Annotated in this window: 42 protein-coding genes, 1 pseudogene and 1 riboswitch (1 of these 44 running past the window's edge); of the genes and pseudogenes, 30 read left to right on the forward strand and 13 right to left on the reverse strand. The window is 42.4% G+C overall.

Annotated elements, in window-relative coordinates:
• Both SD449_RS18355 and metE read left to right on the forward strand, forming a co-directional pair.
• Positions 1-483, forward strand: a pseudogene (locus SD449_RS18355) (gfo/Idh/MocA family oxidoreductase); the annotation flags it as partial.
• 883 nt (positions 484-1,366) lie between these two features.
• A riboswitch (cobalamin riboswitch) is annotated at positions 1,367-1,568 on the forward strand.
• A gap of 163 nt (positions 1,569-1,731) precedes the next feature.
• Complete coding sequence (metE, locus tag SD449_RS18360; protein WP_318312685.1) at positions 1,732-4,053, forward strand: 5-methyltetrahydropteroyltriglutamate--homocysteine S-methyltransferase; 2,322 nt, start codon at positions 1,732-1,734, stop codon at positions 4,051-4,053.
• Between the two features lie 381 nt (positions 4,054-4,434).
• Here the strand turns inward: metE and SD449_RS18365 are convergent, their stop codons facing one another.
• Positions 4,435-4,839 carry an aldo/keto reductase gene (locus tag SD449_RS18365; protein WP_318312687.1) on the reverse strand — a complete coding sequence of 135 codons (405 nt, stop codon included), beginning with the start codon at positions 4,837-4,839 and terminating at the stop codon, positions 4,435-4,437.
• Positions 4,840-4,945: 106 nt separating this feature from the next.
• On the opposite strand from SD449_RS18365, the gene SD449_RS18370 reads away from it, so the two are divergent.
• From SD449_RS18370 to SD449_RS18425, 12 genes are all read left to right on the forward strand, one after another.
• Positions 4,946-5,527: an RNA polymerase sigma-70 factor gene (locus SD449_RS18370; protein WP_318312688.1), complete on the forward strand. Its 582-nt coding sequence runs from the start codon at positions 4,946-4,948 to the stop codon at positions 5,525-5,527.
• A gap of 70 nt (positions 5,528-5,597) precedes the next feature.
• Positions 5,598-6,542 carry a FecR family protein gene (locus SD449_RS18375; RefSeq protein ID WP_318312690.1) on the forward strand — a complete coding sequence of 315 codons (945 nt, stop codon included), beginning with the start codon at positions 5,598-5,600 and terminating at the stop codon, positions 6,540-6,542.
• 143 nt (positions 6,543-6,685) lie between these two features.
• Positions 6,686-10,063 (forward strand): TonB-dependent receptor, encoded by a 3,378-nt coding sequence (locus SD449_RS18380; RefSeq protein WP_318312691.1) that lies wholly within the window; start codon positions 6,686-6,688, stop codon positions 10,061-10,063.
• Between the two features lie 17 nt (positions 10,064-10,080).
• Positions 10,081-11,655, forward strand: a complete 1,575-nt coding sequence (locus tag SD449_RS18385) for a RagB/SusD family nutrient uptake outer membrane protein (protein WP_318312693.1) — start codon at positions 10,081-10,083, stop codon at positions 11,653-11,655.
• Positions 11,656-11,833: 178 nt separating this feature from the next.
• On the forward strand, positions 11,834-13,558 hold the full coding sequence (locus SD449_RS18390; RefSeq protein ID WP_318312695.1) for a GMC family oxidoreductase: 1,725 nt from the start codon (positions 11,834-11,836) through the stop codon (positions 13,556-13,558).
• Positions 13,559-13,562: 4 nt separating this feature from the next.
• Positions 13,563-14,273 (forward strand): gluconate 2-dehydrogenase subunit 3 family protein, encoded by a 711-nt coding sequence (locus SD449_RS18395; RefSeq protein WP_318312698.1) that lies wholly within the window; start codon positions 13,563-13,565, stop codon positions 14,271-14,273.
• Positions 14,274-14,677: 404 nt separating this feature from the next.
• Positions 14,678-15,148: a hypothetical protein gene (locus tag SD449_RS18400; protein ID WP_318312699.1), complete on the forward strand. Its 471-nt coding sequence runs from the start codon at positions 14,678-14,680 to the stop codon at positions 15,146-15,148.
• 92 nt (positions 15,149-15,240) lie between these two features.
• Positions 15,241-16,455, forward strand: a complete 1,215-nt coding sequence (locus SD449_RS18405; RefSeq protein WP_318312701.1) for an efflux RND transporter periplasmic adaptor subunit — start codon at positions 15,241-15,243, stop codon at positions 16,453-16,455.
• Positions 16,456-16,582: 127 nt separating this feature from the next.
• On the forward strand, positions 16,583-19,753 hold the full coding sequence (locus tag SD449_RS18410; RefSeq protein WP_318312703.1) for an efflux RND transporter permease subunit: 3,171 nt from the start codon (positions 16,583-16,585) through the stop codon (positions 19,751-19,753).
• A gap of 12 nt (positions 19,754-19,765) precedes the next feature.
• The gene (locus SD449_RS18415; protein WP_318312705.1) at positions 19,766-21,235 is read left to right on the forward strand and encodes a TolC family protein; all 1,470 of its coding nucleotides are present in this window, start codon (positions 19,766-19,768) and stop codon (positions 21,233-21,235) included.
• A 65-nt stretch (positions 21,236-21,300) separates the two neighbouring features.
• The gene (locus SD449_RS18420; protein WP_166248512.1) at positions 21,301-22,188 is read left to right on the forward strand and encodes a helix-turn-helix domain-containing protein; all 888 of its coding nucleotides are present in this window, start codon (positions 21,301-21,303) and stop codon (positions 22,186-22,188) included.
• 99 nt (positions 22,189-22,287) lie between these two features.
• The gene (locus SD449_RS18425; RefSeq protein ID WP_318312706.1) at positions 22,288-22,968 is read left to right on the forward strand and encodes an SDR family NAD(P)-dependent oxidoreductase; all 681 of its coding nucleotides are present in this window, start codon (positions 22,288-22,290) and stop codon (positions 22,966-22,968) included.
• A gap of 584 nt (positions 22,969-23,552) precedes the next feature.
• Here the strand turns inward: SD449_RS18425 and SD449_RS19215 are convergent.
• Complete coding sequence (locus SD449_RS19215; RefSeq protein ID WP_404828081.1) at positions 23,553-23,891, reverse strand: DUF4249 family protein; 339 nt, start codon at positions 23,889-23,891, stop codon at positions 23,553-23,555.
• A gap of 352 nt (positions 23,892-24,243) precedes the next feature.
• On the opposite strand from SD449_RS19215, the gene SD449_RS18435 reads away from it, so the two are divergent.
• The 7 genes from SD449_RS18435 (at position 24,244) to SD449_RS18465 (ending at position 30,468) form a co-directional block, all read left to right on the forward strand.
• Positions 24,244-24,852 (forward strand): hypothetical protein, encoded by a 609-nt coding sequence (locus SD449_RS18435; RefSeq protein ID WP_318312709.1) that lies wholly within the window; start codon positions 24,244-24,246, stop codon positions 24,850-24,852.
• A 6-nt stretch (positions 24,853-24,858) separates the two neighbouring features.
• Complete coding sequence (locus tag SD449_RS18440) at positions 24,859-26,247, forward strand: hypothetical protein (protein ID WP_318312710.1); 1,389 nt, start codon at positions 24,859-24,861, stop codon at positions 26,245-26,247.
• Positions 26,247-26,651 (forward strand): hypothetical protein, encoded by a 405-nt coding sequence (locus SD449_RS18445; RefSeq protein ID WP_318312711.1) that lies wholly within the window; start codon positions 26,247-26,249, stop codon positions 26,649-26,651. Before SD449_RS18440 ends, SD449_RS18445 begins: the two co-directional genes overlap by 1 nt.
• A gap of 311 nt (positions 26,652-26,962) precedes the next feature.
• On the forward strand, positions 26,963-27,262 hold the full coding sequence (gene hpf / locus SD449_RS18450; RefSeq protein WP_318312713.1) for a ribosome hibernation-promoting factor, HPF/YfiA family: 300 nt from the start codon (positions 26,963-26,965) through the stop codon (positions 27,260-27,262).
• Between the two features lie 23 nt (positions 27,263-27,285).
• The gene (locus SD449_RS18455; RefSeq protein ID WP_318312714.1) at positions 27,286-27,849 is read left to right on the forward strand and encodes a type 1 glutamine amidotransferase domain-containing protein; all 564 of its coding nucleotides are present in this window, start codon (positions 27,286-27,288) and stop codon (positions 27,847-27,849) included.
• Between the two features lie 307 nt (positions 27,850-28,156).
• Entirely contained in the window at positions 28,157-29,611 is a 1,455-nt protein-coding gene (locus SD449_RS18460) for an alpha-L-fucosidase (protein ID WP_318312715.1), read from the forward strand.
• 227 nt (positions 29,612-29,838) lie between these two features.
• Complete coding sequence (locus tag SD449_RS18465) at positions 29,839-30,468, forward strand: flavin reductase family protein (protein WP_318312717.1); 630 nt, start codon at positions 29,839-29,841, stop codon at positions 30,466-30,468.
• Between the two features lie 29 nt (positions 30,469-30,497).
• Here SD449_RS18465 and SD449_RS18470 read toward each other — a convergent pair whose 3' ends face one another.
• Entirely contained in the window at positions 30,498-31,679 is a 1,182-nt protein-coding gene (locus SD449_RS18470) for a GAF domain-containing sensor histidine kinase (RefSeq protein WP_318312719.1), read from the reverse strand.
• A 624-nt stretch (positions 31,680-32,303) separates the two neighbouring features.
• On the opposite strand from SD449_RS18470, the gene SD449_RS18475 reads away from it, so the two are divergent.
• The 7 genes from SD449_RS18475 to SD449_RS18505 all read left to right on the forward strand — a co-directional run bounded on the left by SD449_RS18475 (position 32,304) and on the right by SD449_RS18505 (position 41,548).
• Positions 32,304-36,275 carry a response regulator gene (locus SD449_RS18475; RefSeq protein WP_318312721.1) on the forward strand — a complete coding sequence of 1,324 codons (3,972 nt, stop codon included), beginning with the start codon at positions 32,304-32,306 and terminating at the stop codon, positions 36,273-36,275.
• Positions 36,276-36,340: 65 nt separating this feature from the next.
• Entirely contained in the window at positions 36,341-37,054 is a 714-nt protein-coding gene (locus SD449_RS18480) for an Hpt domain-containing protein (protein WP_318312723.1), read from the forward strand.
• On the forward strand, positions 37,051-37,419 hold the full coding sequence (locus SD449_RS18485; protein WP_318312725.1) for a response regulator transcription factor: 369 nt from the start codon (positions 37,051-37,053) through the stop codon (positions 37,417-37,419). Before SD449_RS18480 ends, SD449_RS18485 begins: the two co-directional genes overlap by 4 nt.
• Positions 37,420-38,430, forward strand: a complete 1,011-nt coding sequence (locus SD449_RS18490) for a HEAT repeat domain-containing protein (RefSeq protein ID WP_318312727.1) — start codon at positions 37,420-37,422, stop codon at positions 38,428-38,430.
• Positions 38,431-38,448: 18 nt separating this feature from the next.
• Positions 38,449-39,882, forward strand: a complete 1,434-nt coding sequence (locus SD449_RS18495; RefSeq protein WP_318312834.1) for a glycosyltransferase family 2 protein — start codon at positions 38,449-38,451, stop codon at positions 39,880-39,882.
• Positions 39,883-39,930: 48 nt separating this feature from the next.
• Positions 39,931-41,166, forward strand: a complete 1,236-nt coding sequence (locus tag SD449_RS18500; RefSeq protein ID WP_318312728.1) for a YaiO family outer membrane beta-barrel protein — start codon at positions 39,931-39,933, stop codon at positions 41,164-41,166.
• 229 nt (positions 41,167-41,395) lie between these two features.
• Positions 41,396-41,548 (forward strand): hypothetical protein, encoded by a 153-nt coding sequence (locus SD449_RS18505; protein WP_318312730.1) that lies wholly within the window; start codon positions 41,396-41,398, stop codon positions 41,546-41,548.
• A gap of 112 nt (positions 41,549-41,660) precedes the next feature.
• Here the strand turns inward: SD449_RS18505 and SD449_RS18510 are convergent, their stop codons facing one another.
• The 3 genes from SD449_RS18510 to SD449_RS18520 form a co-directional block, all read right to left on the reverse strand.
• Positions 41,661-44,171, reverse strand: a complete 2,511-nt coding sequence (locus tag SD449_RS18510; protein WP_318312731.1) for a TonB-dependent receptor — start codon at positions 44,169-44,171, stop codon at positions 41,661-41,663.
• Positions 44,172-44,287: 116 nt separating this feature from the next.
• Positions 44,288-45,196, reverse strand: a complete 909-nt coding sequence (locus SD449_RS18515; RefSeq protein ID WP_318312732.1) for a FecR family protein — start codon at positions 45,194-45,196, stop codon at positions 44,288-44,290.
• Between the two features lie 48 nt (positions 45,197-45,244).
• Positions 45,245-45,769, reverse strand: coding sequence for an RNA polymerase sigma factor (locus SD449_RS18520; RefSeq protein ID WP_318312734.1), 525 nt, complete (start codon positions 45,767-45,769; stop codon positions 45,245-45,247).
• 114 nt (positions 45,770-45,883) lie between these two features.
• Here SD449_RS18520 and SD449_RS18525 point away from each other — a divergent pair, with 114 nt between their 5' ends.
• The gene (locus SD449_RS18525) at positions 45,884-46,966 is read left to right on the forward strand and encodes a hypothetical protein (RefSeq protein ID WP_318312735.1); all 1,083 of its coding nucleotides are present in this window, start codon (positions 45,884-45,886) and stop codon (positions 46,964-46,966) included.
• Between the two features lie 329 nt (positions 46,967-47,295).
• Here the strand turns inward: SD449_RS18525 and SD449_RS18530 are convergent, their stop codons facing one another.
• Together SD449_RS18530 and SD449_RS18535 are read right to left on the reverse strand one after the other, a co-directional pair.
• Positions 47,296-48,396, reverse strand: a complete 1,101-nt coding sequence (locus SD449_RS18530) for a formylglycine-generating enzyme family protein (RefSeq protein ID WP_318312736.1) — start codon at positions 48,394-48,396, stop codon at positions 47,296-47,298.
• Between the two features lie 57 nt (positions 48,397-48,453).
• Positions 48,454-50,145, reverse strand: a complete 1,692-nt coding sequence (locus SD449_RS18535) for a sulfatase family protein (RefSeq protein WP_318312738.1) — start codon at positions 50,143-50,145, stop codon at positions 48,454-48,456.
• Between the two features lie 298 nt (positions 50,146-50,443).
• On the opposite strand from SD449_RS18535, the gene SD449_RS18540 reads away from it, so the two are divergent.
• Positions 50,444-52,060, forward strand: coding sequence for a carboxylesterase/lipase family protein (locus tag SD449_RS18540; protein ID WP_318312740.1), 1,617 nt, complete (start codon positions 50,444-50,446; stop codon positions 52,058-52,060).
• A 154-nt stretch (positions 52,061-52,214) separates the two neighbouring features.
• Here the strand turns inward: SD449_RS18540 and SD449_RS18545 are convergent, their stop codons facing one another.
• The 5 genes from SD449_RS18545 to SD449_RS18565 form a co-directional block, all read right to left on the reverse strand.
• The gene (locus tag SD449_RS18545; RefSeq protein ID WP_318312742.1) at positions 52,215-53,318 is read right to left on the reverse strand and encodes a PAS domain-containing sensor histidine kinase; all 1,104 of its coding nucleotides are present in this window, start codon (positions 53,316-53,318) and stop codon (positions 52,215-52,217) included.
• A 256-nt stretch (positions 53,319-53,574) separates the two neighbouring features.
• The gene (locus tag SD449_RS18550; protein WP_318312743.1) at positions 53,575-53,988 is read right to left on the reverse strand and encodes a response regulator; all 414 of its coding nucleotides are present in this window, start codon (positions 53,986-53,988) and stop codon (positions 53,575-53,577) included.
• Positions 53,988-55,796, reverse strand: coding sequence for a sensor histidine kinase (locus tag SD449_RS18555; RefSeq protein WP_318312744.1), 1,809 nt, complete (start codon positions 55,794-55,796; stop codon positions 53,988-53,990). Before SD449_RS18555 ends, SD449_RS18550 begins: the two co-directional genes overlap by 1 nt.
• Positions 55,797-55,973: 177 nt before the next feature.
• Positions 55,974-56,579, reverse strand: coding sequence for a hypothetical protein (locus SD449_RS18560; RefSeq protein ID WP_318312745.1), 606 nt, complete (start codon positions 56,577-56,579; stop codon positions 55,974-55,976).
• Between the two features lie 3 nt (positions 56,580-56,582).
• A protein-coding gene (locus tag SD449_RS18565) for a serine hydrolase domain-containing protein (RefSeq protein ID WP_318312746.1) crosses the window boundary here: on the reverse strand, positions 56,583-57,671 show its 3' portion. The gene runs 99 nt beyond the window's last position; 1,089 of the gene's 1,188 nt are visible here — the last part of the coding sequence; the start codon falls outside the window, past its right edge; it ends in the stop codon at positions 56,583-56,585.

Genomic DNA, 57,671 nt, shown 5'->3' on the forward strand with positions numbered 1-57,671 from the left:
CCGGGCATGGAAACGAAAAAGGACAAAGAGGCCAACAAGAAAAGTGGCGAAACCAACATTTCCCTGGACGCCGGGGTAGCTGGTGAGAACGAACTGCCAGAACAGGGCGCCATGTTCGTAGGGACGAAAGGACGCTTGTTGCTGCCCCACTTTATGCAGTTGCCCAAAAAGATCGTCCGTGGCAAATATGTCGACATTTCCAAGGAGATCGCCAAGGTGTCCGAAGAGCACGGTCTGGGCGAGCCAATAAGAAATTATGGCACCGAAGGGCCCAAGCACTACCACCAATTTGTGGATGCCTGTCTGGGCAAGGGAGAAACAACGGCACCATTTGATTATGCCGCCAGATTGACCGAAACAATACTCTTGGGAACCATTGCGGGGCGTTTCCCCGGGGAAACCTTGCACTGGGACGCCGAAACGGCACAGTTCCAGGAGGAAAAGGCCAACAGGTATTTGTCCGGGAATTATCGGGATTTTTAATTAGGTAATCCAGGCACGCAATACTATTGGGTTCAGATGATCAACCATGTTTATATTGGAATGCTGTCCAGTAACATAGAAAGTGGCCATCTTAAAAACAATATTTAACTAAGGGTATTGATATTGAGGTCCGTTCTTATAATAGATTTCTAACAGAGTAGTTGAATCTCTGAATGAGATTTTAAGGTCTTCATTTTAATTATGTAGTGAAGTTTGAATTAGTGAGACAGAGGCTCACTCGAATCGAGTGGGCCTTTTTGTTTTATGGAAAATTGGTAAAATTGAGCCAACTCGATTAAAGCATGCACTTCTCGTGAGATTGACCGACCTATCGGGTCAAAACACTTAAAGTTCATTTAGGGAGAAGTAAAGAAAAGAGCCTCTCAAAGTTATATATTGATGTCTAGTAATCTCAGACAGCATGATTTCTTACCGAAAAGTCATTTTTTACAAGAGTTCCTTTAAGTTAATCTATCCCTGAAAGAAGTTTTTAATTACTTAGAAACAACGCTTCGCTCGTTTTAAAGAAAAACGCAATGGGTCGTTTTTATCCCATTTGCTAAACATCTAGGATGGCCTTCAAATAACTTTCTCTTTGTGAAGGTTTTTTTATTGTTCAAAAGCGGTCGTTGACCCTATGGTGGGCGTCATGAAGTTCATAATCTGTCCGTCCTGATTGTGCAGGAAATGCAACAGTTTGTTCTGTATATTGGAAGATTACAGATCAATCAGTCCGAATTGGGCATCCAAATTCCTCTCTTTTTTTGAAGTTCTACAATCTTACGGGGCTGCCACATGCTCTTTCAATAATAAAACATTCAAATTAATTATATACTGGGATTATTACATACATTTATGCCCAAATAAGTTCTTTACTTAATTTCTTTATCAAAACGATAAGGGTTTCCGACAGATGTCGGGATTAAAAGGGAATCGTGTGTAAATCACGAGCTGACGCGCAACTGTAAGTCCGATTCCATTTTGGAATAGTATGTTTTTGCCCATAAAGCCATTGTCCAGATTCAGGATGAGAAGGCGGTAAAAATCGGACAAGCCAGGATACCTGCCCATATTGTACCCACTTTTTGGGATTTTGACGGTGCCTTCGCGTAAAGGGCAGGTCGAACGTTTGAACTTTACCGGGGATTTCCTCGGCAAATCCCGTATGCGTTCCTCTTGTTTTAAGGCATTGCGAAGTTGAGCTAAGGAGCTTTTATCTAATTGTTCAATTTTATAAAAGCTTTAGCAATGAAAACAAGCAATTTGGGCTATCCAAGAATCGGTGCCCACCGCGAGCTGAAAAGGGCTTGCGAAAAGTATTGGTCTGGCAAGAGTGCCATGCAAGATCTACTGGATGCGGGTAAAAGCATCCGAAAGGAAAACTGGAAGCTCCAGCAAGAAAAGGAAATCGACCTTATCCCATCCAACGATTTCTCATTTTATGATCAGGTATTGGATACCACACTTATGGTGGGTGCCATCCCGGAGCGGTATTCTGATCTAAAGGGACCTGATGTAAATCTTTTTGACCTTTATTTTGCCATGGCTCGGGGAGTACAAAGAGATGGAGTGGATGTCATCGCCATGGAAATGACCAAATGGTTCGATACCAACTACCACTACATTGTTCCAGAGTTTACCAAAAATCAAGGATTTGAATTGCTTTCGTCAAAAGCAGTTGATGAGTTCAATGAGGCCAAATCATTGGGTATTCACACCAAACCTGTGCTTTTGGGCCCAGTGACCTATCTATTGTTGGGCAAAGAAAAGGAGAAAGGGTTCCATAGGCTCGACCTATTGCCAGAACTTCTTTCCGTATACCATGACATCCTTAAAAAACTGACAGATGCGGGAGCCACATGGGTGCAATTTGATGAACCCATCCTTTCCACAGACTTGGCGGATAGGGAACAAAATGCCATTACAGGAGTATACGAAGGAATCGCGGAAAAATTTCCAAATCTCAAAATCCTATTGGCCAGTTACTTTGGGGAATATGGGAACAATCTTGATACCGTGCTCCAATTGCCCGTGTGCGCCTTGCACCTGGATTTAAGACGAGGTCCAAGGGAATTGGACAAAATTTTGTCCTCCGGTAAATTAAATAGGAATGTATCCTTATCTCTGGGCGTAATCGATGGCCGGAATATTTGGAAAAACGATTTCCGGTCTTCTATGGAAATTATTCTAAAGACCAAGACTCAATTGGGTATGGAGCGTGTTTTTATTTCTCCATCGTGTTCCTTGATACATGTTCCCTGTGATTTGGAATTGGAAAGGAATGAAGGAACACTTTCCAAGGAAATCAAGGAGTGGATGGCCTTTGCCAATCAAAAATTGGAAGAACTCCATAACTTAAAGACACTCGTCAGTGTTCCTGATTACGAATCCCACTCGATCTTCATGGACAATTTGGCTTCCATGGAGAAAAGGAAAAATTCCATTGTAATCCATAAGCCCTTGGTAAAACAACGCGTGGAGAAACTTCGGGAAAGGGATTACCACAGGATAACTCCCTTTGAAAAAAGAAAAATTCTTCAGGAAGCCCATTTAAAACTTCCTCTTTTTCCTACCACTACGATTGGATCCTTTCCACAGACCCAAGAGCTGAGAAATATGAGGTCACTGTATAAAAAAGGAAAACTAAGTGAAGATGAGTATGTTGAATACCTGATGAAGGAAACGATAAAAGCCGTCCTTTTTCAAGAGGAAATAGGTCTAGATGTCCATGTACACGGCGAATTCGAACGCAACGACATGGTAGAGTACTTTGGCGAACAGTTGGAAGGGTTTGTCTTTACTCAAAATGGATGGGTACAGAGTTATGGGTCGAGATGTGTGAAACCTCCCATTATATATGGAGATGTCTCCCGGCCGCATGCGATGACAGTGTTCTGGACTTCGTTTGCACAAGCCTTGACCGAAAAGCCCGTAAAAGGAATGTTGACGGGGCCGGTCACCATGCTACAATGGTCCTTTGTGCGGGATGATCAGCCCCGTTCCACGACCTGCAATCAAATAGCATTGGCTCTACTTGACGAGGTAATCGATTTGGAAAAAGCGGGCATAGGGATCATACAGGTGGATGAACCTGCCATTCGGGAAGGCTTGCCTTTGCATAAAAAAGAATGGGACCACTATCTAGACTGGGCCATAGGTTCCTTTAAGTTGTCCACTAGCGGGGTGAAGGACTCCACTCAGATACATACCCATATGTGCTATTCGGAGTTCAACGATATCATCAACAATATTGCGGATATGGATGCGGATGTAATTACTATTGAGTGTTCGCGATCCCAAATGGAATTGTTGAATGCCTTTAAAGCGTTTGATTATCCCAATGACATAGGACCCGGGGTATATGACATCCATTCTCCAAGGGTTCCAAACATCGAAGAAATTTTGGAGCTCCTACGTAAGGCGGAAAGCGTATTGCCCGCATCCAAACTCTGGGTAAACCCTGATTGCGGATTGAAGACAAGGGGGTGGGAGGAAACCAAAAAAGCCTTGAAGGTGATGGTTTCCGCAGCCCGGCAAATGAGAGAGGCCGTTGGCCAACCTTCAAATTAGGACCAAAGGGGGCCGATATCAAAATCGGCCCCTTAACAAAGAGGCCAACCGATGGGATACATGTTTCTTGCGCTTTACTACAAAGCTCTAATGTATATCGATGCAATCATTGTTCGCAGATTTTTTCGAATGGTTTCAATTTTAGTAAGACCGATTGGCCAATCTATTCCAAAATCGAGAGATAAACAGAACTACTTGAAAGGTCCCTTTAAACTATGGTTTAATAAAGAATTACCACAAATTTAACTGCGCTAAAATTATTACTTTACAAGAGGTATAGTAGTTTTTTACCTCTACAGTTTCAATACCGCTAGAGATGAGTCCTACGTGAAATGTTTTAACCGTATTGCGTCGAGAAACGGGCCTTATGGCCCTTTGTTCCTATCTATCCCCAACCCAATGGGGATAAATCGGTGCTTGCCCTGATATCCCATTGAGAAGCTTTAGGTGTTCTTCGGACAAGTTCCAACCAACGGAATCAATGTTGGAGAGCAATTGCTTTTCGTTCCTTGCGCCAATGACGATGTTGGAAACACTTTTTTTCTGAAGCAACCAGTTGATAGCGATCTGTGGTATGGATTTTCCAATTTCGCTGCTTATTTTTTCCAGAACATCGATGACATTGAACAGGAACTCGTCCTCAACCGGTGGTGCCCCAACATTCCCGCCCGATTTGATCCTGCCTGCCTTCATTTCCATTCCCCTTTTTATTTTACCTGTCAATCGACCCCAACCCAAAGAGCTCCAAACCATCATTCCAATATTCTGGTCTTTCGATTGTAGCATCCCCACCATATTAATTGTGGGGCACTTGGTAAATCGTGAGATTAAAAATTTGTTGTTAATCCGAAATTTGTAAATTGCGGGAACAAATTGTTTGCATTTACCAAAAATGAAGCCCGAATATTTGCATAACCTCAAAATCGAGCCTCTTTCGGAAAACGTCATGGAGGATGATTTTAGCGTAATATATGAGTTCTACAGGCCAAAACTTGTGGTGATTGTAAATAGTTATGTGCCTTCCCGAGAAGATGCCGAAGAGATTGTTCATGATGTTTTCATCAAATTATGGGACAAATGGGCCGATTTGCAAATCACCTCCAATCTCACAGGTTATATTTATAGCATGACCCGAAATGCCTGCTTGGATTACCTTCGTGCCAAAAAGAATAAGCTCACCAAAGAGATGTCCCTTGAGCAACAGGAGTTTTGGTTGAACCATGGAGCCTTGGCCGACGATATGGCCTCATCCATTTTGGCGAGGGAACTTCAATCCTTGGTCGACCAAGCCATAGAGCAACTTCCCGAAAAGTGCCAAAAGGTTTTCAAAAAGAGCAGGGTAGAGGGGTTGTGCAACAAGGAAATTTCGAAGGAATTGGAAATTTCCCCAAAAACCGTGGAAAACCACATGACCAGAGCTTTAAGGCAGCTTAGAGTAGCACTGGCAGAATATTTACCCTCCCTATTTTTATAAATTTTACTTTCCGACTAGGGGGTGTCTTTCTTTTTTACGTCCTGCTATTGAATACTGTTCCTAATTTAAGATGAACAACAAGGATATAAATGCACTGGTAGAAGGCCGTCTATCGGAAGGGAAAAAGGCTGAGGTTGTGAAGTGGTTGCTCAAAAACCCCAAGCAACAACAGCGTTACCATGTACTGAAAGCAAGGCATGTCGCCAAACTGCTAAAAGAGGGCGAGCGCAAAAATAAACTAGAGACCAAAAGAGAATTTGCCGATTGGTATAAATATGTAGGATATGCAGCTTGCGTTTTGCTAATGGTTGCATTGGCCTATACGTTGGTTTCTCCATATGAACAATTGGAAGAAAAACCTTCACAGATAATTTTGGCTTCTACCTCAATAGGAGAGAACAAGACCATAACCTTGTCAGATGGTACCAAAGTTACCCTCAATGCAAACACCATATTTTCATATCCGGAGAAATTTTCCGGGGCATCAAGAGAGGTGAGCCTAAACGGGGAAGCCTTTTTTGACGTGGCGCATAATGCGGAAAAACCTTTTATGGTGGATACAGGAAATGGAATGAACATTCAAGTTTTGGGAACTGTTTTTAACGTAAAGTCCTATCCCGAGGACCAACATGTGGAAACCACGTTGATTTCTGGGAAAGTGAAGGTGGTGGAGGAGCGAAATCAGAAAACCGTTGTTTTGGCACCATCCCAAAGAGCCACTTATGTAAAGGATGCCGACAAGCTCATCGTGGACAACGTGCAGACCAATAAATTTACGGCATGGCGCCAGGGAAAACTGATTTATGACGAAACTCCCATAAGACAAGTAATAAGTGATTTAAAAAGGAAATACAAGGTTGAAATATCCGTAGAATCCCCTGGAATAATGGATTATAAATATACCGGGGAGTTTGACAATCTTGGTATTGAACAGATCTTGGACCTCTTTGAGGTATCATCGCCCATACTCTATAGAATGCATAATAACCAAATAACACTATTTATGAAGCAATAAAACCAAAAAGAGAGAGGAAGGTGCGGCAACACCTTCCTCTCAGAGACTATTTAACCACATAAAATGTAATTAAACATCGTAAACTTTTCAAAATTATGGAAAAAAAGGAACTTTTTTTACCAAAGGTCCCAATTATCAGGATAATGAAAATCTATTTGATCTTAGTGGCACTTACCTTGGCCAAGTTATTTGCTTCTGAAGCAAATGCCCAAAGCATCTCATTGGAGGCAAATAATGTAAGATTAAAGCGGATTCTGAACGAAATCGAGCGTAAGAGCGATTATAGTTTTTTCTACAATAACAGCATTGTGGACGTTTATTCCAGAAAATCGCTAAAAGTTGAAAACAAGACACTGGATGCCGTACTGAGCGAACTGTTCTCGGATTCCGATATTGCTTTTAGCTTTGTGAGAAACCAGATCATTCTGTTTCCAAAGAACAACCCGGAGATTAAGGATAAAATTGAAAACCTCCTAAGCAAGCACGATATTGATAAAGTGCCTACCGCTTTGAGCCCGGACAAGATTAACGAGTTGATCAGAACCAATGTACAGTTTACTGTTAACGGAAAAGTTACCGATAATACCGGCACTCCCATTCCAGGTGTGTCGATTTTGGTAAAAGGTACCTCCAAGGGTACTACCACCGACTTTGACGGTAACTATAGCATTATGGCGGACTCCGGTGATGTCCTGGTCTTCAGTTATATCGGTTTTGTGACCCAAGAGATCGAAGTCACCGGGGAACAGACCATAGATGTATCGCTAAAAGAGAATGTGGCCGCACTCGAAGAGGTTGTCGTAGTGGGTTACGGTACACAGAAAAAATCTGACCTTACCGGAGCCGTTGGCGCAGTGGATAGCGAAACCCTATTAAAGGCACCCGTTAGCAATGCACTGCAAGGCATGAGGGGTAAAGTTGCCGGTGTAAATGTATTTTTAAATTCAGGTTCACCTACAGGTTCGCCAAGAATCGTAATTCGTGGTGTTGGAACCATCAATTCCTCAACAGACCCCCTATATGTAGTAGATGGTGTGGTAATGGATGACATTCAATTCATCAACCCCAACGATATCGAACGGATGGAGGTGCTGAAAGATGCATCTTCCGCAGCGATCTATGGTGCTAGGGGTGCCAACGGAGTTGTTTTGATTACGACCAAAAGAGGTTCAAAAGATGAAAAGATAAGTATAGGTTATGATGGTTTCTTAAGTGTGGGAAGCATCCGTAAGAAAATGGATTTGTTGAACGCGGAAGAGTGGTTGGAAGTAGTTCGTACAGGTATGGAGAACACTCCAAAGTACCGCCCTGGCGACCCTGCTCCGGTATTTACGACAAACGACCCAAATCTTTTTGATGCACAAGGTAATCCATTGTACGATACCGATTGGCAAGATGAAGCTACCAGAACGGCTTATTCCAATAACCATCAATTGTCGATTCAGCAGGGAAGCGAAAAATCATCTATCGGGGTGTTTTTGAACTATTCCCATATAGAAGGTATAATGCTGAACAACGAGTTGGATAGGATCAGCGGAAAAATTGCTTATGATGTCACTCCAAAAGATTGGTTGAAATTGGGTGTGAACCTTCTTGTAAATGATGTCAAGGATACCGAGTTCGAAGAGGGCGGCGGTGGCCAGACCCCAAGAAGAACCATGATTGAAATGCCTCCAATTTTCCCAGTAAAATTCCCTGATGGAACATGGAGCAATAGCCAAATGATCAGCGATGCCTACAACTTGGAGTCCATGTCCAACCCGGTTCACGTATTGGAAACACAGGAAAGATTCTGGGAAAGAAATCAGCTTTTTGGAAACTTCTACGTGAATTTTACCATTATGCCAGGTTTGGAGTTCAGGACACAGTTTGGTTTTGATAAGAACATCAGAAACAAGAAGGAATACTCGCCACGTGACTTGGTGAATATCTCAGCACCAAATGGTTTTGCCCGTATTTTTAATGAGAAGAGCACTTATTGGCAACAAGAGAACTACCTAACATACAATAAAGAGTTCGGTGACCACAGAATTAACACCATGTTGGGTATTAGCTGGCAAGAACGCACTTATGAGTCTTCCAACATTTTTGCCAGAGGCTTTAGTGACGACTTTTTCCGTTACAACAACATTGGCTCCGCCAGTAACCCAAGTGCACCGGAATCCACAACTAACGAGTGGGCTTTGAACTCCTACTTTTTACGTGCCGGTTATACATTTAAAGACAAATATCTGTTGACTTTGACAGGAAGGGTCGATGGTTCATCAAGATTTGGTGAAGACAATAAATACGGTTTCTTCCCTTCAATCGGTGCCGGTTGGAACATCAGTGAAGAAGCTTTTATGCAGGATGTGATCGCAATCAACAGACTTAAGCTACGTGGTAGCTACGGTATTACTGGTAACACAGAGATCGCACCTTATAGTTCATTGGCAACAGTTTCTTCAGGAACAGTTTTGCTGAATGGTACAAGGGTAAGTTCCAGTTCCGTCAATCGTTTGTCCAATCCAGGGTTGGAATGGGAAAAAACTAGTCAATTCGATATAGGTTTAGATCTTGCCGCCTTTGATTTTAGGTTACGCTTTGAGTTTGACTACTATGATAAATTGACCAAAGATCTTCTATTGGACAGACCAGTTCCTTATACAACAGGATTTACATCGGTAAGGGATAATATCGGTTCGGTTTCCAACAAAGGTATCGAGGCCATGATTACGGGAGAAATTATCCGTAAAGCCGATTTCGGTTGGGAAACTTCCTTCAACATGAACTACAACAAGAACAGGATTGAAAGCTTGGGTGAGAACGACGAGGACATCGAACCAGGACCATTCTGGGTATCCGGTAGCCAAACTATTTTACGTGTTGGAGAATCTTTGAGTTCCTTCTGGGGGTATGAACGTTTAGGAACATGGAACACAGATGAGGCAGCCGAGGCAGCCGAGGTCGGAGCCGTTCCTGGTGAGGCCAAACGATCCGCAGAAAAGAAAATCCTTGGAAAAGGCTTGCCGGATATCACGGGAAGTTTCATCAACACCTTCAGATATAAGAACTTTGATTTCACCGCAGACATTCAATTTGTGGCTGGTGTAGAGATTATGCAGCAATTCTATCACTCTACCGAAGACCGTTCAGGTATTGCCAACGGACTTGCTACCATTCTATACGATGGTTGGACCGAGAGCAATCAGAATACTCAGGTTCAGGAAATCAGGAACCAAGCGTATGCAGGGCAGAACAGTCAGGTAGATAGCCGATGGGTTGTGGACGGTTCCTACATCAGAGGAAACCTATTCTCTTTGGGCTATAACTTCAATCAGCAGTTTTTGGATATCATGGGCTTGAACCGTCTTAGGGTATATGCCAGTTTGGAAAATGCTTTCGTGATTCATTCCAAGGACTTTCAAGGGTACGACCCAGAAGCTACTTCATGGGGCGGGAACCAATGGGGACAGAACATTTTCTTCTTCCAGTATCCCAAGCCAAGAACATTTACCATTGGATGTAGCCTGAAATTTTAATACATAAAAAAGATATCATGAAAATTAAATATATAGTTTTTCTAATCGGAATAATTGTATTGGGTTCCTGTTCTGACTTTTTAGAGGAGAAACCCTTGAGCGAACTGGATTCCAATCAGTTCTTCTCAGAACCTGACCAGGCCTACAGTGCGGTAAATTCACTCTACAGGACCGGTGCTCCCAGCATGACGGATGGTGGAGTGTATAGTGGAACCCCAATGATGCTTGGAGGATACATGTCCGGGTATTTTGTTAATGAATACGCAGGTCAGGAACTCCATGTAAGCAATTCACAAGAGCTTACCCTAAACGGGGATAACATTGGAGGTTATCTTCAAGATAGATGGAGGGAACTTTATTTGGGAATCTCCAGGGCAAACAATGCCATCAAGTATATTCCCGAAACACCAGGATTGAGCGATTCTGAAAGATCACAACTATTGGCCGAAGCCAAGTTCTTTAGAGCCTTTGCATACTATTTTTTAGTAAGGTGGTTCGGTCCCGTACCATTGACCACAGAACCCTATGAATCTTTGGAAAATCTGTATTTGGAAAGAAGCCCTGTGGCCGATGTCTATACGCTGATAGAACAAGATTTGACCGATGCTCTTAATGGTGGTTTGCCAACCGTAAGCATGGTGGACAACGGTAAGCGCGTAACTGCAGGAGCGGTTGCGACCCTATTGGCCGATGTTTACCTGACCATGAGCGGAAACCCATTGAATGCGGACCGATACAGTGATGCAGCCAGCTTGGCACAGGACATAATCAATGGAACATACGGTTCCTATGATTTGGTGCAGCACGATGAGCTGTCTCCAGGAGTTGTGGATTTGGAAAACTCCGCCTACAACAAGATCAGAAAATCAGATGCATCTGCCGTCGAACATATTTACATCAAAGAATATGACCCAGAGATAGGAACTTCCGTTTATCCAAGGTACTCTTACCCTGTAGCGCTTGCTTCAGAAGTACTTTATGATATTACTAACGGAGGGTACCTACCTTCAGATGGATTTATGGATTTATATGACCCGGCAACTGACCTAAGAATTCAGGAAAAGCAATATTTTCATTCCACCTTTCAAGATTCAGGACAGACCTTTGCAACAGCACCTTACGTCTGGCATGATGATACCGCTATTTTTGAAACAGCAAACTCAGGAAAAGATTTTGCAGTATATGGTTATGCCGATGTATTGTTGATTGCGGCCGAGGCCATTGCTAGATCTAGCGGAGTTACCCCAGATGCCATTAACTATTTGGCCCAAGTGCGTGCCAGAGCTTACTGGGAATCCGACATTGCCACAGTTGAAGCAGATTTATCCGGTTTGGGAACAGAAGCCTTTGTACAGGAAGTTTGGAAAGAAAGACACAGGGAATTAGTTTTTGAATTTAAAACTTGGTTCGATATTGTTCGTACAGGACAGTTCCCAGTAGCGGATTCACCTGGTTCCATATCCTTCGTGGATGCTGTCGGGCACACCACCGAAAGAGGCAAACAGATCGAACCAAAACATATGTTGCTGCCTTTGCCTGGACCAGAACTTCAACGTAACCCAAGTTTGGGTACCGATAATAATGGTTACTAAAACATTTTAAAACTTATGAGGCCCATAGTGTTCTTCAAGAATACGGGGCCTCAGTTATAATATTCAATATATCGACGGGAATCCACAAAATGGAAATTCATGTTTCATATCCAACTTGGTTAGGATTACCAGTGATATTGATACATTTCACTCAAAAAAATAAACCAAATACAGATCAATGCAGATTATAGAGAATTCCACGGTCTACGATGCGATCATTGTGGGCTCAGGTGCAGGTGGAGGCATGTCGGCAAAGGTGCTCTCGGAGGCAGGTCTTAAGGTGGCGGTCGTGGAGGCGGGTCCATTTTTTGACCCAGCAATGCCGGAACACCAGACGCAGTTGAAATGGCCCTTTGAAAGCCCAAGAAGAGGAAAGAGTACAAGGTTCCGTCCTTTCGGGGACTTCGATGCAGCTTATGGAGGCTGGGATATCGAGGGTGAACCTTACACGCAAAAGGACGGCACTAATTTTTCTTGGTTCCGTTCGCGTATGCTTGGGGGAAGGACCAATCACTGGGGTAGGATATCCCTCAGATTTGGCCCGCAGGACTTCAAGCACAAGGATGTTGATGGGCACGGTGACAACTGGCCCATAAGCTATGAGGATGTAAAACCGTACTACGATAAAGTCGACAAGATGATCGGGGTGTTCGGTACCAATGAGGGGCTCCCCAACGATCCTGACGGTTTCTTTCTTCCACCGCCCAAACCAAGGCTTCACGAGTTATTTTATATCAAAGGAGCTAGGAAGAGCAACGTCCCGGTGTATCCCTCCAGGATGTCAATGCTCACCAAGAAAATCAATAATGATAGAGGAGTTTGCTTTTACTGCGGTCAATGTAACCGTGCCTGTCAGGTATATGCCGATTTCTCCGCAGGTACCTGTCTTATCTTCCCCGCACAGAAGAACGGGGGACAGATCGACCTTTTCGTGAACTGTATGGTACGCGAGGTGACTACGGACCAAGAGGGCAGGGCCACCGGAGTGTCGTACATCAACAAGGAGGATAGGAAAGAATATAAACTGAAGGGCAAAGTGGTCGTTCTGGGTGCCTCTGCATGTAGCTCGGCCCGTATCCTTTTGAACTCCAAGAGCGAGCAACACCCCAACGGACTGGGGAACAGCAGCGACGTAGTGGGCAAGTACCTTCATGATTCCACGGGAGCGGACAGGGCGGCCTTTGTTCCTGATCTGATGAACAGGAAGGTGTCCTACAACGAGGACGGCGTTGGTGGCATGCACGTGTACTCCCCATGGTGGGGGGACAACAGCAAGCTGGACTTCCCACGGGGCTACCATATCGAGGTATGGGGAGGCATGGGGATGCCAAGTTACGGCTTCGGCTTCAACGTGAACGAGTTCAACCAGTTCTTCGGGACGAAGGTGGGCGGCTACGGTGACGTGCTGCGCAGCGACGCAAAGAAATACTATGGCGCGGTCGTGGGCATGGCCGGAAGGGGCGAGTCCATCGCGAGGAAGGAGAACTATTGCGAGATCGACCCTACCACTGTGGACGAGTTCGGTATTCCGGTACTAAGGTTCAACTACAAATGGAGCCAATACGAAATCAACCAGGCCAAACACATGCAGGATACCTTCGAGGAAATACTGATCAATATGGGAGGCGAGCCTTTGGGCAAGAAGCCAGGAAAAGATACAAATTATGGACTTCACAACCCTGGTAAGATCATCCATGAGGTGGGCACCACACGTATGGGGGACGATCCGCGTACCTCCGTGACGAACAAGTACCAACAATTACATGACGTAGATAATGTTTTCGTTGTGGATGCAGGGCCTTTTGTATCACAGGCCGATAAGAATTGTACGTGGACAATATTGGCGCTCTCGATGAGGGCTTCGGAGTACATCGTGGAACAACTCAAACAACAAAATATTTAGACGGATGGACAGAAGAAAGAGCTTAAAATCGATTGTACTGGGCTCCGTCGCCGGAGGACTGGCCATGCATGGTTGCAGGCCATCCTCGGAAGGGACGGAACTGACAGAGGCACCAAAGATTACCTATCCGGGCAGGGTGCCACAGGAAATTGAACAGATAAAGGAACTCAGGGACGAACAGTTCCTGAATCCGCATGAAGTGGAGACATTGACGGTTCTATGTGACCTTATACTTCCCCCCTCGGAAAAGTACAAGGGGGCTTCGGATGCGGATGTGGTCGGTTTTATTGAATTCATGAGCAAGGATGAGGAAAACTTCCAGCCAGATATCCGTGGGGGTGTCATGTGGCTAGATCATAAGAGCAATACTGAATACGGCTTGGAGTTCAAGAAGATTACTCCAGCCCAGCAGAAGACAATCCTGGACGGGATAGCTTATTATGACCCAGAGGTACCAAGCTCGGAAAGACCTTTTGAGGTGAATTTCTTTTCCTTGGTAAGAAACCTGACAATGACCGGCTTCTATACGAGTAAGATCGGAATCGAGGAGATAGGCTATAAGGGAAACCAACCCAATGTGTGGGACGGAGTACCGGATGACGTTTTGGAACAGCACGGGGTGTCCTACGACGAGGAATGGTTGGCCAAGTGTATAGATCAGAGTAAACGGGGAATTATAGCCGAATGGGATGAGAATGGAAACCTTATAAAATGATGTACATAATTTAACCAAACCTTTTTTATGGAAAAACAAAGTACATAAATCGGGTTTGAGTTAGTTTAGTTAATCTGAAACAGGCTCCTAAAAGGAGCCTGTTTTTTTATCGTAGCAGTTTTAATAAAATAAAAGTTATAAATCATCGATCAATAGTTTTCATCTTTTGTCAAGATGACTAAGGCAATACCGCGTGACCAATCTTTAATGCTGCAATGCACGAATTAGTCAAAGCGAAACTAGCACCTTAACACTATCTTTTTGTTCTCGTTTGTGAATGACATGTTCCATGATTTGTAACTAGTGTGGATTTTGGTCGTTTCCTTCCCTTTTTTGGTTACCACGACAGCTGATTGACCAGCTAATTTTGTCATGTAATAATGATGGAATCAAATCGGGGAACTATGAAAACAATCAATTTTATAAACAAAGTGCTGCTATCTTTTGTTATGATAGGGATAAGCGTCCAAGCACAAACAATGGACACAGGTGTTGAAACCAATCAAATGGTTGAAAATTCCTTGCAACTCTTCAAGCAACTATCAAACGATATTGCACTTAAGGAAGAATTTAACTACCGGCAGGAACTTAAGGACTCCAGATCTGATAATTCCGTGTTTTATTTCAGGGACACAACCCTGAGCAAGACCAAGTTGTTAAGGCACTTTAAACGTGCAGCAAGAAATTCGGACAACAGCATACAGTTCAAGACCTATTTTTTGGAAAAGCAACTGTACTTTATCAATAACCTAGATAGAAAAACCCTTTCCGGAATGTATGATGCCATGCGTTCAAAAATCTTGAACGGATACTTGGATATATTGGCAGTATTCGCAGCTACTGACCAAATAATACCAACCATGGTCCGTAGTTAAGATTTTGGTCATTTTTGAAAATAATATGGTTATCAAGAATGGCAACCCCTCCTATAATTTTGTTCACCTAATCTAAAATCAAAGTAGAAATCATGATACGACTAAATTTAAACACAAAGAAAAACCTGACCATAGGTGTCATGGTTTTGGCGATATCAGTATTCATTTATGCTTTCACAAGTGCTGAAAATGAAACTGAAAAACAAGAATCGGGGATGGCGGCACTTCCGGTAGAGGTCGCCAAGCCTATATATGAAAGCATTACCGAATGGGACGAATACACCGGTAGATTTGAGGCCAGTAGCAGGGTAGAGGTACGTGCCCGTGTGAGCGGCTTTTTGGAAAAAGTCAACTTCCAGGACGGTGAACTTGTTAAAAAAGGACAGACACTTTTTGTCATCGACCAAAGACCTTACAGAATTGCTTTGGATGAGGCCAAGGCCAATTATGCCCAAGCTTTGGCTTCCCTAAAAACTGCACAGGACAATTTTGAGAGAGTGGAATCTTTAAGGGAAACAGGAGCGTTGTCCATTGAAGAATACGATAGAAGAAAACAGGCCCTTGTACATGCAGAGGCAAGTATCCAATTGGCACAGGCAAAGGTCGACAATGCCAAACTCAATTTGGAATTCACGGAAGTAAAGGCACCTATTTCTGGACTGGTTAGCCGGGACAGGGTCAATGAGGGCAATATTATTGATGGAGGCAGCGCTAATTCCACCGTGTTGACCACTATCGTTGCAACTAGCCCCATACATTTCTATTTTACCGGAAGTGAATCGGATTACTTAAAATATGTACGATTGGCAAGAAATGGGGAACGTGGCGAGGCACGGTCCGAAGCATTGCCCGTTTTTATCAAACTTCTGGATGAAGATCAATTTGTACACGAGGCCGTACTGGACTTTGTGGACAATGAAATAGACAATAATTCAGGAACTATTGAAAGCAGGGCGGTTCTTGAGAACAAAGACCACTTACTTGAACCTGGAATGTACGGTAAGGCCAGGTTATTGGGAAGTGCGGAACACAAGGCAATGATGGTCCCCGATGAGATTATTGGCACCAATCAATCCATTAGATATATCTACACCCTGTCTGATGACAACCAAGTAGTAAGCAAGGCAGTAACATTGGGCCCTTTGCATTCCAATGGACTTAGGATTGTAAGGGGAGGCATATCACCGGACGACAAGGTCATTGTCAATAATCTACAAAAGATAAGACCGGGCATGGTGGTAAATCCGTCTCAAGTAGCCATTCAAGGAGAGGTTAACAACCTTACAGCGGTGGCCCAAGCAGATTGATATTGGAGGAGCTGCCAACCGCAAAATAAAAACCAATAAAAAAGCATACTTCTATTGCCCTCCAAACCCTATTTGAAAAAGGTGTTTGGAAGGGTGCCGGGAGAACTATCATCAAAAAGTAAAAACAATGAAATTCAGTCATATATTTATTAAAAGGCCCATATTCGCCGCAGTACTCAGCGTACTGATTCTGATTGTGGGAGGGCTTGCCTACGTCTCTTTGCCCATTTCACAATTTCCGGATGTGGCGCCCCCAACCATTGAGGTCGTGGCAATTTATCCCGGCGCAAACGCACAGACCCTTTCCGAGAGCGTAGCCGCACCTTTGGAGAAAGAGATCAATGGAGTTGAGGATATGATCTACATGACCTCACAATCATCAGCCGATGGGCGAGTGGTACTACAGGTAGCCTTTGAATTGGGGACAGACCTCGACAAGGCACAGGTACAGGTGCAAAACCGGGTGGCCATAGCGGAACCACGACTGCCAGAATCGGTAAAAAGGTTGGGAATCACCACCAAAAAGATATCGCCGGATATGCTTCTTGTAGTGAACATGTATTCTCCGAAAAAGACCTACGACCAGACCTATATGGGGAACTATGCCGTGCTCCAACTCAAAGATGAACTAGCCCGTATCAAAGGGGTTGGGGATATCCAGATTTTTGGAGCGGCCGAATATGCCATGCGCATTTGGCTCAACCCCGACAAAATTGCGACATTGGACATCACTGCTGGAGAAGTGGTCGCAGCCCTAAGGGCTCAGAACGTACAGATTGCTAGTGGTACGTTGAACGCCCTCCCTTCCGGGAGCCAATCTGCCTTTGAGGTGAATATACAGACCCAAGGAAAACTGGTGACCACGGAACAGTTTGAAAATGTGATTATCAAATCAAGTGGGGATGGGAGAATTGTTCGCCTTAAAGATGTTGGCCGTGTAGAACTTGGCGCTCAGAACTACGCCACAAAAGGATATTTGGGCAAGGACCCAGCCATAGCCATGCCTATTTTTCAACAACCGGGCGGGAATGCCTTGGAAACTGCTTCTCAGATTCAGGACAAAATGGAGGAACTGTCCAAAAGTTTCCCGAACGATCTTGAATATAAAATAGCGTACAATCCCACTGAATTTATCCAAAAGTCGGTTGATGAGGTGTACCGTACCATTTTTGAAGCAGTAATTTTAGTGGTCTTGGTGATTCTCTTGTTCCTCCAATCCTGGAGGGCGGCCATCATTCCAATTCTTGCCATACCCGTTTCGCTCATCGGTACTTTTGCGGTGATGCAGGCAATCGGGTTCTCGCTGAACAACCTTACCTTGTTCGGATTGGTTCTTGCCATCGGAATTGTGGTGGACGATGCCATTGTAGTGGTCGAAAATATGGAAAGGTATTTGGCAAAGGGATTATCCCCGAAAGAAGCTGCCTTCAAGACGATGGACGAAGTCGGGGGAGCTTTGGTCGCTATTGGATTGGTTTTGATAGCCGTTTTCATTCCAACTGCATTTTTAGAGGGCATTTCCGGACAATTTTATAAGCAATTCGGGATGACGATTGCCGTTGCCACTGCCATATCGGTTTTCGTGTCCCTTACCTTGAGCCCGGCCATGGCTGCATTGCTCATGAAGCACGAGGATAGATCTTCAACAAAGAAGACGGCGATATGGTTACGACCGTTGGCCTTTATTGGAAATCGTTTCAACGCTTTTATGGATTGGGTTTCCGAGCGCTATGGAAAAGCGGTGCAAAAATTGGTACGTACCGCCACCATGGTCATGGCAGTCTATTTTGGACTGATCGCCATTACAGGATTTGAGTTCAATAGGGTGCCCCAAGGATTTATCCCGGCTATGGACCAGCAGTATTTCATTACCATTGTCCAGCTTCCCCCGGGTTCCTCGCTGACCAGAACCGATAAGGTTGTCCGTGAAGTACTTGACTTGGGCTTGGATATTGATGGTGTGGAAAATGCCGTGTCCTTTACAGGATTTGATGCAGCATCGTTTACCAATGCATCCAATGCAGCAGCCGTGTTCTTGACCTTGGAGGATTTTGACATTAGAAATGAAAAAGGCCTGGCATATGAAGATTTGTTGGGAACCGTAAGAGCAAAGTTTAGCCAAATTGATGATGCCATTGTATTGGTTATCCCGCCACCATCGGTAAGGGGTATCGGTAATGCAGGTGGGTTCAGGATGATGGTCCAGGATAGGGGGAACCTGGGAACGGAAGAACTCCTCAAGGCTACCAATGAGCTGGCCATGGCGGCCAATCAGGACCCTATATTAAACAACGTGTTCAGCTTTTTCAACAACCAGACCCCTCAATTATTCTTGGATATTGATCGCGTAAAGGCCGAAAAATTGGGAATCGATGTGGGGGATATCTTCCAATCCTTGGAGATTTACATGGGTTCCGCCTTTGTGAACGAATTCAATTACTTGGGAAGAACTTTTCAGGTAACGGCCCAAGCCGATGCCCCAAACCGGTTGACACCCGATGATATTTCAAGGATAAAGGTCCGCAACGATAAAGGTGAGATGGTTCCCTTGGGTACCGTTTCCAAACAAGAGGATATTGCCGGACCTTCACGAATCCCAAGATTTAATCTGTATCCGTCAGCTTCTCTCAATGGGGATTTTGCTCCTGGCCATAGCTCAGGTGAAGGGTTGGACCGGATGGAAGAATTGGCTGCGGAAATACTGCCACAAGGCTTGTCCTATCAATGGACGGAAATTGCCTATCAAGAAAGAAAAGCGGGCAATACCGCAGGTATAGCATTTTTATTGGCGGTCGTGTTTGTATTCCTTTTGTTGGCCGCTCAGTTCGAGAGCTTGGTATTGCCATTGGCGGTAATCTTCATTGTGCCCATGGTATTGTTATCCGCTATGATCGGAGTCGACCTGGCGGGATTGGACAATAACATCATGGTACAGATTGGACTGGTAGTGCTTGTGGGACTGGCGAGTAAGAACGCTATTTTGATCGTGGAGTTCGCCAAACAATTGGAGGACCAAGGGGAAGAACTGAAAACCGCGGTAATTGAAGCCTCAAAACTGCGATTGAGACCTATACTAATGACGGCGATGGCCTTCATCCTGGGAGTTGTTCCATTGGCCATTGCAACAGGAGCAGGTTCGGAATTACGCGTGTCCTTGGGTATCGCCGTATTCAGTGGAATGCTCGGCGTGACCGTTTTCGGAATTTTCTTGACCCCTGTATTCTATTATTTGGGCAGAAAATGGTCATTAAAAAGGGCTGTAAGAGAGAATAAGAAGCTGGTTCATCAATTAAATTAAAATCAAGCAACAATGAAAAATTCAATAATAGTAACCATAATAGCATTCCTGTTGGCCTCTTGTGGAATCACAAAAAGAGATTACAATGTTCAAAATGATGCTGGTGTAAAGCAGGATTTCCTAGCGAAGGAAATTAGTGAGAAAGCGTATACCGAAGCAGCGATAACAAAAGAATGGTGGTCAGAATTCAATGATCCCATTCTTGATACGCTCATTGAAAAGGCCAGAAAGCACAATCTGGATATCAATACGGCAGTCGCAAATTACAAGGCATCACGGGCTTTTCTCAAAGAAAACAAATTGGACCGATTGCCAACGGTGACCGCCAATGGCAATTATACCCGTACCCGTTTGGGAGAGAATGTATTTGTTCAGGGCAGCAACCCTACCTTTAATACGTATAATGCAAGTTTTGACGCTTTTTGGGAAGCTGACCTTTTCGGTAGGGTAACCAATAGAATCAAAGGGGCGTATGCCAATAGTAATCTTGCCTTGGCCGATATGCACGGAATGTACGTAAGCATATTTGCTGAAGTGGCCAATAATTACATGGAGCTTCGCGGTACACAATATTTGCTCGATATCGCCCAACGTAACTTACAGGGGCAACAGGAAACTTATGAGCTCACGGTCAAATTAACGGAAGCGGGTACCAGTAACAGCCTTGATGTATCCCGGGCATTGGCCCAATTGGAAAGCACCCGAGCCAGTATTCCACCTTTGGAGGCCAGGATAGAGGCATTGAAGAACAGTTTGAGCGTGCTTATTGGAGAGGTTCCCGGAAATTTGGGAAATGAAGTTGTTGACAAAAAGCCATTGCCAAGCCTACCTGCAACAGTAGCTCTGGGCGATGTTAGGGAAATGCTCAGAAGAAGGCCCGATGTCCGTAGGGCGGAGGCTGCACTTCAGGCGCGAATTGCTGCCTATAATATTTCTGTGGCCGACCTCTATCCAAAGATCGAGTTTGGTGGTTCGGTTGGATTTTCGGCAGTCGATTTTGCGAATTTTGGTGAAAAACCATCTTTTACTTGGACCTTGATGCCCAGTATCAGTTGGGCCGCTTTTAACCTAGGTCGGGTAAAACAACAGATCAAACGGAACGATGCACAGGCCATTGCCGCCCTCAATCAATATGAAAAAGCGGTACTGCAGGGACTGGAAGATATCAAGACCTCCTTGGCAAACTATACCAAAGAGCTGGAACGAAGGGAGATCTTGCGTATTTCATCCGAGGCAAGTGCTCAGGCAGCAACCTTTGCCAGGCAGCGCTTTAACTCTGGATTGGACAGTTTTATTGATTACCTAAATGCTGACAACGCTTTGTTGCAGGCTGAGAATGCGTTAGCTTTAAGCGAGATTTCGTCGGCGACCTCCCTAATAGCCATTTACAAGGCCTTGGGCGGCGGTTGGGAAATCATTTCAGAAGAAGAATTGGATACTAAATTTGAAAACTTGCATCTGGCCAGTGCCGATGCCAATTAAAACTTAGGTTGTAAGGTGGATCGGATATTTTGGACAAAAAATAGCGCCGATCCACTACAAGATATATGAACAAGGCCGATATACCTGTTTTTGAAAATACGAACGATTTACATGAGGCCATTGGTTTTGCCCATAGGAGCCATATGCCCAATTTTGATGTGTTTCCAGTAGAAGACATGGAAGCTTCATCGAGAAGGTGTATGCCGCCATATCGTCAAGGATTTTATCAGATAGGGTTGTTGAACTATACAGGAAAGAGTCAACTCAATCTCAATACCGATACCTTGGAATTGAATGAGTTTCCTTTATGGTTTGTGGTTCCAGGACAGGTGTTCTCTTGGTTTAGGGATGAAAAGATGTCGGGGTATTATGTGATGTTCAGAAAGGAGTTTTTGATCAATACCTTTCCTGATTTACAGAAGGATTTTCCTTTTTTGAAAATGTCCGAAAACAATGTGCTGATGCTCACCAAAGAAGAACATGAGTCGTTGTATTTTGATATGGAGCGGATGCATTCGGTATTTAAAAACCCGCATCCATATCAGGAGAAAATGTTGGAGGGAATGCTCGGTTCCTTACTATATTTCTGTAAGGCAATCCATGAGCGGCATAAAACAACTGAAAATCACCTGAGCAGGTCACAGATCATTGCAAATCAGTTTGAAGCGTTGGTGGACAAAATGTATGTGGATACCAAAAACGTGAGCGATTATGCGGAAGAATTGAACATAACACCGAACTACCTGACCACGACCATCAAGAAATTGACAGGAAAAAGTGCAAAGGACATTATTCAGGAACGGCTTTTGATGGAAAGTAAGAGCCTATTGAAATATTCGGGACTGGATATCGCTGAGATCGCCTATCGCCTAAATTTTCAAGAACCGACACATTTTACTAGGTTCTTCAAAAATTTGAGCGGAGTAACGCCAAATCAATTTAGGAGAATGTAAATAGTTTGATACCGATTTGACCAACAATAAATTGAGAAAAGAAATACTACTAAGAATGAAAAACCATATGCTAAATTTGTAACATGAAATAAATGAGTAATGAAGAATGATAAATATGTTGCCGTTGTAACGGAAGCAGGTAACGGACTGGGTCACAAGTTTGCCAAAATCCTATTGGATTACGGGTATGAAGTCCTAATAGCCGCCTGTGGAGAAAGTTATCGGTCACTTTCCAAGGATGCCGAGGAATTGCATGGATATGAGCTTTTGGAAATTGATTTTACGTCTGAGAAGAGTTTGGGCGTACTTGAAAATACCGTTAGGGAATCCTACGGTAAATTGGACTTGCTGATAAACAACGCAGAAATAGTCAATGGTTTTGGCCACAAGATCGATCAGATCAATATTGAGGAAATCAAGGAAGTATATGAGGTCAATTTCTTTTCGGTGATACGGACCATTCAAGCATTTAAACCTTTGTTGAACGAAAGTGATGCACCCCGAATCATCAATATTACAAGCTCCTTGGGCGACATCGATAAAATGAAGGATGAAAGCTTTTGCTATTCCGGTTATAGCCTTACAGCATATTCAACCTCTAAAGCGGCGCTCAACATGTTTACCCATTTGCAATGCAAGGAATTTAAGCCTTCGAAGATCAAAGTGTACAGTTTTGACCCGGTCAACATGAAAAATTGTACATATAATTCCGTTACTATATGTGATCAGGTGAAAGATGAGTTTATTTCCTTGATTGAAAGAAAGCCAATGGGGGTATAGGTTTTCCTATCGAAAACACCATGCCAACCCCCTTGCTTAAAATCAATTAGGTATGGCTTAAAATTTAAACGCCTTTTTCACAACCAATAAAAGACTTCTTTTCCTTTGTCAATCAATTAAACAGGAAACATGAAGTGTAAATTTGCGACCTTCTTAGGGACACCAACTGGAATGTTTCATCCGTATAGCTACCCAAAATGTCCTCAAATAAGCGATGGTCCATTACTTTTAAAGGGTTCTATGCAGCTTTCGCCTTCCCACTTTTCATTGAAATGCCCAAAAACCAAATAGTCACATGTGATATGAATCTTCTTTAAACTTTCACAGCTTATCAAGAAGGGCATAAGTGCCCAAATTAAATAGTTCAACTCATATTTTTTGATTATAGAAGTCGGTTAAAAAAACAGCGGTGTCCGACTACTGTTTTATTCGAGAAGGTTGTTTTTTTGAAGATAGGAGGAACAGCGGTAAAATGTTCAACTTGTGAAGGTGGGCCAGTATCCATTTGCCACCTATTGCATAGAAGGCATCATCACTGTGGTTTAGCTTTCGCTGACAAGCTATATGAAACCTTGCCACTGATTTCACTCTACCCATCCATCGGGAATATTGGCAGTTTGATAACGTGTTTCCTTATAAATACTATTATAGCATATTTGACAATATGTAGGTCTCTCAAAGGATCGGAACCCCCACAAATAATAATTTGTGGCTTCTGCGGGGTCATTGAAATCCAAACTGATGGAATGCCCGGGAATAAATCTCTCATACTCCTCTCGGTACATCAGATCCTTTTTATATTCCGCCCTAAGACCTTTAATGAAAACAGGCGAAAGGACCTTTTCCGGGATTGAACGGATATTCCCTTCCGTCTTCCGAAAAGTAGACTGATAGTACCTCCTGTCCTTTTGAAGGACACCTATATTTTTTCAATTGCATCTCCATGTTACATATGTCATAGCATTTGTTACATAGTTACAAGCTGGGCTCCACGTCTTCACATAGCTTTGGAACCATAAAAGTACAGAGAATGCCCGCTTACAAAGAATCTGAGGCACTCTATGATTTCAAGCCGCACACCTTTTTAATAACTGACGCACCGTGGTGAAATGGATACGGACCGATGCAAATCAAAATTGTAAAATAAATAAATCCCGGCGAGAATTGAACGGATGAACGGTGTGTTTGAAATCGGTTTCCGGTACAAGTTGAGGGCAAAGGATGAGATGTGGCAAAATTAACATTCAAAATAAAACAACATTAAAACAAAAAATCATGAAAGTATGGAGCTTACTTAGGATTTTCTTTGCGGTAGTTCTACTATCGGCCTGTGGCAATTCAGAAAAGAAGGATAAAACGGATTCCGAAAGTTCGGGAATGGAAATAAAAATTAAAAAGGGTGATGATATCGACCTTGACCAAAAGGGGGACTATACACAATTATACACTGTTAGCGAAGATTGTAAGCTTACCAACGAACAGTTGGCAGAGGCTTTGGGCTATACCGTCGATCAAGTAGAGGAACAGAGCAATTATCAAGGCAATTGTTGGTACAAGGTGACCCACCCCGACGGAATTACGGTCAATTATGGAATCAGGTTGGAAAAATGGGGAGATCTTGGAATTGTGTCCGATGAAATTAAGAGCGGACTTAAGAACGAGTTGATAGAAATGCGGATAAGTAGTTCCGGGGACACATATTTAAAGCGACATCCGGCGCAGGGCTTCCTGTTATTGTTGAATACCAATTATGCAAATCCCATACAAATAAGTTATAGCTACTTGAACACTGACGGTCCTAAACTTACTGAAGCGCAAAAAGAAGAGCGCAAGGCCAACACTTATACTATAGCCAACTATCTCATTGAACATTATCAAAAATAAGCGGATATGAAACCAGTGAAAACATTTTTTTTGGTCTGTTTCTTAATCATTGGAGCCCTGCGTTGCCATGCACAGCCCTTCACTTTGGACAAGGCGATAGATCCGGTGGAACTGAAACTACTTGAAGATACCAGAAGTGGCCACGAGGGAGAATTGGGCATTGTTTACTTTAGTCGGCTTACGGATTCTGTAATGTACCACTATGTGACCGGACATGATCTTTACAACTTTGTTGATGTGATGGTGACCAGTGTAGAAGGGATTCCTTTAAAAGTCAGCTTGGCCAAAGAAAATTGGAAGAATGTTCAGGCCGTTCAGAACACGGTCAATGCCCAGGATGGCATTGTGGACTTCAAGATTCGTACTTGGGGCAGTTTTGGCATTAAGGTAGAAACGGAAAAGGCGGACAATTCCCTTTACAACATTACCGTGTTGGCCAGTCCAGAAAAGAAGGCCTATTTGGACAGTCCCTTTAGAACGATCAACACAAGCGAATTGAAATCTAGTGGTGGGACCATAACAGATAACACCGATGGTTCAAGTTCAGGTAAAGGCAATAACAATTCCATCTTGTACATTCTTCTTGGTGCAGCCCTATTGGTAATCGGCCTATTGGCAGGCAAGCTACTGGGCAAAAAAGGGAAGAACACTACTGTGATCCTATTATTTATCATGAGCTTCCCTTTTGAAGCATTTTCCCAGGCCCAAGCGGGTGAATTTCTTTCCATGGAACAGTTCGAGGCCTTCAAGAGGACATCCATGGAAGACCTCAATACACGACTCAATATCCTGGAGAGTGAACGAAAGTCCGTTGATAAAGTGGTCAAGGATTTGGACAAGACCATATCCACGATAAGGAAACAATGGGACAACGTAAAGATGCTCTATGATGTGTACAACAATGGGTTGGGCAAGTGCATCAGTTCTGCTCCGCCCGCCCAAAGTCCCTCCATACCCTCCATTTGCACGGACCTGTACTTTGACGATAATGGCGAAATATTGGAAGGGGAAGACCAAGGTTGTGCCGAATGTTATGTGGATGCTCGTAAAAAGCTCAATGACATCAGGTATCAATTTGAAAAATTAGCCACCATCTACAAATGCACCAAGGACTTTTCCAATGCGGCACTTTCCTTTGGTGACGACGTTTCTGGTTTTACCCCGGGAGGAGTGGGAGGGCTAGCTTGGCAAGCGGAGCGAAGAAAAATTGAAAAGTCGGTAACCGATCTTGAACAGGCTTATGATAACAAGTATGGCGAATTCCTCCAGAGCTTGGCCGATGCCATGATGGAACTCAACATTTGTGAGGCAAAATACGGAGTTGAGGATTGGTACGACCGTTTTGGTTACATGTATTTTGAATTTATGAAGGACAAGTACCAAAGAAAGGACTGATGAGAGTAAAAATATTGCTTGTCGTATTGTTGGCCATTAGTTTCGGATTTTGGGTAGGCTGTAAATCTGTGAATCCCCCAGTTTCCTACACAAACAAAGATATTATTGGGTCATGGGAAGGGTGTGATGGACGTGTCGTTACTTTTTCCAAAGATGAAAATGGAGGGGTCCTTGGACGCTATTCAAAACTAGGAGGGCTTGGAAGGTACAGATTTAGCTTGAACGAAATTGGGTTCCATATTACTCAAAAAAAGCCCGGAACCTATGTAGGACAAGTAAAATGGAAGAATACCATGGGCAATGAGACATGGCGGGAAGAAACCATTGAGGTAGAAGGCAACATATTGAAAACAACCAGTTCTGATAACTGTGGTAAAGAGTTAAAGCGCGTCAAAGGACCATGAAACCATAAACCTATGTACTCGTAACTGGGTCTCATCTTATCTAATATATACCATTCGAAAAAGTACATGTTTTTGGCTGGTCAGCACATATATGTACCGGCAACTTTGTTATTCAAAATTGTGATTTACAGATGGTCTATAAAACTAAGATCCAGTTTGCGCTATTGGGATGTCAAATAATCAAGTGATCCTGATTTCGTCTTATCCATTTGGTGCTATTTGATTTGAATCAAGAATCGAAGCTATTGAGCAAAGAAATCCGATAAAACTATGTTAGCTTAAGAGTATTGGATTAAAAAACAAAAACGACCATGAACATAATTTACGAATACGACAATGTAGCCCAAAGCGATCGGTTCGAAGCGATGGCAAAAGAAAAATTGATGAAGCTTTCAAACAAGTTCGAGATGGTCATTAGGGCAGATGTCTTTTTTAAGGAAGAGAACACCTCTTCCGACGAGACGGGCAAGATATGCAACATTCGTTTGAGTCTTCCAGGACCCCGTTTGTTCGCGGACTCGAGTAAAGAAAACTTTGTCATGGCGATTGGCGAATCCGTGGATAATTTGGAACGTCAATTAAGAAAACATAAAGAAAAATTAAATCAATAGTAACCCTAAATATAAATCACATTATGAAATTGAAAGATAAAAAAATAGCGATATTGGCCACAAACGGCTTTGAGAAATCAGAATTATTCGAACCTTTAAATGCCCTAAAGGAGAAAGGTGCAGAAGTACATGTAGTATCACCGGAGAGCGGTACCATTAAAAGCTGGGACAAAAAAGATTGGGGAGAAAGTGTTTCGGTAGATTTGACCCTTGACCAAGCAGACCCAACGGATTACGATAGTCTCGTACTGCCAGGAGGAGTAATCAATCCTGATTTGCTGAGAATCAACGATGACGCCATATCATTTATTCAGTCGTTCTTCAAGAGAAGTAAACCAGTTGCCGCAATATGCCATGCGCCTTGGTTGTTGATAAGTGCCGACGTTATCGAAAACAGAAAAGTAACTTCCTATAAGAGTATAAAGAAAGATGTTATTAACGCCGGAGCCCATTGGGAAGACAAAGAAGTGGTCGTGGACCAAGGATTGGTGACCAGTCGAAATCCCAATGACCTACCCGCCTTTATTTCCAAAATCGTTGAAGAGACTTTGGAAGGAAAGCACAGAGGACAGACGGTGAACGCGTAAGAAATCAACACATTTGATTAGAAGAGCCCCTGATTCAGGGGCTTTTTTGTTGCCCATATGGGCTGTTCCATTGCAAAAGAGAATAATTCTCTCTCCCAATTGATAATTGAGCACTTTCTCTTCAGCCCTTTGACTTCACTAGGGTTTTTATGCTTTGTATTCATCCGATATCATTTGAGGGCTTATCAAGGGTGAACAATCAGGAGTTCGGTTTTTTTATTGGTATTGTTCTATCTTTAATGAACTTTTTGAATATGATTTTACCTTCGAATCAACCTGAAATCACTTAAAAAATAAACCAAACTAAATGAGAGATACCATCAAAATCTTTATGCTGCTATTGTTTCTGATTCAACTATCGTGTCAGGAAAATACCAAAGTGAATGCTCCAGAGCCGATAGGGGCAATTCCTTCTGAAGAACAATTGGCTTGGCATAAGATGGAAAAAAATGCCTTTATTCATTTTACCATCAACACTTTTACGAACAAGGAATGGGGTTACGGCGACGAATCGCCAGAGCTGTTCAATCCTACGGCGTTTAATCCCGATCAATGGATGCAGACCTTGAAAGAAGCTGGTTTTAAAGGTGTGATTTTAACGGCAAAGCACCATGATGGATTTGCATTGTGGCCTTCAAAATACACGGAACACTCCATTAAAAACAGTCCGTTCCAATCGGGCAATGGCGATATTGTAAAGGCAGTTTCAGAATCGGCCAAAAAGCACGGCCTTAAATTTGGGGTCTATCTTTCACCGTGGGACAGAAACCGGTCAGATTATGGGGAAGCATCCTACATTACCTATTACCGGAACCAGTTGAAAGAATTATTTACCCAATACGGACCTGTTTTTGAGATGTGGTTCGATGGGGCCAACGGCGGTGACGGTTATTATGGGGGCGCCAGGGAAGAGCGGACCATAGATCGGCAAAATTACTACGATTGGCCGACCACGTTAAAAATGGTGGATTCCATACAGCCCAGTGTACTTTTTTTTAGTGATGCCGGTCCCGATATGCGTTGGGTGGGCAACGAACGGGGAATTGGGGGAAAGACCAATTGGAACACCATAACCCCCGATACACTATACGCAGGCAAGTTCGGTATTGAAGATTTGTTGCAACGAGGAACCCCGGGCGGAAGCGATTGGATTCCGGCAGAAGTAAACGTATCTATAAGGCCGGGATGGTTTTATCACGAAGCGGAGGATTCCCTGGTGAGAACCCCGGAAAATTTGTTCCAGCGTTATCTGACTTCGGTTGGACGAGGGTCTACTTGGTTGCTGAACATACCTCCCGATACCAGGGGGTTGTTTCATGAGAACGATGTAGCTGCTTTGCAGGGGTTCAAAAAAATACTGGATAGTGTTTTTGATGTTGATATGGCCCGGTCTGCAGAAATAACGGCCAGTTCTTTTCGAGGAATGGATGAAAGATTTGCCCCCAAAAACTTAAATGATGGGGATGAAACTACATACTGGGCAACTGACGACGTTGTGACCCATGCTTCTTTTATGGTGGACTTGGGGTCGGAAAAGGAATTGAACTATCTTGTATTGCAAGAGCACATACAACTGGGACAGCGGGTAGCTGCCTTCGATGTATGGGCCTGGCAAAATGGTGTCTGGGAAAAAGTGACAAGTGAGACCACCATTGGGTACAAGCGGATTTTGGAGCTTAATGGTTTGGAAGCTTCCAAAATAAAGGTTGAAATAACGGCTGCACTTGAGTGTCCGGTCATTTCCAACGTGGAACTTTATTGATTTTTGAAAATTGTCGCTTACCGCTGCCTTTTCGAGAGTTAGGCTTTACATGTTATTGTTTTTAGTAGGATTAGGAGGGATTTCTAAGTGAAAGTTATTTTTGTTCCTTTATCATGTTGGTCCCGATGAACTGCTACATTTTAAATAGGGTCATTTCTGTTGTAAAAAAAATGATAAAACCCCAAGAATTGGAAGTTTAGGTAAAGCGGGCAAATAAATTATAAGCTATGTATTATTCGAACAAGGATATTTTGGAACTGGATAAAATCGTCCGTCTTAAGATCATAAATTCCATCACAGGTATAAAGCCTGCCAACTTAATTGGTACGCTTAATGATGACAAAGTAACCAATTTGGCCATTTTCAGTTCCGTGGTCCATCTGGGCAGTCAGCCCCCGCTTTTGGGTTTTATCGCAAGGCCAAAATCAGAGGATTCCGGTCACACCCTTCGCAATATTGAGCAAAATGGCGTTTACACCATCAACCATATCCATCCCGAATTTGTTCAACGGGCGCATTATACTTCCGCTAAATTTGACGAACACATTTCCGAATTTGACCGATGTGGATTTTCGGAAGAATATATCCAGGATTTTAAGGCACCTTTTGTCAAGGAGAGCCATGTTAAAATGGGCATGGTACTGAAAGATATGATTCCCATTCCTTTCAATGGAACTACCTTGGTCATTGGGGAAATTGCACATCTCGTATTACCGGACGCTGCCATGGATAGCGGAGATATTAATCTAGAGCAGCTCCAATCTACCGGTATTTCCGGACTCAATAGTTACTACCAAGTAAAGAAAGTTGCACAGTACCCGTATGTAAGGGTAGGGGAAGTGCCGGATTTTGAATGATGGTTTAGCTTAGTCTCGAATACCTTTCATTAAATCGGCATCTCAACTTCAATCGAGGTTCCTACGTCCTTTTTCGAGTCAATATGAAGCCTTCCGTTGACACTGTTTACCATTTCGGCAACCAATTGAAGGCCCAAACCATATCCTTTTTCACCATCTGTTCCTTGATTGGACTTGATTGCTTCGTTTTTCAGGTCCTCTAATTTTTCTTTTGACATGCCCATTCCGTTATCCGAAACCTTAACCTTTAGAAAGGATATTTCACCCTTCTCAACAATGTCAAGAGTGACGGTGATTTCACCATGGGCAGGGGTAAATTTGATGGCATTGGCAATCAGGTTTCCAAAAATGGGAAGAAGTTTTCTCCTTGAAAATTGAAAATCATCCTTTGTACTGTCAAAGCTAATTTGAAGCTGTATCTCTTTGTTCCGGGCAGGAACCAGATAAAGTGCGTCCAAGTGTTCTTTCAACGAGGAAAGATTAAAATAATTCTGTTCTTGGATATTTTTGCGCTTTTCCAAGATATCATCCGTTAGGTCCATTAATTTGGAGACCGAGCGGTTGATCATGTTAAAATACATTTTGGACTCCTCGCTATCCATTTCCTCGTCTATGTTCGTGGTAAGTCCAAGTATGCCTCCCAAAGGACTCCTGATGTCATGTGCCATTTGGTAGCGCTCCTTTATAGCTTTGGAGAGTTCATCTTCCAATTTTTCCAATCTTTTCAGATTTTCCAATTTTTCCACAATTTCGTCGGCAATCAATTGGAGCAATTCTTTCTTTTCAAGGGAAATATTTTTTTCGCCATGATCTATTACACACAATGCCCCAATGTTTTCACCGGTGCTTACCTTGAGCGGGATTCCGAGGTAATACTTGAACCCGTCGTTTTTAACGAAGGATTTGTCCCTAAACCTTTTATCTTGGTCAAGGTGTGGTACCTCCATCATTTTTTCATCAAGGATGGTGTATTGACAAACGGAGTCCTCACGGTCAATTTGGGAGAGGTTCGCATCCGAGGATGCCACGGTCCATTGCGAATAAGTGTCAATAAGATTTATAAAGGAGATGTCCGTATCCGTGATATGGGCGGCCAGTTGGACCAATCGTTGAAATTCGCTCTGGAGTTGGGAATAGTCCAAATCCAGTTCGTTCAGTTTCTTGACCCGTTTATATTCTTCAAGAGCGTTCATGGTATCCTTCTGCATCATTAATCACAATTATTTTACAACCTACTGGTTACAACGTAATTTGCCCTATCTTATTTGAAAGAATAGTATTATAATTTAAATACGCTTTGTCAAAATCTTTTCAAAAGCCCTTTTGAACAACCTGTCCAAAAAGGAATAAATCCAAGTATTTCAATATCAGATATTCTATACTGCAATGTTAAGTGAGGTTTGAGAAAAATGTGTTCTTCTTTGGGGACATCATCTCCAAATTTGGAACAATAAAGGAATTCTCCAGAACCTTTTATCAAACTAGTCTAAAAGAAGAGGAATTGTTCGACAGCTGGGACAGCAGATATTTATCATTTCAAAAATAGCGGACCAAAAGTTTAGATATGTCAACAAATCGTTGCACTTTTTGACCATTGGCCTACTTATATTTTTGTTGTTGGTGATTTACTGCACTGTGGCAGCCCTTATCTGATTATATCAAATGGTTTTTGAAAAGTAGAATGGTCACATACCTATATTGTCCGGCAATGTAGGTTGGTTGGCCATTACCCACAGGGTTTTGCACAAAGGATTACAAGGGTATGAAAATCTGTTATCATAATTTTTACAATATTTTGTAAGTAAAACGTTACTTACTTATAGCAAAACCCCGAAATGCTAAAAAGGATCATATTAGTTATTACCGCCATTATCACTCTGGTATCGATTTTGGCCATATTGGGATGGATGTTCCAAATTGAATCGTTGACACGGGTCCTGTCGGATCTCCCTTCCATGAAATTCAATACGGCATTTTGTTTCATACTATTGGGTGTAGTTATTTTTCTTATTGTCAAGCATTACAACCTTGTATTGCCACATACGATCAATGCACTTTTATTGATTATGGTATCGATTACCCTAAGTCAGGATATTTTCGGGATTGATCTTGGGATCGACCAATTTTTTATTGAAGACCGTTTGGGTATTCTTTTGGGAAAACAACATCCGGGAAGGATGTCCTCGGCAACCTCATTGTCTTTCTTGTTCTTGGGTATATCCTTGTTGTTGATACTGTTGGGAAAGTCCAAAGGCATACGATTGGCGGCCTATTTGTCCCAATGCGTTGCTTTTTTCTCCTTTTTGGCCATCACCGCTTATTTTTTTGTGATTCCAACAGAGGAAAAAATAAACTTTATTTCCTCCATGGACATTCACACGGCAATGGGATTCCTATTGGCAAGCACGGCCATATCCTTAATGATCCCAAAATTTGGCATTACCGAACTCTTTATCGGTAGGGGTATAGGGAACCATCTCATGCAGCGATTGTTCTTTCAACTAACGGCTTTGTCGTTATTGATTTCATATGCTGTCTTTACAGCCTATAAAAAGGGTTTCTTGGAACCTGGCTTTTCCATAGCCTTGGTAGAGGTCGCTTTTATCTCGGCCCTGCTCTTTATTTTGATGATCCTGATTCCTACCATAAACAAATTGGAACTGGATAGAAGAATTGCTGAGAAGGAACTCCATGCCACTAGCACCTATTTAAATGCCACGCCCGATCCCATAGTTGTGATCAACGAATCTGGCACCATTATGCTTTCCAATACGTTGATGAAAAAATCTTTTGGCTTAGATACGGTCGATCTAGAAGGAAAAAACATAAACCATTTTGTGACCGGGGATTTTGCCGAGGTCCATAGGAACCATATTTGGGAGTTTTCATTTTTTGGTCCTTCAAAAGAAGAAAATAGAGAAGAAGGCAATATTACCTCCATTATAGAGACGAACTTTATCAAAAGTCAAAATAAAAAAGTCCCTGTTGAGATGACATTGAATTCGATTGTTACTCAAAAGGGCTACAATACCATAGTTGCCTTCAGGGACATTTCTAGAAGGATCCAAGCGGAAAAAAATTTTAAAAAGGCAAACGATAAAGTTCTGGCAGCCTTGGATGCCTCGATCATTGGAATATGGGACTATGATATTGCAGACGGTTCCATTGTTTGGGACGATACCATGTACAATATTTATGGTTTGGACAAGCAAAAGCACCCTATCAAATTTTCCATCTGGGCCAATTTGGTCCATAAGGATGATATAGATAGACTCTTAAAGGTGCTTGAGGACTCTATTGCGAAAAAGACCACCTACGCTGGGGATTTCAGGATTGTTTGGCCGAACGGGACCATACGATATATAAGGGCAAAGGGATCGGTGCACTTGAACGAGGCAGGTGAGGTGGTGCGAATGCTGGGAACCAATTGGGACATTACCGAACAGAAGACCTACGAGCTTGCCCTGGAAGCGAGCACGGAACAAAATAGAATGTTCATTGATGAAGCGCCCACGGCAATAGCCATGTTCGATACAAATATGGTGTACTTGGCGGCATCCAAAAAATGGCTCGAAGATTACCATATTAACGAAAGCGTAATTGGAAGGTCTCATTATGAGGTGTTTCCGGAAATAGGCGATGATTGGAAAAAAATACATCAGGAGTGCCTGAACGGAGCCGTAAATACCTGTGATGAAGCTGTTTTTGAAAGGGCCGACGGTTCCAAGCAGTGGATTACATGGGAAGTGAAGCCCTGGTACAAGAAACCGGGCGAAGTCGGCGGATTGCTCATGTTCACGGCCAACATTACCCAGTTCAAGGAAAATATCATGGAACGTTTGCGCTTGCAGGATATGCTGGATCAATCCAACGAGATAGCAAAAATTGGGAGTTGGGAATACGATTCTGCTCGGGATATACTGGGTTGTAGTGCAATAACCAAAAAGATTTATGCCATCCCACCCCATCACGAACCAAATTTAGCGGGGATACTTTCCTTTTATGCCGACGAAGATGCGGAAAAACTGGAAACCGCCATTCAACGGTCCCTTAAAGAATCGCATTCCTTTGATATGGAATTGCAAATAACTGCAGCGGATTCCAAGCAAAAATGGGTGAGAATTATTGGTAGGACAAGAAACTCGGAACTTGATGGAAAGGTTTATGGCATACTACAGGACATCACAAAAATGAAAATGTATGAAACATCACTGATCCAGGAAAAACAAAAAGCCGAGGCCGCCAGTAAATCCAAATCTGAATTTTTGGCCAATATGAGCCACGAGATCAGGACCCCTCTTAACGGGGTTATCGGGTTTACCGATCTTTTGATGAAAACCCAATTGTCCGAAAGCCAGTCCGAGTACATGCAAACCGTTTATAATTCGGCAAACCACCTTTTGGACATTATCAATGATGTGCTCGATTTTTCTAAAATTGAAGCGGGTAAGTTGGAATTGAACATTGAAAAAACAGACCTGATCGAGCTTTGTGACCAAACCATGGATATTGTAAAGCATCAGGCACATGCCAAAGGCCTTGAAATATTGTTGGATATCTCCCCAGAAATAGACCGTTTTATCTATGCGGATTCCGTTCGCCTACGCCAAATACTTACCAACCTTTTGGGCAATGCGGTAAAGTTTACCAACAAGGGAGAAGTTGAATTAAAAGTCAGACATAGACCGGAATTGGGATCCAACAAGGACAAAAAGTGCTTTGCGTTTTCCATACGGGACACTGGGGTGGGGATAGCCGAGCACAACCTGGACAAGATTTTCCGTGCATTTGATCAAGAAGATGCTTCTACCACCAGAAAATTTGGAGGAACCGGGCTTGGACTCACCATAAGCAACCGCCTTCTCAATTTCATGGGCAGTTCCTTAAAGGTCGAAAGCAAGATCAATCAGGGAAGCGTGTTTTCTTTTGTGGTTGAATTTGAAACCGAGAAGGAAAGTGCCGAGGGACAAAGCCAACTGAAATCACAGGTAAAAAAGGTGCTGGTGGTCGATGACAACGAAAACAATAGGATCATTCTTCGGGAAATGTTAAAGTTGTACCATATTGAATCGGTATTGGTAGAGCACGGCATCGAGGCATTGGAAGTCCTAAAAAAACAATCGGACTTTGATTTGATGATTCTTGATTACAACATGCCCTACTTAAATGGTGTGGAAGTAATGCAACATGTTCGGGAAAAGTTTGAAATGGATGAAAAACAGCTACCCATAATGTTGTTGCACAGCTCCATTGAAGATGTGGGCATCAAACAGGCCTGTGACCGATATGGGGTGAAGTTCAATATCTCCAAACCCGTTATGTCCCAAGATCTTCAATCCGTCTTGGGCAAAGTTGGAGCCTTAAACCCAAATGGTGAGGCCAAGGTTGCCAAACCCGAAGGGGACAAGGAACTGGAACTTCTGGAACCCACCATTCTTGTTGCCGAGGACAATCCGGTAAACAGGTTTTTGGCAACTACGCTTCTCAAAAAAATAGTGCCCCGGTGTAAGATTGTCGAGGCCAACGATGGTTCGGAAGCCGTGGCATGCTTCACAAAAGAACCGTTCGATATTGTTTTTATGGACATTCAAATGCCTGTCATGAGCGGTTTTGATGCCACCCAAAAAATTAGGGAACTAGAGCAATCCGAGGGTCATGTTCCCATCATTGCCCTTACCGCAAGGAACATCAAGGGCGAAAAAGAGCGCTGCTTGGAACAGGGAATGGATGACTACGTTACAAAACCTGTCGTATATGAGACCCTGAAAAAAGTTATGGTAAAATTTCTCCTACAAAAAATATCGTAAATTATCAGTGTTTCGTACAATTTAATCCACGATTTTATGTTTAAGTAGGTAAACCTACTTGAACGATGGGCACCACTATAGAAAAAGTTTTGTTCATAAGCCCCAATTCCCAACTTTTGGAGGCCTTCAATAATTTTGATATTTCCCGCAATTGGGAAATGGAGTCCTGTCAAGATAGCTTTGATGCACTCCAGCAGTTAAAGAACACAAACTTTGATTTGGTGGTCATGGACCATAAAATTGGCCCTTTGGACCCTTTTAAGCTTATGGACTATGTATTTCATGAGTTGCAAAAGTACTGTCCCATGGTAATCGTAGGGGACGGGAGTGAACCAGAAGCCGTCCACGAGAATTACATAAGATTCAACTATCCCATAGAACAGCATAATATTGACACGTTGGTTTTCAATACAAACAAGCCAACCGATAGCAAGGAGGAACAGTTGTTTTCATTGGATTATTTAAACGAGCTATCCGACAATGATCCCGAATTTCTTTTGGAATCCCTACAGTTGTTTCAGGATACTTTGGATTCGAGGCTCAATGATCTTAAAATGGCCGTTTCAGAATCAAATATTAATGAAGCCCGCCAGATTGCCCACAACATAAAGCCGAGTTTTGCCATGTTGGGCAATGGAACCGGCAGAGCACTTTGCCAAACGATTTGCTATGATGCCACGAATGAGGAAATTCCTGAACTGTCCCAGGTATTGATGAATGAATATGAGTTGATCATAAATGAAATAAAGAAACAGTTCCCCAAATTAAATGCAGAATGAAGAAGAGAATTTTGATTATTGAAGATAACCCGATGGTAGTGAAGTCACTGGAGTTCAAACTGACCAAGGATGGGTATGAGGTGATAGTCGCAGAAGATGGAAGAAAAGCCCTGGAAATACTCAAAGAAGACGATTCCATTGAACTGGTGATCACAGATCTGATGTTGCCCTATGTTACCGGGACAGAGTTGATAGAGCATATTAGGATCAATATGCCCAACTTGCCCATCATTGTCCTCTCAACATCCAACCAAGAAGAAATTATAACGGACGCCTTTATGATGGGCGTCAATGATTTTATCACAAAACCATTCAGCCCCAATGAGCTTTCCTTGCGGGTAAAAAGAACCATAGAAAGTTATTGATTGTCCAACATTGAGAGCATCATACAAAATTGGCCATGGCCATTAAAGGTGACCACGTTTTTTGTGGCGCTGTTTTTTCTGTTTGTATTCATCACCGTTCTTTCCCTGATATTTCTTAGGGGGTACAAAAACCGAAGGGAACAGAAGAAAAAATCATTTCTGGAACAAACGGACAGCTTTCTGAACAATTTTCTTTTTGATGACACCATAGATTTGAGAAAAGAAGCCCAGACTTTCAAGTCCCAACATTTGACTTCTACACTTCAAAAAAAGATAGCGATTCGGCAAATACTCATTTACAATGAAAACCTAAAAGGGGAGTCTTCCGTTACGCTGAAGAATATATTTCATCAGTTAGCGTTAGATCAATTCATTCTGGATGCCCTTAAAGAAGGACGATGGTTTGATAAAGCAAGGGCCATTTATGTGCTTTCCGAACTTCATGTAAAGGAATCCAGGGCGGTGGCACGTTACCTGAACGATAGGCACGAAACAGTGCGCGCACAGGCCATTTATTTTTTCATCAAAACCGCTGAAGACAATCCACTGACATTCTTTGCCAAACTAAAAAAGGAGTTGACTCTTTGGGAAATGATCCAGATAGAGGACAGCTTAAAATTTGTTTATGAAGGACCTACCCCTGATTTTTCAATCTGGTTGGACCACCAGTTGAGCACGGTACTGATATTTTCCATAAGAATGATTCAGCAATTCAACCAATTTGAACATATACCGGCCATAGTACCATTTCTGGGCCATCCCAATGAAAATGTACGAAAAGAGACCATAGAATCCCTTAGAAAACTGAATTACGAAGGACTATTGGATGTAATTGTTCCCAAATTTCCCACAGAAAGCCGAATGGTAAAAAAGGAAATCATCAAGGCCGTGGAAACGCTTGGGGACCTTAGGATGCTGCACCAATTGAAACCTGCCTTGGTTCAAAAAGAGGAGTGGCAGACCAATCTTATGTATTTAAGAGCCGAAAAAAGGATGCAACCGGAACTATAAAACCACGCTGTGACAACCTTGGACCTCAATCATATTACGGAAATTATAAGCTGGCTGTTCTTGGCATATGGTGCCATTGTAATTTCTGGGTATATATTTTCAGCATTCTTCTCATTCTTGGAAATAAGGGAATACAAAAGGAGAAATGGTTTAAAGGATGAGATTTCGTTGTTGCAGTCCACAAACCTCCCTTCCATATCCATTTTGGCCCCTGCCTATAACGAAGAGGCCAATATTGTTGAAAATGTAAGATCGCTCCTCACGGTCAACTATCCATCTTGCGAAATTGTGATCATCAACGACGGTAGCAAGGACGGCACCTTGGAAAAACTCATCGAGAGTTTCCATCTGGTAAAGGACGATTCCATTTATTATGATGTTTTGCCATCACAGACCATCAAACAAACCTATAGATCTTCTTTCAAATCCTTCAAGAACCTAAAGGTGGTGGATAAAATGAACGGCGGCAAGGCGGATGCGCTCAATGCAGGTATCAATATTTCCAAACATGATATCATTTGTTGTATTGATGTGGATTGTGTTTTGGAGAGCGATGCGCTTTTAAAATTGATCAAGCCTTTTCTCAACAATGAGAAAAAGGTCATCGCATCGGGGGGCATCATCCGTATCGCCAATTCCTGTGTAATCGAGGACGGAAAGATCATTGAAGTGAAATTACCGGAGAAATTTCTGGTAAGGGCGCAGATCATCGAGTATTTCAGGGCATTTTTAATGGGCCGCATGGCCTGGTCCCGTATTGATGGCCTATTGTTGATATCGGGGGCATTTGGAATGTTCGATAAAGAAACCGTGATCGAGGCCGGTGGGTACAATCCCAAAACCGTGGGCGAGGATATGGAACTATTGGTCCGGATGCGAAGGCTGATGCGAACCAGAAAAGTGGACTACACCGTTGGTTTTATTCCCGATCCGCTCTGCTGGACCGAGGTTCCGCCAAATTGGACCGTTCTACAAAGGCAAAGGAACAGATGGACACGCGGCACAGCCGAGACTCTATGGATGCACAGAGGAATGCTGTTTAATCCAAAATATGGTGTACTTGGCCTATTGAGCACACCCTACTGGCTCTTTTTTGAATGGTTTGCGCCGCTCGTGGAGTTTTTTGGGATTCTATTCTTTATAGTCTTAATGATCCTTGGTCAAATCAATTGGATATTTGTTCTGGGATTCACAATGGTTTCCTATGGCTTTGCGGTACTGTACTCCGTTACGGCACTATTTTTTGAGGAATTTTCATTTCAACAATACAAAAAAACATCCTATACCTATAAACTGATATTCACCGCATTCTTGGAACCTATACTTTTTCACCCCTTTATACTATGGGCATCCCTTAAAGGCAACATCGATTTGATCCGTGGCAAGAAATCGTGGGGAAATATGAGCCGTGCAGGACTGGGTAAAATGGGGGAAAAAGTAACCGTAAAATAAATGACAATGCAAGGCCGTATTCACTTTTTTTTCCAAAACCGTTCATTGATGAAAAAACAATTCTTGCTTTTTGGCTGTATGTTGTTCACTTTGACCACATGGTCGCAGGAGACCCGTTCCGTGGACCAAATGTATGCCCTTGCCCGGAACGAAGCCTTTGAGAACAAGGATTACCAAAAGGCCATCGGCCTAATGGAAGAGGTCACACAAAAAACACCTGAAAATGTGGATTATGCCATATTCCTTGGGCGTTTGTATACATGGGACAATCAAGAGGACAAGGCAAGAAAAGTGCTTGGTACGACCTTTGAAGACCATCAAGATTATGAGGATGCCGGCCTGGCCTATGCCAGTCTGGAGTTTTGGACCAAAAATTCGGAAAGGGCACTTGACATTGTGAACAAGGCTTTGCAACACCATAAAGATTCAGAAAGTCTACAGGTGCTCAAGGCAAAAATACTATTGGATTTAAAGCGGCCACGGGACGCAAACATAGTTTTGAACAACGCCCTGGAACTTTACCCAAAATCCACACAAATACGATCATTGCTGCAGCAAACGGGAGCAGGGGAATTGCGCAACGAGGTAGGACTGGCCTATGACCTTGTTTATTTCAGGGAACGCTTTGATGAACCATGGCATTTGATTGGCCTGCATTATGGGAACCAAACAGGAATCGGTCCCATTTTGGGACGGGTAACTTACGGTAATAGGTTTGGAACGGGGAATGCACAATTGGAGGTTGATTTTTATCCCCGTATATCAAATACGTTTTATGCCTATTTAAACGCCGGTATATCTGAGGATACAGGCGTTTTTCCACACTATCGTACCGGATTTTCGCTTTATGCAAATCTTCCCATGGCTTTTGAATTGGATGGCGGTTTTAGGTTGTTGAAGTTTGATGACGAATCGTGGACCTATACCTTTGGGTTGGGAAAATATTATAAAAATTATTGGTTCAATATCCGAACATACTTGAATACACTGGATACCGGGGTGGCGGATTCCTACACTTTTACCGCCAGATACTATTTTGGTGGAGCGGATGATTATTTTAGTGCCCGTATCGGCACAGGTTTTTCTCCCGATAATGCCTCGAACAATGTACTGTTCAATAATTCAACCCGACTGCGCTCCAACAATTTTGCTTTGGGTTTTAGAACACTGATAGGAAACAGCCATGTTCTTTATGCCGAGGCCTCTTATGACCGAATCGAGTTTACTTCGGACACCTATGATGACCAATATTCTCTCAAGGTGGGGTATATAAAAAGATTTTAGTCCTGTATTTTTGGACTTGATGAAAACCTATAGATAGGTCTTGATGTTTTTTATAGGATATCGCCCCTTAAAGGTTGGTAGCAATGCGTCTTTCTTTGAATTTTCAATTCTTTTTTCACTTTTTCTTTTCTGATTTTCAATAGGATACAGAATTACCTTAAAAAAATCGATTTTTTTTTCAGGAGTTTTTGGCCTTTGATTGTTTTATATACACCAAACCATATGAGATATGAAAAAGTATAACTCAACTGCGGTGACCAAACAAATGGAAGGAGAGGATTTTCAGAAGATTTTTGAAAGTCAATCCAAGTTCATCAAACGGTTGATACTCTTTTTTTCAATACAGTACATTATAATATTAATAATTCTAAATATTTCTTAGCGGTTTATTTCGAGTCTAATCGCTCTGATTCTAGGGGCAAGTCTGGTAACGGTGCACTTTGGGTTGTGCACCGTTTCTTTTTTTATTAGCGTAAGGTAAAATACAGGGGAAATCAGTTAAAGGTAAACCGTACTGAAAAATTGGGGGTCAACCCTAAGGAGTTTTTATCAAATTTTTGCACCGTATTCGATTCGGACAATTCATAAAAGGTATTCAGCATATTATTCCTGTCGAAGATATTCCAAATGGCCGCTCCTATTTCCAAGCTCGTATGCTCTCCACAGGCAATTTCATATTTCCCCGAGATATCCACTCGCAAGTAATCCGTAAGGTTTTCCCCATTCGTTTCATCATAATTGATCTCCCCTTCAGAAACTGGATTATCGGCACTGGGCATGGTAAATGGCCTTCCCGAATGCCAGTTCATTCCTGCGGCCAATACCATAGGACCCAAATGATAGTTGGCTCCCAAGGCAAGGGCATGCGAAATTTCAAAATTGTTGGCAAAACTATTTTCCGGTAATTCATCAAACGTATAATCGCTGTTCAATAAGGAGTAGCTGAGCCAAACATGATTGCTCCGAAATTGTTTTTTTACCAATAGATCTAGTCCTGTGGCCGCGTACGACCCGGCAGTTTTTACATATTCATATTGGTTTTGAAAACCTTGGCTCTGCGTTGTGATACCATTCACTTTTTTAAAGAAAGTGACCCCGTTCAGCAACCAGCCTTTTTTGCTGTAAAGAAGTCCAACCGATCCTTGTCTGCTGCTAATAACGGGAATGGAGGTATCATTGGCGAGCTGCCATCTTCGCTTCTCCAAGCCTAAAAAATCATTTTGAAAATTGATGACCTGCGAAGTACTTTGATGTTTGAATTCTCCCAGTACCTCTAGGCTAAGATAATCGTTCAATTGATGGTTGAAGGACAACCGGGGCTCCCAAAGCTGCTTGTCAAATTCGGTTAGATAATTGAACCGCAGGCCTACATTTAAGCTCGAGAGTCCATTTTTGGAGGTTGTGCCTATCTGGGTAAAAAGTGCATGGGTTCGCAATACTTCGCCAACAAGAAGAAGGTACAGGGGATTGTCCACATCATCAAGATTGGTGACCTTGGTTTCCACCAATTGGTAGCCCCCGGTCCAATTCGTTCTGGAAGAAACATGATTGACAACCTTTAATTTCAAACCGGTTTCGGATACTTTGTTTTCCTGTAAGAACCTTTGGTTTTCCAATATGTTGGCATTGATCGCCTGTAGTTTATAATCCGTGTTGTAAACCGCCAAATCACTGCTCCATTGTTTGGACCAAGTTCTTTGATATTGTAGGCCTTCCGCCAAACTGGATTGCTCTATATTACTTTGCCGTGAAGTTTCCGTTCCCGACATTGCCGCCACTTCATTAAAGGTAGCTTCGTTTGCGGTATGGATAAAATTGATCTTTATAAGTTCCTTGTCAGATGGACGGTACAACAAGCGGAACGAGGTGTCGTAAAAATCGAAGGTAAAATCTGAATTTGTTATTGTAGATGAGCTACGATCTAGTTCCGTGTTCTGTGATATGCGATCAAAATAGCTGGAATACGTAGGGGTTTCCAATACATCGCTTATGGATTTTCTGGATGCCAATTGAAAGGATAACTTGTCTTTAATGGGAATATCAATAAAACTGTTGACGTCGATAAGGTTGGCACCGATACTACCTTTAATTTTGTTGTTCAGTTGCTCCTCGGTATGCATGGCAATCGTGCCCGATACCCCATCGGTCTGAGAGGCATCACTTCCATTTTTTCGGAGTTCCACATGGTGCGTAATGTTCGGATGGTACATGGAAATAAGACCAAAGAAATGTCCGGATTGGTACATTTTGATACCGTCCCACGTAATAAGGTTCTGGTCGTTGCTGCCACCTCTTATATTGATGTTGGACACGGTCTCATCGATACTTTGTACTCCGGGCAACGCTTGGACGGAAAAAAGAACATCGTCCTCCACAAGCCCTGGAAGTGTGCTGAAACGTTCAAAATTCAACGTATAGGTTCCATTTTCCAATTTGTCCATTCCACGGACCAAAAAATCGTAAACCGTGATTTCGTCCAACTTTTCTTGGTAAGGCACCATAAAAATGGATCTGCAGTTGGATGTATCTAAATTGTTTAGCTCGAAAAAGAGCGGTTTGTAACCAATATGCCGAATATGGACAATATTGTCCCTTTTTAAATTTCGCAGTTCAAAGTATCCATTTTCGTTGGTATAGGTGCCGATATTACCGATTTGTATGGCAACGTAGGGCAGGGGTTCTTCGCTATCAAGATCCTTAACGTAGCCGCAAAAGGATAGTGCTTCTTCCCTTATGGATATGGTAGTGGCATCTATAAAAACAAAGGCCAATTTGCTTTTGTTGCGCAAGTAATCCAGTGTTTGTTCAAGATTTAAGGAATCTTCCGGCAGTTCTAAGGTGATATCCACCACCAAATCTGAAACATAATTGAATTGTATGTCAAAACGCTTCTGAACCGTATCCAAAATAGTTGCCAACGGAAGATTTGTTTTGGTTTGGGCAACCGTATATTTTGAATGCAGGGCTATAAGGCAAACAATCAGAAAAAGTAATCTTTTTCCCATGAGTACTACAACGTGGTGTTTTTGCCTATAGTATTTGTAGTATCTGTTTTAGTGTGATAAAGTACACTTATTGATTCCAAAGGAACATAAATTTGGAATTTTTGATTTTTCTTATGCTAATCTCTCTTGCTAAAAATTATGTTGTCGTTATCAAGTATTTGGTAGTCGATGGCAAGTGGCTCACCAATTGCCTTAATGGCCCTCGATAGGTCATCATGGTTAAAACCTCCCGTAAAAAGTTGGGCTGTATTTACATTTTCACTATTAACGGTTACCCCATATTGACGTTCAAGCTCGGCAAAGACCTCGGACACTGGAGTACGCTGAAAATAGCTCTTGTTTTTGGTCCATTGCGGCCCATCAAATGTGTTTTTGCCTGTGGAAATAACTCCATTGATCACCGATACATTATCGCCTACCTTGAGTATTACGGTACCTTTGCTCGTGGCAACTTGTACTGTTCCTTCAAAACAGGCTACCTCAAAAAAAGAACCACGATGTTTTACATTGAATTCGGTTCCCAATACGCTCACAATTCCGCTCTGCGTCACAACATCGAACTTTGAACCTTTGGCCACGTCGAAAAAAGCCTCTCCATCGAGTTTTATCTCCCTTTTGCTATCCCAGCTTTTTTCATTAAAAGCAATTTCGGATTTGGCATTAAGAATAACCTGGGAGGCATCGGGCATATCTATGGTCGTTTTTTCTGCAACTTGCGTCTGTACCTCGGTCAAAGAGTTAAACGTGAATATAAAATAAAGGCCCAGTGCCGCCACTATAATGCTGGCCACCCGCATCACGGGTTTTAACCATTGTAATTTTCTTACTTTGGTATCTGCTTCCATGGAACGCTCCTTGTAGGCTTCATAATCTGCCATCACAGAGAAATTGGAAGCCTTAAAATGGGAAGCATCCGCTACGATATTTTTGTAGAATGTAGCATCTTCCATAGTATCAAAAGCTTTTCTCTCCTCTTCCGATAGATTGTTGTTAAGCCATTTTTGTATCAAGGTATCTTGGTCCATGAAATTTGGTTCTTTGCTATATAACAATCAAGAAAGGATTTCTCCTGATTATTTTATCCTAAAATTTTCCAATTCTTTTTTTAATTGGTCAAAAGCGGAGTAAATACGGTACTCTACGACCTTTCGGGTTACGCCGAGCATTTGTGCGATTTCTTCATGTTTTTTCCCTTCTACCTTGTTCAGCATGAATGCGACGCGCTGATCTTCGGAGAGATTGCCGAGTGCGGCCTGGTATTTTTTTAGGTACTGTTCTTTTTCAAGCAGGAACTCTGGATTTTCATGGTCATGGGCATTGGGGACCTGGTTCTGATATTTCAGGACCACTTTTTGGTGTTTTACCTCATTGAGCATCAAGTTGTTTCCAACAGTGAACAAAAAGGATTTTGCCTTTTCCAAGGTTACCTTTTTGCAGTTTTCCCAAAGTTTGGTGAAGGCATCTTGGGCCTTGTCCCCTGGATTTAATTTTTCACCATATTTATAATAAAGGAAATCGTGAAGGCTTTGCGCATATTTTTCATAAATCTTCGAAAAAACGGTTTCATCACAAACGTCTTTGTGCAGGCTCTTTTCCAATAAGGTTGATTTTAGGTTCTTTTAAATATATAAATCTTTTTTAAAAATTTTCGGGAGTTTTGATCGTTAGATTGTTTAATAGCCAGATAACTAGTCCCAAAAAGACCAAAGATCATGAAAAAAGCCAACAAATACTTAAGCCTAACGGTATTTCTGGTCATATGTCTTCTAAACAGTTCCTGTAGAAAAGAAGAATTTGAATCTCAGGGAGCACCGCCGGAGCAGGCTTTGGAGGCAAATACCAATGTGGCCAATCTATTGTTGAAAACTACCATGAACGATGGGTCGGACGACAACATCATTGATCAAGCAAGTTGTTTTTCCCTTCAACTTCCAGTAACGGTTACGGTAAATGGGCAAGAGGTAACAGTTTCCAATAAAGGTGATTTTAATACTATTGAATCCATTTTTGAAGAAAGTTTGGATGACACCGATACGCTGGTCATAACATTTCCGGTAACCTTGATATTTTCTGATCACAGTACCATGGAAATCTCCAATCAGGCAGATTTTGATGCCCAAGTCGGCAGCTGCAATGGGGAGAATGAAGAAGATGATGATATTGAGTGTATAGATATCGAATATCCTGTTTTTATATCATTGTTCAATACCAAAACGGAAACGTTGAAAACCTTATCGTTTCCAAATGACAAGTCTTTGTTCATGTTTGTTGTTTCCTTGAAAAATGATGAAGTGGCCAATATTCAATTCCCTGTTTCCTTGATTCTTTCTGATGGATCTTCAGTTGAAGTGAACGATTTGGAGGAGTTGGAAAATGAAATCGATAATTATAGGGACGATTGTAATGAGGACGATAACAACGATTTTGATGACGACGATTGTAAAGGATGCAACCCTAACCAGTTGGAAGAAGTTTTTATAAGCTGTACCGAATGGGGCGTGAACTCGTTGCTACGGAACAACCAAAATCTGTCCGGGCTCTACAGTGAATACATTTTCAATTTTGAGGAAGACGGGAGCTTGACCGTAACAGATACCGTAACCAATGATGTTTTCCTTGGAACATGGCTAACCATAGGTGAATCCAACAATGTGCAAATGGAAATCAATGTTCTTGGATTGGACGACTTCAACGGTACATGGGACCTTAACGAAGTGGCTCAGGGCAACAGTCAAGGTATGGTGATACTTAGAATGGGAACCAACATCCTACGATTCGAAAGTGGCTGTTTTTAAACAATGGCTGTCAATGTTTTTACCAGACAATATGATTTGAAGAATCTGTTGATAAAGCGATAAAAAATAAAACCATGCAAATTATGGGAAAAACTGCTCTTGGGCATTTTCCCCATATGGAAGAATTATCGAATGCCAGTTAAACAGGTTGTGGGTTGATACATTAGGTTTAAACCTGTTTTTTTGGTATTCGAATTGAACAAAAGACGTTTCCCCCTGTCTTTAAATTATGAGTCATCTTGCATAGGACCGAACAAATGCTCGGTCCTATTCTTTTATCATGTTTGCCAAGAAGGGTTTTCTCGGTTATCCTTACTTGCCACTGAACACTATTTTTTATTTCTTGACAGTACGGTCCTAAAACCTAAATGCTCCATCCCCGAATCGGGACTTGTTGCCATCCGGGCAGAGATCCTGTAGCTCGCGCAATAAGAAGCACTGCATAAAAAGGAGCCACCTTTCATCACTTTTTCCTTGGCATAGGGATTTTGGGGATTGTATGCGCTTGTTGCCCCGGTCGGATTCCGGACCATGTTTGCCTGCGAGGCCAGTTCTTTGTAATAGTTGCTATTATACCAATCGTTTGTCCATTCCCATACATTTCCGGCCATGTCGTAGAGCCCAAAATCGTTTTTGGGATAGCTCATAACAGGTGCCCTGCGTTCAAAACCATCCTCCTGGGTGTTTTCCACAGGAAATTCGCCCTCCCAAGAATTGGCATGGGAGCTTAACTTTGAAACATCATCCCCCCAAAAGAATTTGTTGTCGGTTTTACCGGCGCGGGCAGCAAACTCCCACTCGGCCTCCGTGGGCAATCTTCGTCCGGCCCAATCACAATAGGCGAGTGCGTCCTCGTAAGCAATATGGACCACAGGATGGTCCGCTTTACCCAGAATATTGCTATCCGGACCATTGGGGTGCTTCCAATTGGCACCGATTTTCCATTCCCACCATTGCGAATAATCATACAGATTGGGAACACTGGACTTTGTTTTTTTGAAGACCAGTGAACCCGGCTTCAAAATAGAGTCGTGCGGTTTTGGTGTGCCCTCCGGCAGCTGCTTTTTCATTTCTTCCCAATCAATTTCGCGTTCGGCTACGGTAACATAGCCGGTTTCTTCAACAAATTTGGCAAACTGGTCATTAGTCACTTCATGCTTGTCCATCAAAAATCCATCTACATAAACTTTATGTGCCGGTTTTTCATGGGGCATGGCCATATTGTCGTTCGGTACGGCGCCTTGGACAAACTCCCCTCCGGGAATCCATACCATACCCTCGGGCACGGAATCTGGCGGAGTGGATGGTGTTATCTCTTCCGTGGTTTTGTTGTCATCAATCGTTTCTTTTGATTTTTCCGGATTGGATTTGCAACTCAAAAAAAGGATGGACAAGGCAAAACAAAAAGGTTGAGCAATCTTGTACTTCATTTGATGTTTAAATTTTTGGACTCTTGACCAAAATGTTTTGGAAAAGGCCTTAAAAAGCTATTCTTGCTGTTCCCTGTTCTTTAAATATTCTTGGTATAACCTTTCTCTTTCTTCTGGGGAAATCTTCCAGTATTCGATTAAGGGATTCTGTTTGACTTTTTCGTAGTATTCCTCTATGAATTGCTGGTTCAGGGAATCATTATCATCATATTTTGCCCTAAGATCCTTGAGTTGTTCGTGCAATTCTTTCTGTATCTCGGCATAGGCTGGTTGTCCGTAAACATTGTTGAGTTCGTTGGGGTCTTTCTGTAGATCGTATAGTTCCCATGCATCCAGTTCGTAATAGAAATGAATCAATTTGTATCTATCGGTGGTAATTCCATAATGACGTTGTACCTCATGTTCCGAAGGATGTTCGTAGTAGTGATAGTAATGCGACTTTCTCCAATCGGACGGGGTATTTCCCTTTAAAATGGGCACCAAACTTTTCCCTTGCATGTCATTTGGAACATCGGTTTGAGCAATATCCAAGAAGGTCTCCGCAAAATCCAGGTTTGAGACCAAATCCGTATTCACCGTTCCCGGTTGCACGGTTCCCGGCCATTTCACCAATAAGGGTGTCCGCAAAGATTCTTTGTACATCCACCTTTTATCGAACCAACCGTGTTCTCCCAAATAAAAACCTTGGTCAGAGGTGTAAATAACAATAGTGTTGTCATCCAGACCCGCTTTCTTCAAATAATCCAGTACATGGCCGACCCCTTTGTCCACACCGGCCACACTGGCAAGATAATCCCGCATATACCGTTGGTACTTGAATCTCGTAAGGTCTTTTCCCTGTGGATTTTCTTTCTTGTATTTTTCATTGATGGGACCATAAATGGAATCCCACATTTTTTGCTGCTCTTCGGTAAACCCGGGTTGTGGTTGGTCGGTTATTTTAAGGTCTGGCCCCATTTTCATGGCCTCCGAAATGGACATGTAGTTCAGTGAGGCTGCCTCTCTGTTCCCGGAATAATCATCGAACAATGTTTCGGGCTCTGGAATCTCCACACCTTCGTACATGCCCAATTCGTTGGGGCCGGGTTGCCATGGCCTGTGCGGTGATTTATGGCCCAGGAACAGCATAAAGGGCTTGTCTCCCGACTTTACGGAATCCATCCATTTAATGGCTTTTTCGGTTATTATTTCCGTGGTATATCCTTCCAGTTCATATGTTCCCTCCTTGTTGATAAATGTAGGATTGTAGTAAGAGCCTTGACCGGGGAGAATATCCACATAATCAAAACCCTTGGATGGAGTATCGCCCAAGTGCAGTTTTCCGAGTACCCCTGTTTTATAACCTGCCTGTTGGAGTAATTCACCAAAGGTTTGCTGGGTAAAATCGAATTTTGTACCAATGGTATTGTCAATAAACCCATTTTTGTGACTGTACTTGCCCGTAAGTATGGCGGCCCTTGATGGTCCGCAGATGGAATTGGTCACAAGGCACCTTTCAAATAGCATCCCATCCTCGGCAATTCTATCAATATTTGGGGTGGGCGCTACCTCGGCAAGTCGGCCACCGTAGGCACTTATTGCTTGGTAGGCATGGTCGTCACTGATGATGAAGACAATGTTGGGCCTTTTGGTATTTTCCTTTTGTGACTCTTCCTGTTTCTTAGGATTCCCTTGGCAAGAAACCAGTAAAAAGCTTCCTAGAAGAACATGGAAAAGGTAAATGATTTGTTTGTTGAGTTTGTTTTTCATTGTGCTTGAAAATAGTTGGTAAAGGTTCTGCTTTGACATGTAAATCTAATAATAATTCAATTGGCGGGTGAAAAGTTGCTCCACAAGATAAGTCTAGGATGAATCCATGATGAAGGCATATAACAATTTTTCTTTGGGAAATGAAAGGACAACCACTAAATTTAGAATCGTGGTATAATTGGAAGAAGAGGCAACAACAATCAACAAAAGGGAAATAATCATTTCTCTGGGACTCTCAACCGTATTGCCGCACACAAAACAAACAAGCACATAGCATTTATCAACTAAACAATCCAAAATGAAATTAAAGAAAATTGTATTCCTTGCACTGGTTTATTCAGGGCTGGGCCAATTGCACGCGCAAACAGAGGTGATCACTGGAGCAGATGTGGCCGTTACCGATACAGAATCGGGAAAGGTCCGAGGGTTTATCCAAAACGGGATTTACACCTATAAGGGAATTCCCTATGCGACAGCCAAACGTTTTATGCCGGCAACCAAGGTGCAACCTTGGGAAGGAATCAGGAGCTCCACAACCTATGGTCCCGTAGCCCCTTTAATGACCCCCACCACGCAAGTTTATGACGAAACCGAGTTTGTTTTTGACCATGATTGGGGCTACACCAGCGAAGACTGTCTCCGGCTCAACGTATGGACACCTAGTATTGATGATGGCAAAAAGCGACCGGTCCTTTTTTGGATACACGGTGGTGGATTTACCGCAGGTTCAAGTCAGGAACTTCCATCGTATCATGGCGAGAACCTTAGCGTGAAGGGCGATGTGGTCGTAGTATCCATCAATCATAGGTTGAATATTCTGGGCTTTTTGGACTTGTCGGCTTATGGAGAAAAATATAAAGAAACCGCGAACAATAGCATGTTGGACATTGTTGCGGCATTGGAATGGGTAAAAACCAATATTTCCAATTTTGGAGGGGACCCCAATAACGTAACCATTTTTGGTCAGTCGGGGGGCGGCGCCAAGGTAAATACCCTAATGGCCATGCCGCGGGCTAAGGGACTTTTTCACAAAGCAATCAACCAGAGTGGGTCCTTAAGGGGTAATTTCTCCAAAAAAGAGACCACTAGGGCCATAGCGAAGGAGGTTCTGAACCAACTTTCCCTTTCCGCCGATCAAGTGGACAGTCTTCAAAATGTTCCTTTTGATAAATTGAGTGCGGCAGGAACAAAAGCTTTGCAAATTGTGGCAGAGCAAATGAAGAAAAGGGGAGAAGTTCCAGTTGGATTAAACCTTAATTGGGGACCTAGCCTGGACGGTTCGGTACTTCCCTATGATGTGATGTCTAAGGAATCATTTGAACTATCCAAAAATATTCCCTTAATGTTGGGAACCACCAAAAATGAATTTACTCCCTTTGTGAACGGTCGTTTTTTCAATGCTTCCGAGGAAGAGGTTATGGCGTACATCAAAGAAACCTACAAAGAAAAGGCCGATGAATATGTGGCAGCTGTCAAGAAAGCATATCCAAACGATACCAGGCCTTCAGACCTGTTGGATATTGATTCAAGATATAGGCCGGGAGCCGTATTCCAGGCGAATAAGAAATCGAGAATGAAGAATGGTGCAGCCGTGTATATGTATCTCTTTACATGGCAATCTCCTGTTTTTGACGGTAAATACAAGGCATTGCACTGTATGGAGCTTCCTTTTGTTTTTGACAATGTGGAGCGTGCCAATCATATGACCGGAGGCAGCCAAGAAGCACATGAACTGGCGGACAAAATGAGCCGTGCCTGGATAAATTTCGCAAAAACAGGGAATCCCAATCATGATGGACTTCCACAATGGCCGGCTTACAATCCGGAAAATACGGCGACTATGTTTTTTGATAACACTTGCGAAATGAAGCCTCAGCACGACAAGGCGTTATTGGAGCTCATGTCCTCCCGCTAAAATTGGTAAATAGAAGTTTTTGGGCAGCTGTGGCTTAAGTACCGATTGGATAAAAGGATTTAATGATGTGTTGATACCGTATACTACTATGGTATCAACACATCATTTTTGTTGCGGGTAATCTGAATGTGAAAATGGGATGTGATGGGGAGTTTTAGCTTTTGAAAGTTATGGTAAACGTAGTGCCGCTGTTTACCTCGCTCTTCACCTCAATGCTTCCTCCAAGACTTGTCACTTGATTGTGTATCAAATATAGGCCCACACCATTGCTGTCGGCGTTGCCATGAAATTTTTGGTTCAATTTAAAAATTTGATGGCCCACCTTGTCCATGTCAAAACCAAGACCATTATCGGAAAAGATCAATAATTTTTTACCGTTCCGTTTTTCGGTTGTCATGGTAATAATGGGAGGTACGCTCGGTCTCGCGTATTTAATGGAATTGGTGATCATGTTGAGAAAGATACTTTCCATGTAATGGTTGCTGAACCCTATTTCATCAAAAGCAGAAAAGTCAATTTTGAAGGTTACGTTAGCCGCTTCGATCAAGGAGTTTATAGAGTATTGTACTTTTTTGAAGACATTTTCCAAACTGACCATTTCCAGTGAATCCTCAGAAAGTTCATTTGCTTTAAAATTATCCAGATAGGAACTTAACCGGTTTTTAAGACCTTCGGCAGAAAGTTTGATAAGTCCTAATATTTCTTTGGTCTCATCATCATCAATATGGCTCAAATCTATTAGGTTTACCAAGGACATCAAATTGTTCAAGGGAGATCTAAGGTCATGACAGGTGATGTAATTTTGCTGCTTGAGTTTTTCGTTTACTTCCGATAGTCTTCCAAGTTGGGAATTGCGCTCCATTTCCATCTTTTTGAAATGGGTAATATCTTTTGCGATAGCGTATATTAGTTCCTCGCTTTCATGAGGGATGGATGTCCAGTGCAACCAAATAAGATTTCCGGATTTGCAGACATATCTATTCTCAAAATTGACCAAGGGAACCTTGTTTTTGAGTTTTTCCCGATGTAAAGCAGTTCGTTCCCTGTCCTCCGGAAATATAAATTCCGAAATCAACCTCGATTTAAGTTCGGCATCGGAGTATCCCAATAATTTTGAAAAAGCCGGGTTGGTTTTCACGAAGTAACCATCGTAGTTTGCAATACATAGACAATCCATGGATTGGTTGAAAAAAGGCTCCAGTCTTGGATTCATCTTGCGAAGGTTATTTAAGGTCACGGCACTAGGATGTTTGGACATTTTCTGTTCTATAGATTAGCTTTTGAACATATTTTTTGGTGGGCATACAACTCCAACAGGATTTCTACAATTTAAAATTCTGGGATGTGAGCCTGCTTCCAAAACGTGGCCCAATGTACATCCATAACCGAAATATGGGGATGATAAATCAGTTTCCATGTGAAGTTAAAGCAAAGAGTGTCTTATTCAAAATGGAATTTTACATCTTTCTCAAATTTACAAAGGGTAAGGTGGGTTGGTGTTGATTATAGCTGGATCACCATTTGCCATTGAATACCTCCGTCAAAATATCTGCCAATTTATCTTCAAAAACAGGCTTTACCACATAGCCGGTTATTTCCTCAAAATCCTGGGCCTTCTTTAGATCGTTTGGATCGTTGGAAGAAGTGACCATAAAAATATTCAGGTTTTGATCGGCCAATCGGGGCTTCATTTTTTTGAATTCTGCCAAGAACCCCCACCCATCCATGAACGGCATATTGATGTCCAGTAGAATAATTTCCGGCAGTTCAATATTCTCGTTCATGCACAGATCAATATATTCAATGGCTTGTTCACCATCAGTGAATGCATTTACAACCAGTTCGCTGGATAGATTGTTCAAAATCTTTTTGGTGACAAAGAGATAAACCTCGTCGTCGTCCACCAATAAAATATTAGGCTTTTTCATTACTTGTTGAATTTGATTATAAATGTTGTGCCCACGTTTTCTTCACTCTCCACGTTGATTGTGGCATTCATGGCCTCCAATTGCGACTTGATAATAAAAAGTCCCATACCCTTTCCGGAAATGTGTCTGTGGAACCTATTGTACAGTTTGAATAGATTGTCCCCATGTCGTTCCAGGTCAATTCCCAAACCATTATCCCTAATATAGAGCACTTTTTGGTTATTTTCCCAACCACTTTCAAAAAGTATGTAGGAATCAACGTCCGGTCGCCTATATTTAAATGCATTGGACAAAAAGTTCTGTAAAATGCTCTTCATATAAAAACGAGATGCGTTTAAGGAATGCCAAGCATCCAGTTTATAAATGATCTCAAGGTTTTTGGTCTTTTTGTCCAACAATTTTTCTGTAAAATTAGCTTCGACCTCTTTGAGCATTAAAAAGAGATTCAAGTTTTCCATTCTTAGATCCCGGTTGTTCAAAATGGAGATATAGGTCTGCACATCTTCGGTAAGTGTGCTAATATTGGTAGAGATGGTTTGCAGTTTAGGCAACAATTCATTGAATGTTTCTTGATTTTCGGACTTACTGAGCATATCCACGATGATGGACATACTGCTCACCGGTGCTTTTAAGTTGTGGGCCACCACATAATTGAAGTCTTCCAATTGTTGGTTTCTCATATGCAGCTTTTCATTGGAACGTTTTACAAGTTGGTTCGTGGATTCGAGTTGGGCCTGGCTGTTCAATAAAGCGAGGTTTTTTTTCTTGAGCTCTGCGATCAAACTTTGTCGTTCTCTTTGTGTGTGTTCGTATCCCAAAGCGGCCAAAATGATCATACCAAGTATAAAAGCATTAAATACCAATATGTTCCTTTCATTGGAGCCTAGTACTTTGCCCATTTCGCTAGGTGGAATTTCTTGAATGATGGCCCAATCGTTATCCGATACCATTTCGGCCATATCGGTATAACGGTTCATACCGATATCCTTTTCAAAACCGATCCTAACATTCTGATATACCCATAAGCTGCCTTTCTCCAGAAAGAAGGTATCTTTTTCAAAAATCAATTTACTGAGCTCCAATTTCTTTTGGACTATTGAATCCGTTTTGCTCATTCCGGACTGATGGGGAAGTGTATTGCCGGAAAGATTTGTTGTGATCACGTTTCTGTTTTTGTCCACCAGATAAAAATTATCCTCCGCAAGCCTGGTTTTCATATGGTCAAAAATCTCGGTCATGTTAAAATTGATGACGGCAAGCCCAACTTGATCGTCGTTTACATCAAATACTGGTGTTACCCCGCGTATTACGGGTTTGTAGGGGTATTCTATGATTCCATATTCCTTGTTAAGTTCAATCGGAGAAATATAGACCTGCCCTTTTTTTAGCATGAGTCCTTTTTGAAAATAACTCCTATCTACTTTGCTCTGCAGCTCCCCTGGTTTCATGGTGTTTTTGTCCACTCGGACGTAGCGGACCACTTCGTTTCCATGAAGGTCCAATAATCGGAATTGCTCGTAGGTCTCAAAACCCTGGACTATGCGGATATAATTATCGATAAAATCCGATGGTAACTGACTTTTTTGGGCGAATGATGCCGGTAGACTAACGGTCGACCAATAGGAGGTGATATCGATCAAGGTTTCGCATTGATCGGCAAGGTGATAACTTTTACTCTGAATGTTTCTTTGTTGGATACGGGCCATATTTGTAATAAGGCTCTGCTCTTGCAGATAGCCCCAAATAATGGTGAGTACCAGCAGGGGGAAATATAGTGTAGCGGATATTTTCAATATCCTTTTCCGCATATACTTGAGGTTTATGTAATCTTAAAAGCACTACGTTCCTGGATAATGGTAATATTTTTAATATGATTTTGTAGGCTAATTTTTATGAAGTTATGAATTTTATAATTTATGGCTAAATTTTTTGATGAAAATGCTGCTTATGCTTTTGTGGAATGGTAAAAGCGAAACATAAAAAGTTTAATTGTTGTGGTAGAATTTAGTACCCAACATAGAAGTTGAGTGGGACATTATGGGTATAAAGCCCGGAGAGTAAGGAAACTCCACCCAATATTGTTGTTTTAGGAATACTTCGGTAGACTCAAAGTTATTCGGGTCAAAACGATGGCCAAGTCCAAAAGATAAGGAAGATATGAACCGTGAATTTCCTTTGTCCCGATTCGGTTGATACTTACCATTAACGAGTCGGTACTCTTCTTCTGTGCTGAAGGTGTGCATATACCCCAAACTTGCGCCCGTTTTCAAATTGCCGCCATACTCCATTTTATAATCGTACCCAAAACCAACGTTCAAAGCGATGGCCTGGTACAGATTTTTATGGAAAATATATCTGATTGATAAGGAAAAATAGGTTTTATGGTGCCTGTTTTCATGTAACGTTACGTCAGTGCCGACTTCAAGGCCTGGGTGCCATGGATTTATTTTTGATATGGAAGGAGGAATACTGGTAGATTCATTCAGCAATGTGATGGACATTGGGTTTTGCGCCGTAATCCTTTGCGGGAACACAGCTATTAAAAATCCAAACAGTAGAAAGTTGTACGGTAGTTTTTTGAATAGTGCCATGGCTTATTGTGTTATTTTTTCAATGATCAGCTCAATGGCCTCCAAACTTTGCGAATGTTCGTCTATTTTACCATAGTTACCGTTTACGGCCCAGCAAGCAAATACATCGGCTTGTGGCAGGTATATCATGGAGGCTGCATATCCAATGGCATCCCCGCTGTGGATGTAGGCATCCCCAAACTTGGTCTTCATTTTAAAGATTCCCATGCCGTAGAACGTTTCATCATCATTTGATGGGCTTTTCCAATCCGTCATGCTTTCAAAGCTCTTTTCGGAGATTATTGTTTTGTTTATCACGGCACTTAGGAACAGAAAAAGGTCGTAAGGGTTGGAAATGAGACCACCATCCGCGGTATAATAGTCCCAGCCGCTGTAATACGTGGATTCGGTGACCTCCAATTTGCTGTAGAGATCAATATATCCCCTCACAATATTTTTAGGCACCGGATTTTCCGCGGCAAAATTTGTGAATGTCAATTGCAGTGGCTCAAAAATGCGTTCTTCAAATACTTTGTAAAAAGGCTTTCCTTCAATGGTCTCAATAATTTCCCCAAGAAAAATATAGTTGGTATTGGAATAGTCCACATCGGTTCCCACTTTGAAATTGGCACTTTTTCCGCGGGCATAGCTCAATAGTTCATCAGGTTGCCATTCCTTTAAGGGATCATTCAGTGATGCCGTCTGAAATCGGGGATTTACAATATAATTGTAGATGCCGCTACTGTGTTGCATCAATTGCCCTACCGTGGCTTGGTGTGCGTTTTCAATATTTGCCATTGTACCGGGCGATAGATATTGCTCGGCCTTATCGTCCAAGTGGAGCTTGCCCTCTTCCACCAATTGGAGGATAGTGACCGCAGTGAACATTTTTACGGTGCTTCCCACTCTGGTGATATTGCAGTTTTTCATTTCCACCCTATTTTTTAAATCGGCCATTCCACTGGCTCCGGACCATGGCCCATCTTGTTCTTTGGCATCATAGACCGTCATCATAACACCGGGCACACCGTTGGAGACCATATGCTCCAATATGGCTTGGTATTGATTATGTTTTGGGTGATCTTGCCCGATTGCTTCCACAGGCATTGTGCA

This window comes from Flagellimonas crocea (assembly GCF_033441595.1).
Lineage (GTDB): Bacteria > Bacteroidota > Bacteroidia > Flavobacteriales > Flavobacteriaceae > Flagellimonas > Flagellimonas crocea.

Excerpts from the sequence above, each read along its gene's own strand:
- SD449_RS18425 (WP_318312706.1), top strand. The coding sequence starts at position 22,288 with ATGAAGAATGATAAATATGTTGCCGTTGTAACGGAAGCAGGTAACGGA.
- SD449_RS18410 (WP_318312703.1), top strand. The coding sequence starts at position 16,583 with ATGAAATTCAGTCATATATTTATTAAAAGGCCCATATTCGCCGCAGTA.
- hpf (WP_318312713.1), top strand. The coding sequence starts at position 26,963 with ATGAACATAATTTACGAATACGACAATGTAGCCCAAAGCGATCGGTTC.
- SD449_RS18370 (WP_318312688.1), top strand. The coding sequence starts at position 4,946 with ATGAAGCCCGAATATTTGCATAACCTCAAAATCGAGCCTCTTTCGGAA.
- SD449_RS18535 (WP_318312738.1), bottom strand. The coding sequence starts at position 50,145 with ATGAAAAACAAACTCAACAAACAAATCATTTACCTTTTCCATGTTCTT.
- SD449_RS18400 (WP_318312699.1), top strand. The coding sequence starts at position 14,678 with ATGAAAACAATCAATTTTATAAACAAAGTGCTGCTATCTTTTGTTATG.
- SD449_RS18465 (WP_318312717.1), top strand. The coding sequence starts at position 29,839 with ATGTATTATTCGAACAAGGATATTTTGGAACTGGATAAAATCGTCCGT.
- SD449_RS18445 (WP_318312711.1), top strand. The coding sequence starts at position 26,247 with ATGAGAGTAAAAATATTGCTTGTCGTATTGTTGGCCATTAGTTTCGGA.
- SD449_RS18455 (WP_318312714.1), top strand. The coding sequence starts at position 27,286 with ATGAAATTGAAAGATAAAAAAATAGCGATATTGGCCACAAACGGCTTT.
- SD449_RS18515 (WP_318312732.1), bottom strand. The coding sequence starts at position 45,196 with ATGGACCAAGATACCTTGATACAAAAATGGCTTAACAACAATCTATCG.
- SD449_RS18550 (WP_318312743.1), bottom strand. The coding sequence starts at position 53,988 with ATGAAAAAGCCTAATATTTTATTGGTGGACGACGACGAGGTTTATCTC.
- SD449_RS18470 (WP_318312719.1), bottom strand. The coding sequence starts at position 31,679 with ATGATGCAGAAGGATACCATGAACGCTCTTGAAGAATATAAACGGGTC.
- SD449_RS18485 (WP_318312725.1), top strand. The coding sequence starts at position 37,051 with ATGAAGAAGAGAATTTTGATTATTGAAGATAACCCGATGGTAGTGAAG.
- SD449_RS18390 (WP_318312695.1), top strand. The coding sequence starts at position 11,834 with ATGCAGATTATAGAGAATTCCACGGTCTACGATGCGATCATTGTGGGC.
- SD449_RS18380 (WP_318312691.1), top strand. The coding sequence starts at position 6,686 with ATGAAAATCTATTTGATCTTAGTGGCACTTACCTTGGCCAAGTTATTT.
- SD449_RS18435 (WP_318312709.1), top strand. The coding sequence starts at position 24,244 with ATGAAAGTATGGAGCTTACTTAGGATTTTCTTTGCGGTAGTTCTACTA.
- SD449_RS18510 (WP_318312731.1), bottom strand. The coding sequence starts at position 44,171 with ATGGGAAAAAGATTACTTTTTCTGATTGTTTGCCTTATAGCCCTGCAT.
- SD449_RS18530 (WP_318312736.1), bottom strand. The coding sequence starts at position 48,396 with ATGAAGTACAAGATTGCTCAACCTTTTTGTTTTGCCTTGTCCATCCTT.
- SD449_RS18505 (WP_318312730.1), top strand. The coding sequence starts at position 41,396 with ATGAAAAAGTATAACTCAACTGCGGTGACCAAACAAATGGAAGGAGAG.
- SD449_RS18415 (WP_318312705.1), top strand. The coding sequence starts at position 19,766 with ATGAAAAATTCAATAATAGTAACCATAATAGCATTCCTGTTGGCCTCT.
- SD449_RS18500 (WP_318312728.1), top strand. The coding sequence starts at position 39,931 with ATGAAAAAACAATTCTTGCTTTTTGGCTGTATGTTGTTCACTTTGACC.
- SD449_RS18480 (WP_318312723.1), top strand. The coding sequence starts at position 36,341 with ATGGGCACCACTATAGAAAAAGTTTTGTTCATAAGCCCCAATTCCCAA.
- SD449_RS18555 (WP_318312744.1), bottom strand. The coding sequence starts at position 55,796 with ATGCGGAAAAGGATATTGAAAATATCCGCTACACTATATTTCCCCCTG.
- SD449_RS18365 (WP_318312687.1), bottom strand. The coding sequence starts at position 4,839 with ATGCTACAATCGAAAGACCAGAATATTGGAATGATGGTTTGGAGCTCT.
- SD449_RS18420 (WP_166248512.1), top strand. The coding sequence starts at position 21,301 with ATGAACAAGGCCGATATACCTGTTTTTGAAAATACGAACGATTTACAT.
- metE (WP_318312685.1), top strand. The coding sequence starts at position 1,732 with ATGAAAACAAGCAATTTGGGCTATCCAAGAATCGGTGCCCACCGCGAG.
- SD449_RS18525 (WP_318312735.1), top strand. The coding sequence starts at position 45,884 with ATGAAAAAAGCCAACAAATACTTAAGCCTAACGGTATTTCTGGTCATA.
- SD449_RS18460 (WP_318312715.1), top strand. The coding sequence starts at position 28,157 with ATGAGAGATACCATCAAAATCTTTATGCTGCTATTGTTTCTGATTCAA.
- SD449_RS18540 (WP_318312740.1), top strand. The coding sequence starts at position 50,444 with ATGAAATTAAAGAAAATTGTATTCCTTGCACTGGTTTATTCAGGGCTG.
- SD449_RS18405 (WP_318312701.1), top strand. The coding sequence starts at position 15,241 with ATGATACGACTAAATTTAAACACAAAGAAAAACCTGACCATAGGTGTC.
- SD449_RS18395 (WP_318312698.1), top strand. The coding sequence starts at position 13,563 with ATGGACAGAAGAAAGAGCTTAAAATCGATTGTACTGGGCTCCGTCGCC.
- SD449_RS18375 (WP_318312690.1), top strand. The coding sequence starts at position 5,598 with ATGAACAACAAGGATATAAATGCACTGGTAGAAGGCCGTCTATCGGAA.
- SD449_RS18560 (WP_318312745.1), bottom strand. The coding sequence starts at position 56,579 with ATGGCACTATTCAAAAAACTACCGTACAACTTTCTACTGTTTGGATTT.
- SD449_RS18475 (WP_318312721.1), top strand. The coding sequence starts at position 32,304 with ATGCTAAAAAGGATCATATTAGTTATTACCGCCATTATCACTCTGGTA.
- SD449_RS18385 (WP_318312693.1), top strand. The coding sequence starts at position 10,081 with ATGAAAATTAAATATATAGTTTTTCTAATCGGAATAATTGTATTGGGT.
- SD449_RS18545 (WP_318312742.1), bottom strand. The coding sequence starts at position 53,318 with ATGTCCAAACATCCTAGTGCCGTGACCTTAAATAACCTTCGCAAGATG.
- SD449_RS18440 (WP_318312710.1), top strand. The coding sequence starts at position 24,859 with ATGAAACCAGTGAAAACATTTTTTTTGGTCTGTTTCTTAATCATTGGA.